The 57,671-nt window shown below is 36.4% G+C and carries 46 protein-coding genes, 8 tRNA genes and 1 other RNA gene (2 of these 55 running past the window's edge); 43 read left to right on the top strand and 12 right to left on the bottom strand.

The features are described from left to right. A protein-coding gene (locus M2372_RS16525) for a fibronectin type III domain-containing protein (protein WP_123320885.1) crosses the window boundary here: on the top strand, positions 1–993 show its end. 4,170 nt of this gene lie to the left of the window's left edge; 993 of the gene's 5,163 nt are visible here — the last part of the coding sequence; its start codon lies beyond the left edge, outside the window; it ends in the stop codon at positions 991–993. Positions 994–1,239: 246 nt separating this feature from the next. Beyond that, entirely contained in the window at positions 1,240–6,267 is a 5,028-nt protein-coding gene (locus M2372_RS16530) for a GEVED domain-containing protein (protein WP_123320884.1), read from the top strand. A 64-nt stretch (positions 6,268–6,331) separates the two neighbouring features. Here the strand turns inward: M2372_RS16530 and coaE are convergent, their stop codons facing one another. The 4 genes from coaE to ruvB all read right to left on the bottom strand — a co-directional run bounded on the left by coaE (position 6,332) and on the right by ruvB (position 9,543). After that, positions 6,332–6,958: a dephospho-CoA kinase gene (coaE, locus tag M2372_RS16535; RefSeq protein ID WP_115970454.1), complete on the bottom strand. Its 627-nt coding sequence runs from the start codon at positions 6,956–6,958 to the stop codon at positions 6,332–6,334. Positions 6,959–6,967: 9 nt separating this feature from the next. Next, entirely contained in the window at positions 6,968–7,834 is an 867-nt protein-coding gene (locus M2372_RS16540; protein ID WP_115970453.1) for an MBL fold metallo-hydrolase, read from the bottom strand. Between the two features lie 12 nt (positions 7,835–7,846). Next, on the bottom strand, positions 7,847–8,458 hold the full coding sequence (locus M2372_RS16545) for an FMN-binding negative transcriptional regulator (RefSeq protein WP_123320883.1): 612 nt from the start codon (positions 8,456–8,458) through the stop codon (positions 7,847–7,849). A gap of 62 nt (positions 8,459–8,520) precedes the next feature. Then, positions 8,521–9,543: a Holliday junction branch migration DNA helicase RuvB gene (ruvB, locus tag M2372_RS16550; protein WP_115970451.1), complete on the bottom strand. Its 1,023-nt coding sequence runs from the start codon at positions 9,541–9,543 to the stop codon at positions 8,521–8,523. Between the two features lie 227 nt (positions 9,544–9,770). Here ruvB and hutI point away from each other — a divergent pair, with 227 nt between their 5' ends. The 4 genes from hutI (at position 9,771) to M2372_RS16570 (ending at position 14,588) form a co-directional block, all read left to right on the top strand. Continuing rightward, positions 9,771–10,997, top strand: coding sequence for an imidazolonepropionase (hutI, locus tag M2372_RS16555; protein ID WP_123320882.1), 1,227 nt, complete (start codon positions 9,771–9,773; stop codon positions 10,995–10,997). Between the two features lie 12 nt (positions 10,998–11,009). After that, on the top strand, positions 11,010–12,074 hold the full coding sequence (locus M2372_RS16560; RefSeq protein WP_123320881.1) for a DUF695 domain-containing protein: 1,065 nt from the start codon (positions 11,010–11,012) through the stop codon (positions 12,072–12,074). Between the two features lie 160 nt (positions 12,075–12,234). Continuing rightward, positions 12,235–13,158, top strand: a complete 924-nt coding sequence (hutG, locus tag M2372_RS16565) for a formimidoylglutamase (RefSeq protein WP_123320880.1) — start codon at positions 12,235–12,237, stop codon at positions 13,156–13,158. A 137-nt stretch (positions 13,159–13,295) separates the two neighbouring features. After that, positions 13,296–14,588, top strand: a complete 1,293-nt coding sequence (locus M2372_RS16570; RefSeq protein WP_123320879.1) for an aldehyde dehydrogenase family protein — start codon at positions 13,296–13,298, stop codon at positions 14,586–14,588. Between the two features lie 126 nt (positions 14,589–14,714). Here M2372_RS16570 and pyk read toward each other — a convergent pair whose 3' ends face one another. Genes pyk through M2372_RS16595 form a run of 5 tightly spaced genes read right to left on the bottom strand, consistent with a single transcriptional unit; the run spans position 14,715 to position 18,896 of the window. After that, on the bottom strand, positions 14,715–16,160 hold the full coding sequence (gene pyk / locus M2372_RS16575) for a pyruvate kinase (protein ID WP_115970581.1): 1,446 nt from the start codon (positions 16,158–16,160) through the stop codon (positions 14,715–14,717). Next, complete coding sequence (locus M2372_RS16580) at positions 16,153–16,626, bottom strand: IPExxxVDY family protein (RefSeq protein WP_115970446.1); 474 nt, start codon at positions 16,624–16,626, stop codon at positions 16,153–16,155. Before M2372_RS16580 ends, pyk begins: the two co-directional genes overlap by 8 nt. Continuing rightward, on the bottom strand, positions 16,604–17,368 hold the full coding sequence (rnc, locus tag M2372_RS16585; RefSeq protein WP_123320878.1) for a ribonuclease III: 765 nt from the start codon (positions 17,366–17,368) through the stop codon (positions 16,604–16,606). The genes M2372_RS16580 and rnc overlap by 23 nt, the downstream gene beginning before the upstream one ends. Before the next feature lie 9 nt (positions 17,369–17,377). Further along, positions 17,378–18,622: a beta-ketoacyl-ACP synthase II gene (fabF, locus tag M2372_RS16590; protein ID WP_115970444.1), complete on the bottom strand. Its 1,245-nt coding sequence runs from the start codon at positions 18,620–18,622 to the stop codon at positions 17,378–17,380. 34 nt (positions 18,623–18,656) lie between these two features. Next, a complete protein-coding gene (locus M2372_RS16595) occupies positions 18,657–18,896 on the bottom strand; it encodes an acyl carrier protein (protein ID WP_002976354.1) in 240 nt (79 codons plus the stop codon). 393 nt (positions 18,897–19,289) lie between these two features. Here M2372_RS16595 and catB point away from each other — a divergent pair, with 393 nt between their 5' ends. The 4 genes from catB to M2372_RS16615 all read left to right on the top strand — a co-directional run bounded on the left by catB (position 19,290) and on the right by M2372_RS16615 (position 23,015). Beyond that, a complete protein-coding gene (gene catB / locus M2372_RS16600) occupies positions 19,290–19,919 on the top strand; it encodes a type B chloramphenicol O-acetyltransferase (protein ID WP_123320877.1) in 630 nt (209 codons plus the stop codon). 160 nt (positions 19,920–20,079) lie between these two features. Further along, positions 20,080–21,495 (top strand): aldehyde dehydrogenase family protein, encoded by a 1,416-nt coding sequence (locus M2372_RS16605; protein ID WP_123320876.1) that lies wholly within the window; start codon positions 20,080–20,082, stop codon positions 21,493–21,495. Between the two features lie 72 nt (positions 21,496–21,567). Continuing rightward, entirely contained in the window at positions 21,568–22,359 is a 792-nt protein-coding gene (locus M2372_RS16610) for an AraC family transcriptional regulator (protein ID WP_123320875.1), read from the top strand. A gap of 95 nt (positions 22,360–22,454) precedes the next feature. Further along, the gene (locus M2372_RS16615; RefSeq protein ID WP_123320874.1) at positions 22,455–23,015 is read left to right on the top strand and encodes an NADPH-dependent FMN reductase; all 561 of its coding nucleotides are present in this window, start codon (positions 22,455–22,457) and stop codon (positions 23,013–23,015) included. A gap of 54 nt (positions 23,016–23,069) precedes the next feature. Here M2372_RS16615 and ssrA read toward each other — a convergent pair. After that, positions 23,070–23,468, bottom strand: a transfer-messenger RNA (tmRNA) gene (gene ssrA, locus M2372_RS16620). Between the two features lie 131 nt (positions 23,469–23,599). Beyond that, positions 23,600–27,016: a choice-of-anchor L domain-containing protein gene (locus tag M2372_RS16625; protein ID WP_123320873.1), complete on the bottom strand. Its 3,417-nt coding sequence runs from the start codon at positions 27,014–27,016 to the stop codon at positions 23,600–23,602. 272 nt (positions 27,017–27,288) lie between these two features. Between M2372_RS16625 and rpsU the strand changes: the two genes are divergently transcribed. The 15 genes from rpsU to M2372_RS16700 all read left to right on the top strand — a co-directional run bounded on the left by rpsU (position 27,289) and on the right by M2372_RS16700 (position 38,029). Continuing rightward, the gene (gene rpsU / locus M2372_RS16630) at positions 27,289–27,486 is read left to right on the top strand and encodes a 30S ribosomal protein S21 (protein WP_045501128.1); all 198 of its coding nucleotides are present in this window, start codon (positions 27,289–27,291) and stop codon (positions 27,484–27,486) included. Between the two features lie 79 nt (positions 27,487–27,565). Next, positions 27,566–28,453, top strand: coding sequence for a tyrosine-type recombinase/integrase (locus M2372_RS16635; protein WP_123320994.1), 888 nt, complete (start codon positions 27,566–27,568; stop codon positions 28,451–28,453). Further along, positions 28,450–28,740, top strand: coding sequence for an HPF/RaiA family ribosome-associated protein (locus tag M2372_RS16640; protein WP_115970438.1), 291 nt, complete (start codon positions 28,450–28,452; stop codon positions 28,738–28,740). Before M2372_RS16635 ends, M2372_RS16640 begins: the two co-directional genes overlap by 4 nt. Positions 28,741–28,847: 107 nt before the next feature. Beyond that, positions 28,848–28,921, top strand: a tRNA-Thr gene (locus M2372_RS16645). A 19-nt stretch (positions 28,922–28,940) separates the two neighbouring features. Continuing rightward, a tRNA-Tyr gene (locus M2372_RS16650) sits at positions 28,941–29,021 on the top strand. A gap of 87 nt (positions 29,022–29,108) precedes the next feature. Beyond that, a tRNA-Gly gene (locus tag M2372_RS16655) sits at positions 29,109–29,181 on the top strand. Positions 29,182–29,270: 89 nt separating this feature from the next. Next, positions 29,271–29,344: transfer RNA gene (locus M2372_RS16660), tRNA-Thr, on the top strand. A 20-nt stretch (positions 29,345–29,364) separates the two neighbouring features. Next, positions 29,365–29,445: transfer RNA gene (locus M2372_RS16665), tRNA-Tyr, on the top strand. Positions 29,446–29,534: 89 nt separating this feature from the next. Continuing rightward, positions 29,535–29,607 (top strand) — tRNA-Gly (locus M2372_RS16670). 41 nt (positions 29,608–29,648) lie between these two features. After that, positions 29,649–29,720: transfer RNA gene (locus M2372_RS16675), tRNA-Thr, on the top strand. 549 nt (positions 29,721–30,269) lie between these two features. Then, positions 30,270–30,950 (top strand): response regulator transcription factor, encoded by a 681-nt coding sequence (locus M2372_RS16680; protein WP_115970237.1) that lies wholly within the window; start codon positions 30,270–30,272, stop codon positions 30,948–30,950. Then, positions 30,951–32,315 carry an ATP-binding protein gene (locus M2372_RS16685; protein ID WP_123320872.1) on the top strand — a complete coding sequence of 455 codons (1,365 nt, stop codon included), beginning with the start codon at positions 30,951–30,953 and terminating at the stop codon, positions 32,313–32,315. A gap of 222 nt (positions 32,316–32,537) precedes the next feature. Further along, on the top strand, positions 32,538–33,779 hold the full coding sequence (locus M2372_RS16690; RefSeq protein WP_123320871.1) for a TolC family protein: 1,242 nt from the start codon (positions 32,538–32,540) through the stop codon (positions 33,777–33,779). Between the two features lie 3 nt (positions 33,780–33,782). Then, positions 33,783–34,868 (top strand): efflux RND transporter periplasmic adaptor subunit, encoded by a 1,086-nt coding sequence (locus M2372_RS16695; RefSeq protein WP_115970240.1) that lies wholly within the window; start codon positions 33,783–33,785, stop codon positions 34,866–34,868. A 62-nt stretch (positions 34,869–34,930) separates the two neighbouring features. Beyond that, on the top strand, positions 34,931–38,029 hold the full coding sequence (locus tag M2372_RS16700) for an efflux RND transporter permease subunit (protein WP_123320870.1): 3,099 nt from the start codon (positions 34,931–34,933) through the stop codon (positions 38,027–38,029). 89 nt (positions 38,030–38,118) lie between these two features. On the opposite strand, the gene M2372_RS16705 is transcribed toward M2372_RS16700, so the two are convergent. Then, complete coding sequence (locus M2372_RS16705; protein WP_228455777.1) at positions 38,119–39,537, bottom strand: DUF4394 domain-containing protein; 1,419 nt, start codon at positions 39,535–39,537, stop codon at positions 38,119–38,121. Between the two features lie 403 nt (positions 39,538–39,940). Between M2372_RS16705 and tuf the strand changes: the two genes are divergently transcribed. The 18 genes from tuf to rpoB all read left to right on the top strand — a co-directional run. Beyond that, complete coding sequence (gene tuf, locus M2372_RS16710) at positions 39,941–41,152, top strand: elongation factor Tu (protein WP_089738146.1); 1,212 nt, start codon at positions 39,941–39,943, stop codon at positions 41,150–41,152. A gap of 55 nt (positions 41,153–41,207) precedes the next feature. Continuing rightward, positions 41,208–41,278, top strand: a tRNA-Trp gene (locus M2372_RS16715). Between the two features lie 12 nt (positions 41,279–41,290). Next, a complete protein-coding gene (gene secE, locus M2372_RS16720; protein WP_002976410.1) occupies positions 41,291–41,497 on the top strand; it encodes a preprotein translocase subunit SecE in 207 nt (68 codons plus the stop codon). Between the two features lie 18 nt (positions 41,498–41,515). After that, positions 41,516–42,058 (top strand): transcription termination/antitermination protein NusG, encoded by a 543-nt coding sequence (gene nusG, locus M2372_RS16725; RefSeq protein ID WP_115970243.1) that lies wholly within the window; start codon positions 41,516–41,518, stop codon positions 42,056–42,058. A 717-nt stretch (positions 42,059–42,775) separates the two neighbouring features. Continuing rightward, on the top strand, positions 42,776–43,396 hold the full coding sequence (locus M2372_RS16730) for a hypothetical protein (RefSeq protein ID WP_123320868.1): 621 nt from the start codon (positions 42,776–42,778) through the stop codon (positions 43,394–43,396). Between the two features lie 9 nt (positions 43,397–43,405). Then, complete coding sequence (locus tag M2372_RS16735; RefSeq protein ID WP_123320867.1) at positions 43,406–44,044, top strand: hypothetical protein; 639 nt, start codon at positions 43,406–43,408, stop codon at positions 44,042–44,044. 6 nt (positions 44,045–44,050) lie between these two features. Beyond that, a complete protein-coding gene (locus M2372_RS16740) occupies positions 44,051–44,719 on the top strand; it encodes a hypothetical protein (protein ID WP_123320866.1) in 669 nt (222 codons plus the stop codon). A gap of 173 nt (positions 44,720–44,892) precedes the next feature. Beyond that, positions 44,893–46,452 (top strand): tetratricopeptide repeat protein, encoded by a 1,560-nt coding sequence (locus M2372_RS16745; RefSeq protein ID WP_123320865.1) that lies wholly within the window; start codon positions 44,893–44,895, stop codon positions 46,450–46,452. A 143-nt stretch (positions 46,453–46,595) separates the two neighbouring features. After that, entirely contained in the window at positions 46,596–48,218 is a 1,623-nt protein-coding gene (locus M2372_RS16750) for a T9SS type A sorting domain-containing protein (protein WP_123320864.1), read from the top strand. A 271-nt stretch (positions 48,219–48,489) separates the two neighbouring features. Continuing rightward, entirely contained in the window at positions 48,490–48,936 is a 447-nt protein-coding gene (gene rplK / locus M2372_RS16755) for a 50S ribosomal protein L11 (RefSeq protein ID WP_115970249.1), read from the top strand. 12 nt (positions 48,937–48,948) lie between these two features. Next, complete coding sequence (gene rplA / locus M2372_RS16760; protein ID WP_076354938.1) at positions 48,949–49,641, top strand: 50S ribosomal protein L1; 693 nt, start codon at positions 48,949–48,951, stop codon at positions 49,639–49,641. Positions 49,642–49,658: 17 nt separating this feature from the next. Further along, a complete protein-coding gene (rplJ, locus tag M2372_RS16765) occupies positions 49,659–50,246 on the top strand; it encodes a 50S ribosomal protein L10 (RefSeq protein ID WP_115970250.1) in 588 nt (195 codons plus the stop codon). Positions 50,247–50,292: 46 nt separating this feature from the next. Further along, complete coding sequence (gene rplL, locus M2372_RS16770; RefSeq protein WP_045501110.1) at positions 50,293–50,661, top strand: 50S ribosomal protein L7/L12; 369 nt, start codon at positions 50,293–50,295, stop codon at positions 50,659–50,661. Positions 50,662–50,934: 273 nt separating this feature from the next. Further along, a complete protein-coding gene (locus M2372_RS16775) occupies positions 50,935–51,420 on the top strand; it encodes a hypothetical protein (protein ID WP_123320863.1) in 486 nt (161 codons plus the stop codon). A 121-nt stretch (positions 51,421–51,541) separates the two neighbouring features. Next, positions 51,542–52,672 carry a hypothetical protein gene (locus tag M2372_RS16780; protein ID WP_123320862.1) on the top strand — a complete coding sequence of 377 codons (1,131 nt, stop codon included), beginning with the start codon at positions 51,542–51,544 and terminating at the stop codon, positions 52,670–52,672. A gap of 34 nt (positions 52,673–52,706) precedes the next feature. Continuing rightward, positions 52,707–55,307 (top strand): T9SS type A sorting domain-containing protein, encoded by a 2,601-nt coding sequence (locus tag M2372_RS16785; protein ID WP_123320861.1) that lies wholly within the window; start codon positions 52,707–52,709, stop codon positions 55,305–55,307. A 472-nt stretch (positions 55,308–55,779) separates the two neighbouring features. Next, positions 55,780–56,634, top strand: a complete 855-nt coding sequence (locus M2372_RS16790; RefSeq protein ID WP_123320860.1) for a hypothetical protein — start codon at positions 55,780–55,782, stop codon at positions 56,632–56,634. A gap of 505 nt (positions 56,635–57,139) precedes the next feature. After that, positions 57,140–57,671, top strand: partial view of a DNA-directed RNA polymerase subunit beta gene (gene rpoB / locus M2372_RS16795; protein ID WP_115970254.1) — the 5' portion only. It continues 3,290 nt past the right edge of the window; the window shows 532 of its 3,822 coding nt (coding positions 1–532); it begins with the start codon at positions 57,140–57,142; the stop codon falls past the right edge of the window.

A 57,671-nucleotide genomic window follows, 5' to 3' on the forward strand; every position in this document is an offset into this window, starting at 1 on the left:
ACCACAAGAATATGTGAAATCCCGCCTCCGGGACTGACAATTACTCAACTATTGCCAACGACTGCAGAGGTTGCATGGGATGCATATCCGGGAGCTACCTATATCCTTAGATATAGAAAAGTGGGTATTCCAAGCTGGACAGAAATTACTACACCTGTTAATAAAGCTGTATTGGATGGTCTTGTAGAAATGACAAAGTATGAAATGCAGGTCGTTAATATCTGTAGCGGAAAACCAGGAAATTATACTCCTCCGTACTACTTTACAACACCTACTGTGATTTACTGTAAGATGAAATCAGAAAATTCAGCAGCAGAGTACATTTCTAAGGTAACTGTTATTCCAAATGGAAAACCTAAAATGGAAAATGCATCAAAAGGATCAAGCTATACAGATTATACAGGTGTTCCTAAGGCAATGATTGAACTGATCCAGGGATCTACAGATAATGAAATTATCATCGAGAAAAAATGGATTGGAAAAACGTATAAAGAAGGAATTTCAGTTTGGATCGACTTCGACAGAAATGGAGAGTTTGATATCAACGAAAAAATCCTGACTTCATATCCAAGCCTTGACACTCCTATATCAGGTAAGTTCAGTGTACCGGCAGACGCATTTGTAAGTACAACAGATTACAAATATGTAGTAATGAGAGTGGCAATGGAAAGAGATGGTGTTCCTGTAGCCTGTGTGAATGTTAAAAACGGAGAAGTTGAAGATTATACAGTTAGAATTTCTAAATTGGGAGCTTCTAATCCGATTGACCAGACAGAGATCCTGATCTATCCTAATCCTGTAAGTACAGTATTGTATGTGAAAAATATCAGCAGAAAAGCTAAATATAAAATCTACAATGCTGCAGGGCAAATCGTAGTAGAAGGTATTCTATTAAATAATGAACTTAACGTTAGCAAATTGATTAACGGTGTTTATGTAATAGATATCGATGATAACGGTAATACTGCTCAAAAGAAATTTATCAAAGAATAATTAGCTAAATTTCATATAGAATAAGCCTTCAGAAATGAAGGCTTATTTTTTTTGCTCAGATTTTTATTTTAAGGAAAATAAATCAACAATTGTTGATATTTTTATTCGAATAATGATTATTTGTTTAAATTTTCAATTTATTTAATGTTTTATTAGTGACTTTATATTGTATTTGTGTTTTAATGTTGTTTATTGATAATAAAGTGAGTAGGTTTGTGAGATTAATACAAAGTTTTGAGAAATACTATGAAGAAAATTTTTACTTCTTTCTTTTTCCTTAGCTTGTTGGCAATGTTCCATGCACAATGGACTCCTTCGGCATTCAGAGGAAAAGCGATTCACAAGGGCTCACAGGCCAAAAACTTTTATTCTTTGGACATTTCATTGTTAAAATCTCAATTAGAGAGAGCACAGGAGACAGGTCAAAAAGCTCGACCTGTCACTATATCTTTACCCACTGTAAGTGGAAAAATTGAAAGATTTGCTGTGTATAGTTTTCCTGTTGTAGTGAAAGAGTTGGCCGATCAATATCAGTTAGGCTCCTATGTAGGGGTAGGAGTAGATGATCCCTCTAAATATTTACGGTTTAGCCTGGCTCCTAATGATTTTCAGTCTATGATTATGACCAGTGAAGGAACCGAGTTTATAGAACCAGCCAATGTAGATAAAACAATCTACGAAGTCCACCCGAAAACATCAGGTGGAAAAAATGGTTTTATATGTTCAACTAGGGAACGAGAGGGTGATCAGCAAGAAATAGAAAATCTTCATCAATATGGAAAATCTTTTACTAATCAACCTACAGATTTTAAACGATCTTCTGACCGAAAATATAGAACGTTGAGATTGGCTATGTCTGTTACGGGTGAATACACCCAGTTTTTTGGAGGTACAGTGGCAGGAGCTTTAACAGCTATTAACGCTACACTCACCAGGGTAAATGGAATCTTTGAAAAAGATTTTGCCCTTCATTTAAATTTACAAAACTACCCGAATGTCATATATACAAATCCCAATACTGATCCTTACTCTCCTGCAAGCATAGGAAATTCACCCCCAAATTTTCCATGGAGTACAGAATTGCAGCAAACACTAGCTTCCAATGTGGGACATGCCAATTATGATATTGGACATCTATTTGGTGCATCAGGAGGAGGAGGGATGGCTGGCTGTATTGGCTGTATTTGTTTAGATCCAGGCAATCCAAATCCAGCAACAGGAAACGGTAAAGGTTCAGGCTATACCTCTCCCGCTAATGGAGTTCCACAGGGAGATACTTTTGATGTTGACTTTGTTGCTCATGAAATGGGACATCAACTGGGAGGAAATCATACATTTATGTATGAGTTTCAAGGACCCAATACACAATTTGAACCCGGCTCAGGTACAACAATTATGGGCTATGCAGGAGTTGCAAATGGCAATGCCGGTACTGCCCCTTCTCCAGGAGGAACATTTGATATACAGCCCAATAGTGATGCTTATTTCCTTAGAAACAGTATTAATCAGGTTCAAACAGTCTTAACTACCGCGACATGTGATATAGAAACAGCAATAACAAATAATTCTCCAGTAATTGCTGCTCTGCCTACCTATAATATTCCTAAAGGAACAGCATTTGTTCTGACAGCTTCAGCCACAGATGCTGAAAACGATCCAATGACCTATACCTGGGAACAGGCAGATGCTATGCTTGATAACACTCCTCCTATTGATAATATCAACTTGGGAAATACAATTTCCGGTGCATCATTCAGATCTGTAATACCATCTACAAGCCCTATTCGTTATTTTCCTAAATTGTCCTCTGTATTAGCAGGAGTTTTACATGATATCAATGGTTGGGAAGCAGTGTCTACAGTTGCAAGAACAACAAAATTTTCAATAACAGTAAGGGATAATCATCCACTTGCCAATCAGCAACAGACTCAGTCCGCGGTTCAGACTATTATTGTAGGAAATAACGGTCCTTTCAAAGTAAACCCCACCACGGTTTATAATAACGGACCAACAAACGTAACCTGGGATGTTGTAGGAACTAATACAGCACCTTATAATGCAGCCAATGTAAAAATAGATTTTACTACAGATAATGGAGGAAGCTGGAACGTAGTGACTGCTTCAACTCCTAATGACGGAAGTGAAACGTTAGACTTTAGTTCCTTTCCCCTTACAGTTGGTGGGATTGCCAAAATCAGGGTAAGTGCTATCAATAATGTATTTTATGCTATAGGTAGTGCTTCAATAGATACATTACCAATCTGTACTTCCAATCCTCCGGGAGGGGTAGTAGCTACAACCCTGACTCAAAACTCTGCAACAATCACCTGGAATGCTTCATTTAATGCTACCTATATTGTGCAGTATCGTGTTGCAGGAACTTCTGCCTGGACAACTTATGCACCAAATCCTATTACAAATACGGTAACACTTACAGGATTAACAGCAGGAACACATTATGAAGTTCAGATTGCCAATATCTGCTCAGGAATAACCGGTAATTTTTCCGCGCCAACATTGTTTATGACTCCTTATTGTGCAGTAACCTCCAGTAATACAGACAATGGTTATATCTCTAATGTAACAGTAGCTGCAACAAATTCCTATACTATGAGTAATTCCTCTGGAGCCAATAATTATACAGATTATTCTGTAAATGCTGCACAGTTAATTACTGTAGTTAGAGGAACTAACAATAATACCATTTCGGTTTCCAAATCCTGGCCTGCTGCTATGAGTAACAAAGCTGCAAGTGCCTGGATTGATTTTAATAAAAATGGTACTTTTGAAACTTCTGAAAGAATTTTAAATGTATCCAATAATACAGTTACTCCTGTAACAGGAACATTTCAGGTGCCGGCAGGTGCCTATGCAGGACCACTTACAACACGTATGCGGGTAATTTTAAGAGATGTGAATAATCCTAATGTATGCACCTCATTTACTAATGGTGAAGTTGAGGATTATGCAGTGAAAATTATTGATATACCAGCATGTACCAATGCTACACCCTCTAATATCACAATCACTAACCTTACCCCCAATTCTGCAAATGTGTCATGGGCTGCAACAACGGGGGCTATCTATGTTTTAAGATACAGAAAAATAGGAGCCCCTACATGGACCACTATAAATCCTGTACCAGCTCCCATAAATAATTATACTATTTCAGGCTTAACGGAGCAGACTCAGTATGAAGTTCAGGTAGCTACCAAATGTAATGGAGCTGTGCAGGGGCAATTTTCTCCTTCACAGCAATTTACCACTCCTATATTAACATATTGTTCTATGACCGGAACAGGAATCAATGATCATATTTCAAATGTGACGATTACTCCGATAAATCCCGGATTGCCGGTAATGAATAATAATTCTGCACAAACAAATTATATCAGCTATACAACTCCGGCTACATTGATCACACTGGAAATAGGTTCTGTTGATAATAAGATTTCCGTTGTTAAAGATTGGACCGGAGCTACAGGAAGTGTAGCGGTTACAGCATGGATTGATTTTAACAGAGATGGTGTTTTTGATAATTCAGAAAGGATTCTTATTTCTGCAGCCAGTTCAACTACTCTTGTTACTGCTAAATTTAATGTTCCCGCGGGAGCCTATTCTGGACCGTTAACAACTACAATGAGAGTTGTCCTGAAACGAAACAGCGCTCCTGTAATGTGCCAGAATGCAATAGATGGGGAAGTGGAAGATTATGTAGTACGTTTAAGACCATGCAGTACAGATACTCCAACAGGTTTTATGGTGAATACTATAACCCATAATTCAGCCAACATTAATTGGGTGGCAGCAGCTAATAACCTTACTTATCTTCTGCAATATAGAGTGCAAGGGACCCCAACATGGACTGATGTATACGTTTCAAGTATTCCATATACGCTTAATAACCTGTTTCCTTCTACTACCTATGAAGTACAGGTGGCTGCAAATTGTGGAAAAACAGCAGGAATATTTACTCCTGTCCAAACATTCACGACAAGATGTGATCCTGCTCCGCCAAGTGTTACGGTAGGTAGTGTTACAACAAATACTGCAGTTGTTACCTGGAATACTGCAGTAGTAAATGTAAAATATAAAATGAGATGGAGAAAAGTAGGGGTTACAGGTTGGCCTAATCCTGAAATTGATCTTCCGGCTGCCCCGATTAATAGTTATATGTTATCTGGATTAGTTCCATATAATACCTATGAAGTACAGATTGCAAGCCAGTGTGCGAATGAGACGATTTGGAATTCATATTCAAATTCAATTGTATTTACAACAGAAAGAAACTGTGAGCTTCCTCCACCAGGATTAACGATCACCCAGTTATTACCTACTTCAGCAGAAATTAAATGGGATTCTTTCCCAGGAGTAACTTATATTCTCAGATATAGAAGAGTGGGGGTTCCAAGCTGGACCAATATTCCTGTGGCCACAAATGCCTATACATTAACAGGATTACTGGAGAATACAAAATACGAAATGCAGGTCGCCAATGTGTGTAACGGAGCATCACCAGGAACATTCACACTTACATACTATTTTATAACCCCAATTGTAACGTATTGTAAAATGGTTTCCGGAAATGCTACGAATGAACACATTGCCAAGGTCACTGTAAGACCAAATGGGAAGCCGGTTATGGAAAATGCGTCAGGAGCATCAACTTATACGGATTATTCCGGAGTTCCTAAGGCATTTATAGAAATGGTTCAGGGGTCTACAGATAATGAAATCACAATTGAAAAAAAATGGACAGGAACCAGCCATAAGGAAGGAATTGCCGTATGGATTGATTTTAACCGAAATGGAGAATTTGATATTGATGAAAAAGTGCTCGCCTCCCCACCAAATACAACAACTCCTGTTACGGGAAGATTCAATGTGCCGGCAGACGCTTTTGTAAGTATGACAGATTATAAGTATGTAGTGATGCGGGTTGCAATGGAGCGTGATGGTATTCCGGTAAACTGTGTTAATATTAAAAGCGGAGAAGTAGAAGACTATTCCATAAGGATATCTGGGAAATATACTCCTAATCCTCTGAACCAAACAGATATTTTAATCTATCCTAATCCTGTAAGTTCAGTATTATATGTGAAGAATATCAGCAAGAAAGCAAAATATAAAATTTACAATACAGCAGGACAGATTGTAACAAACGGGATTCTTCTGAATAATCAACTCAATGTAAGCAGGCTTATCAAAGGGGTCTATGTAATAGATATTGATGATAATGATAAAACTGCACAAAAGAAATTTATTAAAGAATAATGTATATAAAGAAAGCCCTCAGAAATGAGGGCTTTTTTATATAAAAGTTAGGAAAGCTAACGATTTATTCAATAGCAAAGATGACCTTTTCGGTTTGCTCTTTCAGTTCTTCCAGATTTGTATTATTATAAATGATACAGTCTGCCATTTTAATCTTATCTTTTTCAGGCATTTGCTTTTCCATAACAGCTTCTACCTCACGATAGGTTTTGCTATCCCTATCCATTACTCTTTTGATTCGGATATTATCCTCTGCAGTTACCAATAGAGATTTATAACATTGTCTGTTGAGTCTTAGCTCAAATAATAAAGCTGTTTCCTTAAAAACCAGATATTTGGTTTGCTGCTTTATCCAAGATTCAAAATCAATGCGTACTGCAGGATGAATAATCTCATTTAATTGCTGAAGGAGATCAGTGTTATTAAAAACCTTAGCTGCTACAAATTTCCTGTCATATAAGCCATTTTCATCATAAGCTTCATCTCCCAGTAATGTTTTGATCTGAACTTTCAGATCCTCATTATCATTGACAATATCTTTTGCTCTATCGTCAGAATAATAAACCGGAAAACCAAATTCTTCAATGAATTTAGCAACTGTAGATTTTCCCGAGCCAATTCCTCCTGTTAAACCAATGATCTTGGGTGCGGGTGGCTCTGCTTGTTGAGCCTCTGAATGTAATTCTTCCATAATTAAAAATTAATACCCAAAAACATCATTAAAACTGAACGTTTCATCAAGCCTTACTCCTTTTTCAGTCATTTTAAGGCTTGCCAGCTCATGGTGAGCATCATGTTCAAAAAATAATAAATATTCATTATCTACACACTGTTTAAGGAATTTTCCTTTTTCTTCCAGTGTTAAAAGGGGTCTTGTATCATATCCCATTACATATACCTGATTGATATGTCCTGCAGTAGGAATAAGGTCTGCCGCAAAAACAACTGTTTTTTCCTGGTACTGAATAACAGGAAGCATTTGTTTCTCCGTATGTCCGTCTACGAAAATGACATCCATTTTCAGATCAGGAGCAAATCCGTAATTTCCGGTAGTAGGAAGGGGTAAAAAGTTCAGCTGCCCGCTTTCCTGAATAGGGATAATATTTTCTTTCAGAAAGCTGGCTTTTTCTCTTGCATTAGGCTCTGTTGCCCACTGCCAATGGTTTTCATTTGTCCAGAATTGTGCATTTTTAAAAGCAGGCCTGTAGCCTGTTCTGTCATCATTCCATTCTATAGCACCGCCACAGTGGTCAAAGTGAAGGTGAGTAAGAAATACATCAGTAATATCCTCCTTTACAAAGCCATATTTTTTTAAATTTTTATCTAAGGTATCATCTCCCCAAAGAGAATAATGCCCAAAGAATTTATCATCCTGTTTGTTGCCCAGACCGCAGTCTACAAGGATCAGTTTTTTTCCATCCTCAATAAGCAGGGAGCGGGTTCCTAATTCGATTAAGTTTTTTTCGTCTGCCGGGTTGGTTTTTTCCCACAGACTCTTTGGGACGACACCAAACATAGCACCGCCGTCCAGTTTAAATTTTCCACATTGTATTGGATATAACTTCATATATATTTTGATTTATTTCTTTATTAATTTCATTTTCTCAGCAATTTTCCGGGCATCTTCATCCGATTGTTCCAGATGCGAAATGATATTATTAAAATCATTCTCCTTTCTGTTCTGAGACAGTTTTTGTTTGATGAAGACTTCTGTTGGAATAACCTTTATCCCGAAGGCTCCTTTCATTTCTTTTTCCACAAATTCTCTTCCCATATCTTTTACCATCATGGGACATTGCTGAAACTGTTCATATTTCGAGGTTAATTTATCCAGATGTGCATACAGTTCATCTTGATCCATTAACTCCACTTTTCCATAGATCTGTACTGCTTCATAATTCCATGTGGAAACATTGATATGGTCATACCAGCTGCTGGAAATATAAGTATGGGCACCTAAAAAGTCACATAACACTTCATCTCCGTTTTTCAGGGTTTTCGCCTGCGGATTAGCCCTTGAAATATGAGTTTCAATATAGGGATTTTCCGGATCACTTTCATTCAGCATCATCATGGAATGTGTGGCACGGATTTTATCAACAGAAGAAATGAACAATGCAAAAGAATTTACCTTGATAATTTCTCTCATCACATCCATATCTTCACTTCTGTACAATTTAGGAACAAACATAAATTAGCAATTCTTCTTTTTAAATCTTAAACTCAAAACCTGAACAAAAACCTGACTTTAAGCTAGAAGAGTTCTCCCGGATTTTTCGGTCTTGAAATACTTAAATGCTGATACGCTTTATCAGTAACCTCTCTACCTCTAGGAGTTCTGATAATAAACCCTTCCTGGATTAAAAACGGTTCATAGACCTCTTCCAGCGTTTCCGGATTTTCTCCAATAGACGTTGCCAAAGCGGAAATTCCTACCGGTTTTCCCTTAAAGTTTTCAATCATAACACGCATGATCTTATTATCCATTTCATCCAATCCAAACTCATCCACGTTTAGAGAGTTCAAGGCATATTTGGTTATATTAATTTCAATTTCACCATTCCCTTTGATTTCTGCAAAGTCACGCACCCTTCTCAGTAAAGCATTGGCAATCCTTGGTGTTCCACGGCTTCTTCTTGCAATTTCAATAGCAGCATCTTCATAGATAACTACTCCTAAAACCCTTGCACTTCTCTGAATAATCATCGATAAAAGCTCAATAGAATAATATTCCAGCCGGCTTTGGATACCAAATCTTGCAAGCATAGGTTTGGTAAGCATACCGCTTCTGGTAGTTGCTCCCACAAGCGTAAAAGGATTCAGTCCGATTTGTACACTTCTTGCGTTAGGACCTGTTTCCAACATAATATCGATTTTATAATCTTCCATTGCTGAATACAGATATTCCTCTACAACCGGTGAAAGACGGTGAATCTCATCAATGAAAAGAACATCATTTTCTTCCAGATTGGTGAGTAAGCCGGCTAAACTTCCGGGCTTATCTAATACAGGACCAGAGGTAATCTTACAGTTTACCCCAAGTTCATTGGCAATAATATTGGCTAAAGTTGTTTTTCCTAAACCTGGTGGACCATGCAAAAGGACATGATCAAGTGCACCGCCACGTCTCTTGGCAGCAGTCACAAAAACCTCAAGATTTTCCAGCGTTTTTCTCTGTCCCGCAAAATCTTTAAAGCTTTGGGGACGAATTTGTTCTTCCTGCATCAACTCCTCCCGAGAGTAGTTTTCCTTATCTGGATGTAAAAAATCTGGCATTAATTCATTTCATTTACCTCAAAGATAGCAAATTTAGGCTAAGATTGAAATGAAGATTGAGAAAAGGTGAATTTGAAACTGAGATTAAGATTTAGGCTGAGGTTTACACTGAGACTAAGAACGAAATTGAGATATTTTAAGTATTTTTGAGAGGAAAATTAAAATTTGATTGATTGTATTTGAAATTAAATAGAGATCATTCATTTTCTAACCTTTATCCTAAATAAATGAAATTAATAGGCCCATTTAAGCAGGTTGTAACACTTGCCAACCTTCCGCTAAGAGGAAAACTTACAGACGAACAATTAGAAATTATTGTTGATGGAGGAATAATAGTTGAAAATGAAACCATTCAGAAAATGGGTAATTTTGAAACTTTGAAAAATGAAAATCCAACAATAGAAATAGAATCCATTGAAGGAGAACAGGTGGTTCTGCCTGCCTTTGTAGATTCACATACTCATATTTGCTTTGGTGGAAACCGAGCCAATGACTTTGCGATGCGTAATGCAGGGAAAACTTATTTGGAGATTGCTGAAAGTGGTGGTGGAATCTGGAGTTCTGTACAGCATACAAGAAATGCTTCAGAAGAAGAATTATTGAAAACATTGCTGGAAAGAATCAAGTTCCTTGTGGATCTTGGAATTACTACCATTGAAGTTAAAAGTGGCTATGGACTGGATGTGGAGAACGAATTAAAAATGCTTCGAATCATTAAAAAAGCTCAGGAATCCACAAAAGCAACTTTAGTTCCTACCTGTCTTTCCGCTCACTTAAAACCAAGAGATTTCGAAGGTAGTAATCCAGAATATCTTAACTATATTCTGACCGAAATACTTCCAAAAGTAAAAGAAGAAAATCTGGCGAAGCGTGTAGATATCTTTATTGAGAAATCAGCATTCCAACCGGAAGAAAGTAAAGAATTTTTACTTAAAACTAAAGATTTAGGTTTTGAAATAACCGTTCATGCAGACCAGTTTACACCGGGAAGTTCAAGAATTGCAGTAGAAGTGGGAGCGAAGTCAGCAGACCATCTGGAAGCTACCATTGATGAAGATATCGATTTCCTGGCAAAATCGGATACTGTAGCAACCGCACTGCCGGGAGCAAGTTTAGGATTGGGCGAAAAATTTACACCAGCAAGAAAATTATTAGATGCAGGAGCTATTGTCGCGATTGCAAGTGATTGGAATCCGGGGTCAGCACCTATGGGAAACCTGATCACTCAGGCTTCTATTTTGGCCACATTCCAGAAGCTGACAACAGCTGAGGTATTAGCCGGAATGACTTACCGTGCTGCGTATGCTCTTAATCTTGAAGACAGAGGGAAACTTGAAGCGGGAAAAAAAGCAGATTTTGTGACGTTTAAAACTGATAATTTCCAAAATGTTCTTTATAATCAGGGAAGTCTTAAGGCTGAACATGTTTATATTGACGGTAAGCAAATTGATTAAATACTATTTGAAATGGAGCAGAAGCAGTTGGATTATAAAGATTTTTGGGATTGGTTTCTAGCAAAAGAAAAATACTTTTATGAGATCGTTAAAAACGGTGGCCAGGAAGCTATTGAAAAAGATTTTTTTGATCATATTGCTGCCAAGCTAAGACAGATCAATGAAGGATTTTACTTTCTGACCGGAATGAGCAATGATTCTACAGCAGAATTAGTTCTTACGGCAGATGGAGAAATCCGGAATATTGTTTTTATAGAAGAACTTATTGAAGCAGCTCCTACACTTGGTCATTGGAAGTTTACAGCCTTAAAGCCTGAAAAAAATATAGAAAATGTAGGCGTTGAGATGGGAGAGTATAGCTTTTCGAAAGATAATATTTTCTTCTATTCCAAAGAGCAGGAAGAATATCCCGATGAAATTGACCTAGTCTTTGTTTATGATGGAAATACTGAAAATAAAAACGCTGTAACAACAGGTGTTTGCATCTTTTTGGATAGCTTTTTAGGAGAATTGAATTTTGCGACTCAGATTGATACTTTCACTGTAGTTGAAATAGATAAGGCTAAACAGGACCTTGTTCCTATTGAAAAACTGAAAGACTTCCTGTCATGGCGGGAAAGAGAATTTACAGAAAAGTATAAAAGTATAAAGAGCGCTGATGTTGAAGAAGAATTTTCTATTCTCAGAGCAACTCTTGATAATGAAAAACCCCTCATCGCCTGTATGAATATCTCTTTATTAAACTATCATGAAAAAGCTTCCTATCCATGGATATCAGTCCTTAAGTTCCATTATAACGGTGAACATAATGACGGACTTCCGGAAAAAGAAGATTTTGAAATATTAAGTGAAATTGAAGATAAAGCTATTGAAAACCTGAAAGAAAAAGGATATCTGTATATAGGTAGGGAAACTTCAAACAACATCAAAGAAAGCTATTTTGCAGGTAAAGATTTCAGAGAAATCTCTAAAGTTTTTAAAACTATAAAAGATAGAAACCCTGAATATAAAATCTCATTCAATATCTTTAAAGATAAATACTGGCAGTATTTTAAGTATTATAATAACGCTGTTTAAAATAAAAAATGTGGATAAGCTTTTCTTTTCCACATTTTTTATAGGTAATATTCTTGCAACGAATTCTTTATATAATGTGCAAAGGAGTTTTTATATGTAAACAATATTAATTAGCTTTACTGAATAGAATGATGTGACTAAAATTGAATTTTAAAGGATTATGCTTCAAAATATTTGGCAGGGTAGATTAGATGGAGAAGAGCTTCTTTTCCACAGGCTATTTCAGAGAGTAAAGGAAGAACAGAATTACGATAATATTTTAACGAATGATTTCGCTTTGCACGGTTTTGCTGTGGATGAAGGAGTCAGGAGGAATAAAGGCCGTCAGGGTGCTAAAGATGCACCCAACGTGATCAGAAAAAATATGGCTAATTTTCCAGTAATTCTTCCCAATTTTGCCATGCTGGATTTCGGAAACATTACTTGTGAGGATGGTAACCTGGAAAATACTCAGAACAATCTTGCCAAAAATGTTTCAAAAGTGCTTTTAAAAGGTGGTAAATCACTCGTTTTGGGTGGGGGACATGAAGTGACTTATGCTCATTATTTAGGGATTAAAACAGCTTTTCCGGAACAAAAAATAGGAATTATCAATATTGATGCTCACTTTGATAACAGACAACCGGAAAAGGGAGTAGGACCAAGCTCAGGAACCGGATTCTGGCAAATTGCCCAGGAAGGATCTATTAATTCTTTACACATCGGGATTCAGAGGAATTCCAATACCTTAAAACTCTTTGATACAGCGCATCAATATGGAATGAAATATATCCTTGCAGATGAATTATTCTTTGAAAACCTCCCCTCTATTTATCAGCGTATTGATGACCTGCTGGAGAATGTAGATTATGTTTATCTTACCATTTGTATGGATGTTTTTAATGCATCTATCGCTCCGGGGGTTTCAGCTTCAGCATATAATGGTATCTTTGCAGACGCAACCTTTATGCATTTTTACAGGCATATCTTAAAAAACAAAAAACTGGTTGCATTAGATGTAGCAGAAGTCAATCCGTCGTTCGATATTCAGGACAGAACGGCAAGACTTGCAGCTTGTCTGGTGAATGAATGGCTAATGATTTAAGAGAAGTCTATATTCTTCCGATAGAGAAAATCATTCTTTTTTTGACCCTTAAGGAATAGAATTTGCTGACTTTATCGTGCTTTTAAAATAAAAGTGCTCATAAATTCATTAGCTGAATTTAAAACAGAAATTATATTATGGAACAATTAATTGAAAACAAGCTTATTAAAGCAGATGGTGTGTTTTCAGTGTGGCGAAAAGTGCCGTTTGAAGAAAAGCAGAAGTTAATCGCAAAAGCAGCAGAAATACTAAAAAATAATTCAGAGAAATTTGGAAGGATCATTACTACGGAAATGAATAAACCCATTTCGGAATCGATTGCTGAGGTAGAAAAGTGCGCTTTAATGATGAACTATTATGCCAATGCTGAAAATATTTTAAAACCCGAAGAAATAGAATCTGAATTTACCTATTCTGAAGTTCATTATGCTCCTAAAGGAGTAATCCTGGGAGTAATGCCCTGGAACTTTCCTTTCTGGCAGGTATTGAGATTTGCTGTTCCTGCAATTTTGGCTGGAAATACAGTGGTTTTAAAACATGCTTCAATTTGTTTCGGAAGCGGAAATGCAATAGAAGAAGTGCTTTTGGAAGCAGGTTTCCCAGAAGGAGTATTCCAGAATCTTGAAGTAGGACACAAAGCAGTAAAAGAAATTCTTGAGCACGATGCTGTAAAGGGAGTAAGTCTTACAGGAAGTGGAAAAGCAGGAGGTGAAGTAGCATCTATTGCAGGCTTAAATATTAAAAAATCTTTACTTGAATTGGGAGGAAGTGATGCATTTATCATTTTTGAGGATGCAGATCTTGAAGGAGCTGCAAAAGCCGGAGCAAAATCAAGGCTTCAAAACTGTGGACAAACTTGTACTGCAGCTAAAAGATTTATTATTGATGAAAAGATCGAAGATCAGTTTTTACCTATTTTCATTGAAGAATATAAAAAATATAAAATCGGAGATCCTTTAAATAAAGAAACTAGATTAGCAGGAATGGCAAGACCAGACTTAGCTGATGAGTTAGAAGCTCAGTTCAACAGAGCGTTGGAAAATGGTGCTGAAATCATTCTTCCTTTGGAGAGAATTTCAGAGAATCAATTTCAACCGGGTTTAATCAGAGTTAAGGAAGGAAATCCAATTTTAAAAGAAGAACTTTTCGGACCACTTGGAATGGTCATGATTGCAAAGGATGCTGAAGAAGCATTACAGATTGCCAATGATATTCCTTTCGGGCTTTCAAACTCTGTCTGGACTAAAGACAAAGACCGTCAGCTATTCTTTATTGAAAACCTGGAATCAGGAACCGTTAATATCAACAGAATGACCAGTTCTGACCCACGTTTCCCATTCGGAGGCTCAAAGGGATCAGGGTATGGAACAGAGCTTTCTTTACATGCTTTAAAAGAGTTTGTAACGGCAAAGACTATTGTAGGTAACTAAGTTTTAAACCTATATTATAAAATAAAAACTCCCGAAAATCAATTTCCGGGAGTTTTTTATGCTTTGGCAAAAAGTAACTTTGCTTATTGCTTATTGCTTATTGCTTATTGCTTATTGCTTATTCAATTAAACTGTCGTTAATCTCAACGTATTAGTTTTACCCCCTTCATACGATGGAGTAGCATTGATGTTGATAACGAAGTCACCTGTCTCAATATAACCGTAATTATGGGTTAGCATATTTACCTGGATAATGGTTTCGTCGGTAGACTTTTTCATATCGTAATAGTAAGCGTGAACACCCCAAAGAAGGTTCAGCATAGTAATTACTCTTTTGTTTCCACTGTATACGATAATCTGAGAGTTAGGTCTGTGAGCTGCAAGCTGGAAAGCTGTATATCCTGAGTGAGTCAAGGTTACGATCGCAGAAACGTTTGTTGTTTTAGCAATTCTTACCGCTGCAAGACATACCCTGTTCGTAATGAATCTCTCATCGATGCAGTTATAGTCTTTTTCAATTGGTTCGTTCTTGTGTTGATAGAAGTGAGTGGTTTCAATGTTTTTTACAATTTTAGCCATATTTTCTACCACCTGTACCGGATATCTTCCTACAGAAGTTTCTCCTGAAAGCATTACCGCATCAGCTCCATCCAATACAGAGTTGGCAACGTCATTTACTTCCGCTCTGGTTGGCGTTAAGCTGTTGATCATTGTTTCCATCATCTGAGTGGCAATAATTACCGGCTTGGAATAGAATCTAGCTTTCTCTACCAGGTTTTTCTGGATAGCTGGAACTTCCTCCATTGGAACTTCAACTCCTAAGTCACCACGGGCAACCATCAGTCCATCACATTCCAATAAGATTTCTTCAATATTTTTAACCCCTTCAGGCTTTTCAATCTTAGCGATAATCGGAGTTTTGAATTTACCGTTTGGATGTTTTGCAATTAATTCTTTCAAATCAATGATATCCTGTGCATGACGTACGAAAGAAAGAGCGATCCAGTCTACCTCCATGTCAAGCATGAAATTAGCATCCTGAATATCCTTTTCTGTCAATGCAGGAAGAGAAACATTCGTGTTAGGTAGATTAACTCCTTTTTTAGAACTTAACGGACCTCCCTGAATGGTTTTTGCTTTTACAGTATCTATTTCATTGGTTTCGATAACCTCCAACATCAGTTTTCCATCATCAATAAGGATTCTTTCCCCTACTTTTACATCCTGTGGAAACTGTTGATAAGTCATATAAACCTTGGTAGAGTCTCCTTCCATCTTTTCATTAGTGAAAGTAAGAATATCTCCAGGGTTCAAATATGATCCTTCTTTTACGACACCTACTCTTAGCTTAGGTCCCTGAAGGTCTCCTAAGATACCCACTGAATAACCATACTCGTTGTTTAGCTCTCTAATTATTTCAATATTTGATCGAACTAAGTCGTAATCTGCATGGGAAAAATTTATTCTGAAAATATCAACACCCGCCTTCATTAGATCTAACATTACCTCCTTCGATGATGAAGCAGGTCCTAGTGTTGCGATAATTTTTGTCTTCTTTAAATACTTATTCATAATACTGGATAATTTGATAAAGTTCCTCATCAGAACTCAGTGTATAATCTTGAATTGGAAAAACAAGATTTTCAGGGAGCAAAATTACGGAAAAATCAGGAAACTGTTCCGAACTATGCAGAATATATTCTACATCTACCTGATTATTTAATAAAAATTTAATGTTTTCTTCTTCTGTAAAGAGCTCGGTTTGAACTTTTTTTTGTTTACTTTCAGAAGATTTATTTGAAATAAAGGTAAAACAGGTCTTAGAAAACTTGTGATAAGCTTCAAACCTTGGAAAAAAATAATCATAATAATCCCCATGAAAGACCATGTCTTTTTTTCTTGAAAAACTGAGATTGTTAAGTTGATTTATTTTATAGAAAAACTCATGAGCGGGTATATCTTTTGCTAATCTTACCAATCCTATGGCAATATCTTCAAATTCTACCTCATCCAGATCATAAAGTTTTTGAATTTCCAAGTATATTTTCTTTTTTATTTAAAATATAAAAAGCCCTCTGTGCTGCCTTTTCTTCAGCCTTTTTCTTGGAGGTTTCTGTGGCATTGGCAATCTTTTCATCACCCAGCCATACATGACAACGGAACATAACTGCCTTGTTGGGCTGTATTTCCTCACAGGTTTCGTACTTTATACTTACCTTCTTCTTCTGGCTCCATTCAAGAAGGAGACCTTTGTAGCTGACAATTTTATTTTCAAGTTTGTTAATTTCGGAAGGGGTCAGAAGTCTTTCCAGAATGATCTTTCTGCAAGTGTCATAATGGAAATCCAGATAAACGGCACCGATTAAAGCTTCAAATAAATTTCCAGAGATATTTTCCCCTAAAGCTGAAGAATTATTCTGCTTTTGCAGAAGGTCTGTAAGCTTAAGGTCTTCCCCTAGTTTATTAAGATTTTTCCTATTAACAATCTTAGATTTCATCTGTGTCAGATATCCTTCATTAGCCTGAGGATAGGTCTGGAACAAATGACAAGAAATAATTGTACCCAAAACAGAATCTCCTAAAAATTCAAGCCTTTCGTAATTACTGTCTTGATTTTTAGAAGAATTTTTTAAAGAAAAAGCCTCACGGTAAAGAGCCATATTTTCTACCTCTGTACCCAAAACTTTTTTAAGTTCAGTACTGAGGAAATAATCTCTTTCCGTTAATTGTCTTTTTCTTTTTTTGAGAAGGAATTTAGAAAAGTATTTCTGTAACTCCATTCATTGAATTTAGATTTTCTTAAATAGAACGCAAGCGTTATGCCCGCCAAATCCAAAAGTATTGCTCATGGCTACTTTTACATCTTTCTTAACGGCAGTGTTAAACGTAAAGTTTAGTCTGCTGTCAATCTTTTCATCATCAGTGAAATGGTTAATGGTAGGAGGAACAATACCATGAATAATAGTTCCTAACGCAGCGATAGCCTCAATAACACCTGCAGCCCCTAAAAGGTGACCTGTCATTGACTTTGTAGAATTGATCTGAATGTCAAAAGCATGCTCGCCTAATAATTTCGAAATTGCGTTGGATTCTGCAATATCTCCTAATGGAGTAGAAGTACCATGCATGTTGATATGATCTACTTCATCAGCAGTTAAGCCTGCATCTTCCAAACAGTTTTTCATTACCAGATAAGCACCAAGGCCTTCAGGATGTGGAGCGGTCATATGATATGCATCTGCACTCATACCGCCTCCTAATAATTCTGCATAAATTGTAGCCCCACGTTTTACCGCGTGCTCATATTCTTCAAGAATAATACATCCAGCACCTTCACCTAATACAAATCCATCTCTGTCTTTGTCAAAAGGTCTTGAAGCTGTTGTAGGATCATCATTTCTTGTAGAAAGTGCCATCATTGCATTGAATCCACCGACACCACTTGCCGTAACGGCTGCTTCAGAGCCTCCGCACACAATCACGTCTGCTTTCCCTAATTGGATAAGCATCTTGGAATCAATTATAGCATTAGCTGAAGAAGCACATGCAGATACAGTTGTATAGTTAGGACCATGGAAACCATATTCAATTGAGATCTGACCAGGAGTCATATCAGCAATCATCTTAGGAATAAAGAACGGGTTGAATCTAGGAATCTCCGTATTTGCCCATCCTAAAACTTCCGTTTCAAATGTTTCCAGACCTCCGATTCCGGAGCCCCAAATTACACCAACTCTGTTTTTATCTACATTATCTTCAATAATGCCGGAATGTGCTACTGCTTCTTTAGCAGCAACAAGCCCCAATTGAGTATTTCGGTCCATTTTTTTAGCTTCTTTCTTATCGAAATGCTGTAATGGATCGAAACCTTTCACCTCACAAGCGAACTTGGTTTTAAAGTTTGTGGCATCAAAAAGAGTAATCGGAGCGGCTCCGCTCTCACCTTTTACAAGATTTTCCCAGTATTCTTTTGCATTATTTCCGATTGGTGTTATTGCTCCAAAACCTGTTACAACTACTCTTTTTAATTCCATAAACTTTGTTTAATTTCTTTTTTGTTGAAGAATATTATTTATTTACTACTTCTTCGATGTAAGCGATAGCGTGCCCTACAGTAGTAATTTTTTCAGCTTGGTCATCAGGGATCTGAATGTTAAATTCTTTTTCAAATTCCATGATTAACTCAACTGTATCTAGTGAATCTGCTCCTAAATCGTTAGTGAAGCTAGCTTCAGGAGTTACTTCTGTTTCTTCAACGTCAAGCTTATCAGCGATGATAGCTTTTACTCTTGATGCAATGTCTGACATAGTAAATTATTTTTTTAATTGTTAGATGCTGCAAATATATAAAATTCTTTACGATAAAACATTTTTTTAGTCTTTTTTGTGGACAGAGAGTTTTCATTTTAGATGAGCTGTGTTTAGTGTTTTAGTTTTCAGCTATTTATATTTGATTGGATTATAGAGTATTAATTTTAAATTGCTGATAGACTGAATTATTTTCTGAATAAAATGGTTGAAAAAAGTCAGATTTTGTCTTTTCCGGATCAAAAATGAATGAAAAGTCTATGCTTTTTTACCTATATTTGTGTGTTATGAAATTAACACGTTAGCTTTTTTGAATTAACAAAACCTATTTTTTCTAAAGAATGGCTTACAGCTGTTCTCCTTATCTCTATTGTTATATTTAAAAGCTAAAAAATGAAAAATTTCTTTGAAAGTCCTTTTAAGGGCAAAATCATACAAGACCATATTCAAAACCCCAATATTATTGCCGGTAAATATTCGTATTACTCCGGATACTATCATGGTCATTCCTTTGACGATTGTGCCCGTTATTTGTTTCCTGACAGAAATGATGTAGATAAGTTAATTATTGGTTCCTATTGTTCCATTGGAAGTGGTGCCAGTTTTATCATGAGTGGAAATCAGGGACATCGCTATGACTGGATTTCAAGTTTTCCCTTCTATTATATGTCAGAAGTGGAATACTTTCAAAATAGTAAAGATGCCTTTGAACCAGCAGGTGATACTGTCATCGGAAATGACGTGTGGATTGGTACGGAAGCAATGGTCATGGCTGGAGTTAAAATTGGTGACGGAGCAGTGATTGGGAGTCGTGCTCTGGTAACCAAAGATGTAGAACCTTATACGATTGTAGGGGGAAACCCAGCAAAACCTATCAGAAAAAGGTTTAGTGAACATCATATAGCACTGTTGCTTGAAATGAAATGGTGGGAATGGGATGAAATAATTCTTGAGAAAATGCTTCCCATACTTTGCTCTGCAGATATTGATGCACTCTACGAATTTTATAAAAAGATGAAATAATTCAAAAGGCCCTATTTAAGGGTCTTTTTTGTTTTCTTAAGGGTGTATTTTTCACGTTATTTTTTTTTGAGCTTTTTAACAAAGTTGAATTGAGCTTCTTGGCAAAGCTATGAGTGATCTATTGTCAGAAATTTGTCATGTAAAATTAAAATAAATACATATGAAAAATATTGACCAAGCCTATATTAATGGCGAATTTATTACACTGAGTAGTACTGAAACTTTTGACCTCATTAATCCTTCCAATCATCAGAAAATTGGAGAGGTGGTATTGGGAAATGAAATAGATACCCAAAAAGCGATTATTGCTGCAAAAGAAGCTTTTAAAACATTTTCAAAGTCAACTGTAGAAGAACGTATTGTTATTCTTCAAAATGTAAGGAAAGCTGTTGAAAGTAGAGAAAAAGATCTCATTGAGACGATGATTCTGGAATATGGTGGAACGAGACAATTTTGTACCATGAGTTTTCAAAATATGCTGAGTGGCTTCGATAGTATGATAGAAGTTTTGCGTCATTTTGAATTTACCCGAAAAGCAGGAAACACCAGGGTAGAAATGACACCTGTAGGAGTAGTGGGAATTATTACCCCTTGGAATTCCAGTAATAGTTTTATCTGTAGCAAATTTGCAACAGCTGTTGCTGCTGGTTGTACAGTGGTAGTAAAACCTAGTGAAATGAGTGCAATGCAAACGCAGGTTATTATGGAGTGCTTCCATAATGCGGGACTTCCAAAAGGAATTTTTAATGTAGTGAATGGATTAGGGAATGTTGTTGGAAGTGAAATAGTAAATAGTTCTTATATTTCTAAAATATCATTTACCGGTTCTACACAGACAGGGAAAATGATTGCGAAAGAGGCTGTAGGCTCTATGAAAAGGGTAACATTGGAACTCGGAGGGAAGTCACCAAATATTATCCTTGATGATGCTGATTTGAAACAGGTAATTCCTCAGGCAGTGTTTGGTGCCTATATGAATAGTGGTCAGGCTTGTGTTGCTCCAACACGTTTACTGGTTCCTTATTCAAAGCTTGCGGAAGTAAACGCTATTGCAAAAAAAGTGATTCAACAGGTAAGAGTAGGAAATCCGGAGGATGAAAACACGAATGTAGGACCAATGGTTTCAGAAAAACAATATGAACGGGTACAAAGTTATATTAAGATTGGAGTAGAAGAGGGTGCCGAGTTATTGTCAGGAGGTATAGGGAAGCCTGAAGGTCTGGAAAATGGTAACTTTGTCAAGGCTACTATTTTTACCAATGTAAAGAATGAAATGAGAATAGCGCAGGACGAAATTTTTGGTCCGGTACTTTCAATCATCCCATATGAGAATGAAGAAGATGCTATTGCGATTGCAAATGACACTACATATGGATTAGCTGCTTATGTTTCATCATCAGATGAACAACGTGCATTAAACGTAGCTTCACAGATAGATGCGGGAAGAGTTTGTATAAATGGTTTTAAACATGATCCCTTAGCACCTTTTGGAGGTTTTAAACAGTCGGGTATAGGAAGGGAATTTGGGGTTTATGGCTTAGAAGAATACCTTGAGCCGAAATCTATTTTAGTGTAAAATAATTAAAAGCAGTATCTTTAACAGTCACATCAGAATTTTTTTGGTTTGACTGTATTTCAAAGTATTATCATGTCTGAAAATCTGGATTATATCAATTACTCATGTTACTTTACGGTTTTCCGTGAAGGAGAACAGTTTGTTTCTTATAATGCATTGTCTATGGTGATTTCAGGAGAAATGGAACTTAATGACGGAGTACATAGAAAAGTGTTCCGAAGTGGAGATGTGTATCTTGTTCAGAAAAATCAGCTTTTAAAATTCCTGAAAAAGCCATGTGAAGAGGAAGGATTTAAATCACTGTCTATAAGATTTGATGATACTTTACTAAAGCAAATGAGTACTGAGGAAGATTTTGTACTGCGGGAAAAAAAGAAAACACCGGCATTTATCAATTTATCAGAAGTTTCATATTTAAAATATTTTATGGAATCTTTGTTGCAATATCAGGATCTTTTAGAAAATAAATCTCCAGAACTAGCTTTGGTAAAACAAAAAGAGGCGTTATTGCTTTTATTTGGACACGATGTAACCCTTAAAAATATTTTATATGATAGTTATGATCCATATAAAATCAACCTTGAAGAGTTTATGTTGAAGAATTATCATTTTAATGTAAAGCTAGACCGTTTTGCTTATCTCACTGGAAGAAGTTTGGCAACATTTAAAAGAGACTTTGAAAAAATCTTTGGAATTGCTCCCGGAAAATGGCTGCTTCAAAAGAGGTTACAAGAAGCCCGGTATTTGTTGGAGAAAGGCAAAAAAGCGTCTGATATTTATCTTGATCTGGGATTTGAAGATCTGTCTCATTTTTCTTTTACCTTTAAAAAGCAGTTTGGTCTATCCCCCAGTATGATATCTTAATATTCTATTGCTGTTATCTGGTAATCCGGATTTTCCTGATATTGTCGCATTATTTTTGCTGTTATCAATAGTATAATCACTTAAATACTATTATTATGAACAAAGTAATCGGACTTATAGCCGGCAGTTTACGGAAAGAATCTTTCTCTAAAAAAATAGCAAAGGCCTTAATTTCTATGGCTCCTCATGGTTTTGAGTTTAAAATTATTTCAATAGACAATTTGCCAATATACAACCAGGATTTTGATGATTATAATAATGCTCCTGAATCTTATGTGAAATTCAGAGATGAAATAAAAAACCTTGGCGGAGTTGTTTTTATTACCCCAGAGCACAACAGATCTGTTCCCGCAGTATTGAAAAACGCTATAGATGTTGGTTCAAGGCCTGCAGGTAAGAATGTATGGGATGGAAAGCCGGGAGCGGTATTCAGTAGTTCGCCGGGAAATTTATCAGGCTTTGGAGCTAATCATCATTTGAGGCAAAGTCTTGTTTTTTTGAATGTCCCTGCGATGCAGCAACCTGAAGTTTATTTGCCTCATATTGATAAAGTATGGGATGAAAACGGGGATTTAAAAGATGAAGAAGTGAGAAATTTTCTCCAGAAAGCTGTAGGTGCTTATATTGAATGGTTTAAAAAGAATAGCACTTCATAATATATGTTGTATTATAGAAAAAAACCACTGAATAAATCAGTGGTTTTTATATTTCTGTGGAGTTGGAGGGATTCGAACCCTCGTCCAAACAAGCAACACATAAGATTTCTACATGCTTATTCTACCATTGGTTTTCGACTGAAGGCAGAGGATAGACACCCAACTTCCAGCTTATCTTCTAAGGTTTTCGAATTTCAGCCGAAGCTTCTGAAATCTTATTTCTACATTACTATATCTCAGGATCAAACGCCGTAGAACGGAGCATTTGTGAGACATCTTGCTTCCTTACTATCTTCAGGAAAGCGCTTGAATCTTACTTTATTCGGATTAAGCTGCAAGAGCGAACTCTTCGTTGCCAGTTAAAATTTTGTAGCAAGGGATTTAAGAGATCGCGCTACGGTTCTCTGCATGCTTACTTACCCATTGATCTTGCTGTCGAAACCAGTCAACCCCATGAATAAAGTGAATGCAAAGGTAATACTTTTTGTTTACATACCATTAATACTCTGGATTACTTTTTAAAATAATAATGAAGACAGTGATGATCAATAGAAATGCCGGCACAATGGCCGGCATATAAAATTTTAGTTTCTGTTTTTTAAGAGTATCCATCCTGATGATGTGACAGGTTTTTTAGTAATTCGGTCTTCCCATGATAATGTATACCAGTAAGTGCCGGTAGGAAGTGGACGATCTAAAAATGTCCCATCCCAGACAGGTTTTTTAGTGCCTATTTTGAAAACATTTTTTCCATACCTATCAAATATATTACCCTGAAAATTTCCATATTTACTGATGATACTGAAATCGATGACATCATTGATACCATCATAATTGGGCGTGATAATATTGGCCATGAAAAAAGTATAATATTCAATATGGGATGCGCATGATGCTCCTTTATTCTTTACAACAATATAATATTGGGAATTTCTGAGAATATTTTGAAAAACAGGAGAAGACTGCCAGGTGACACCATTATCAATAGAGTATTCTAAAGGTGTATTCCCATTATTCTTTGCATGTATTGTTAATGTATTGTCTTTGTAGGTTATTTCCTGTATTTCCGGTACGGCAATATAAGAAACGGTTGCTGTGAAGATTTTAGAACAAATTTCGTTACTGATCTTTACAGAATAACTTCCTGCAGTATTGGTGAGAATTGTCTGGGTCGTGGCTCCATTGTTCCATAGGTAAGTGTATTGGGCCCCGGGGCCTGCATCTAAAAGGGCTTTATCACCTTGGCATATTTCAATATTATGTAGTGTAGATATAATTTCAGGGACAACTTTAATGGTTATGGTTGTTGTAGAGCTACAGCCGTTTGGATTGGTTCCTGTAACTGAATATGTTGTGGTGATAGTGGGTGCTACGGTTTGAGTATTTCCTGTTCCCGATAATCCGGACCATGTATAGGTTGTAGCCCCTGAAGCAGTAATGATTACAGAATCTCCTTGACATATTGTGAGAGATGAAGCTGAAATAGAAATTATAGGAAGAGTTGTGTTTTTTGTTACAGTTACTGAAGCTTGTTTTGTACATCCGTTGGCGGTGGGATTAGTAATAGTAAGTGTATAGACTCCACTGTTACTTACAATGGGAGTCAAAGTATTAGTACCTGATACAATATTTCCTCCATTTGCTGCAGTCCATAAAAATGTTGCTCCTGCTTGATAAACGGATGTAGTAGCATCTAATGTAATTTGCTTATTGATACAGTTGATCTTCTCGGGTATAGCAATGTTGACTGTGATCTTGGGATCCATTGTTACGGTTATTGATTTTTGATACTGACATCCTGCTCCAGTTGTTACAATAACAGTATAAGTTCCGGGAGTATTTACAGTGTTACTGGCGGTGTTTACCCCGTTTGACCAGGAAAAGCTGTTTCCATTTCCTGTTGCAGTAGCGGTTAATGTAGTAGAAGCTCCTCCACAGAAAGTTGTATTTCCTGTGATGTTTAGGTTAGGATTTGCTTCTTTGGTAATTGTGACAGAGGCGGGAAGGCTTGTACAGACCCCGTTGCTATTCGTTAGCGTATAAATGCCTGGAGTGGTCACAGTAATGCTTGACGTAGTTTCTCCGGTTGACCATGTATTGCCTGTTGGAAGATTGGAAGTCAGGATTATGCTATTGTTACCACAGATTACTTGAGAGGAAGCTGAGATTGTTGGAATAGGTATTATATCTTGCGTTACTGTTACTGATTTTTGATATTTACATCCATTGCTGGTTTCTACTGTGACAGTATAAGTTCCAGCTGTGGAAACGGTGATAGAGTTTCCGGTTGCTCCATTTGACCATGTATAGGTGTTTCCTGCTCCCGATGAAGATGCGGTGAGCTGTGTCGGAGCGTTGCATAATGAGAGTTTGCCGGTTATCTGTATGTTAGGATCTGCTTCGGCGGTGATGGTTACAGAAGCTGGTTGGCCTGTACATTCTCCTAAGCTGTTTGTTAAAGTGTAGACTCCGGATGTTGTGATGATAATTGACTGGGTGGTTTCTCCAGTAGACCAGGTGTTGCCGGAGGCATGATTGGAGGTTAGTGTTGCACTCTGTCCATAACATATAGTGGATGTGGAAGCTGTAATAGTGGTAATGATTTCATTGGCCTTGACTAGACTGAGTTCTGCGACCTTATTACATAATCCATTTTTTACCAATACATAGATTGTCTGATTTCCAGGACTTGAATAGGCTGTTGGGGTACCAATGGTATTTGTATTTCCGGAATTAGCATCAGATAGGTTTTGATAATAGTGAAATGTAACCCCTGGTGTTGTACTTATAGAAGATTGTGCTGAGGTTAAGTTATATATAGCATTTCCGGAAGTATAGCATGTTGTTAATTTAGTATTTTGTACTGTAGCAGATGTACCTGTTGTGACGGTGATACTGGCTGTCCCTGGACATGCATTTCCAGGTAGGATCACTTGTACACTATACACTCCTGGCTGTGTTACGGAATGGCTTGCCGAGGTGGCAGCTGGAATAGGAATGTTGTTGAATGACCATTGATAAGTAGGGTTTCCGGCCTGAACCGATGCAGTAAGAACTTGTGACTTGTTATCGCAAAGGTTGATGAAAGGGGGGAGTTGAACACCTGTAGGGTCTAATATTTTGACTCCGATATCGAAAGAACCTGCTTCCAGGAATACCCCGGAATCAAATAGAGAATCACCAAAATCTGCCAGAACTATTTTGAAATGATAGGTCTGGCCGGGAATGACCGTAGCTTTTGCTGTTAATGGTATTGTGCGGCCTTTAAAATTGGTTACAGTTTGTGAAGGATTCAATCCACCAAAGTATTGAACATTCTTTGGCCCGCAGGACAACTGGGAAGGAATGATGTTGGTTACACTTACAGGTTCTCCATTAGGAAGGACAGCAAGGTTAGTATAAGCAGGGTCTCCCACTTTTTTTAATAGTAAGGCAAAACCATCGGTAAAACTACATGTAAAATTACTCTGATATTCCGTAGAAGCAAATAAATATTTAAATGATACCTCAGTGGATAAAGGAATAAAATCAAATTCTATAAAAGTGGCATTGAATAAATCTGAATTGGAAATTCCTAATGCTGTTGCCAAATCTGTATCTCCGCCGGAAGGGAGATTATCGCCTAAATCTGCCTGGAAATTATTTCCTGCTCTTCTGGCAAATCCGGTTGAAAGCATTATACCTTTTTCAAATGGGAAATTTGTAGTAGCCTTATTAAAGTATCCCCAGCTTCTGTTCTGGTTGGTGGTAGCCAAATTCGGAGATACTATCACATTGCTAACATTAGCTCCAGTACATGTAGATCCTCCTGTAATAAGTACATCTTTTACCAATTGTGTTATGTCATAATTGGACTCAGGATATGGAGCAGAGTTAATATCTATAAAAGCGCCAGCTTTCATACTGGCCGGACCTGGTTTCTGTGGAGGTATCTTAGTTCTTTGCTGAGAAAATACGAAACTGCTGAAGAAAATTAAGGAAATAAAAAGGTGTCGAGTCATTTGTGTGTTTTTTGCAAAATAAAATTTACTATTCTTATTTCCTATTTAAAACGCTGTTAGTTAATGTTTTAGGTTGTTTTTTTAAGTTTGAGATATTTTTAATAGAATTTTATTCTAAATTAATAACTTGTTTCGGTGGATTCTTTAACTTATTAGTTTTATAAAGGATGGAGGATTAGGGAATTCCATGAGTGGTTGAAAATAAAAATGCTTTTAATTTTGTGTTTTAAGAAAAAATGTTTAGTTTTGCAATCCAAAATGAGATGTAAAATATGTTAATAATTCCAGTTAAAGATGGTGAATCCATCGACAGAGCTTTAAAAAAATACAAAAGAAAATTTGATAAAACAGGTACAGTTCGTCAATTAAGATCTAGACAAGCGTTTATCAAGCCTTCTGTAACTTTGAGACAATCTAAGTTGAAAGCTGCTTACAAGCAAAGAGCACTTAGCAAGGAAGAGCAGGCTTAAGAATTTTTTCTTAAACACATATTAATTCACTTCTTAAATTCTTATATTTGAGAAGTGAATTTTTATTTTATATCCCATGATGCTGGAAAAGTTTTTAGAATATCTACAATTCGAAAAAAGGTACTCTCCCCACACGATTACAAGCTACAAAAAAGACCTTGGCGACTTTTCCCATTTCTATCTCCGAACAGAATCTTCTGAAGATATTTCGAAAGCTGATAAAAAAATTATCAGAAACTTTATTGTTGATTTAAGTGAAAACAATATTTCAAAAAGAAGTATCAATAGGAAATTATCTTCTCTTAGAAGTTTTTATCTATTTCTATTAAAAATAGGTGAAATAAAAATTTCTCCCACGGAAGGAGTCTCTTCTCTTAAGTTTTATGCTGAAAAACAGATCCCTATGTCTGAAGAAGAAATGAAAGATCTTAATGAACGTGTCTTTGGGCAAATGCATGATATATTGGAGAAATCTATTATGGAGGTTCTTTATCAGACAGGAATGCGTAAAGCGGAACTTTGTGGCCTGGTATTTGAACATGTTGACTTAAATGGAAATGAATTAAAAATCATCGGAAAAGGGAACAAAGAAAGGGTAGTTCCTATTTCCGGAGAGTTGTCTGAGCTTCTTAAAAATTATTTGAAAATAAGAAATCCGCAGACAGAATATCAAACCTATTTTTTTGTCAATAAGAAAGGGAAAAAACTCAACGAAAAATTTGTTTATGTGGTAGTTAATAAGTACCTTAGTCTTATAACAACGAAAGAAAAAAAAAGTCCTCATATCCTTCGGCATAGCTTTGCTACTCACGTATTGGATAATGGGGCGGAGATCTCCAAAGTAAAAAAAATATTAGGGCATTCCAGTCTTGCAAGTACTCAAGTGTATACGAATGCTAATATTGAACAATTGAAAAAAGTGTTTAATCAAGCTCACCCTCGAGCATCAAAAAAAGAAGAATTATGAAGATCACAGTACAATCAATTGGTTTAACTCCACATGAACCACTAGAATCACACATCGAAAAAAAAGTAAGCAAGCTAGAAACATTCTATGATAAAATTCATGAGTGTAAAATATTTCTAAAAGTAGAAAATAATGCTGATAAAGCTAACAAAACAGCTGAGATTATTTTAGCGGTTCCGGGAGATGATATTGTAGTAAAAAAGACAAGTGCAAGTTTTGAGGAAAGTTTGGACCTTTGCGTTGATACTGCTAAAAAGCTATTAATCAAGAAAAAAGAAATGGCATAGAAAAAAAAATAAAAAAAGTTTATAAAATATTTGAGAATTCAAAAAATCCGTTCTATCTTTGCAATCGCAAAAAAGGAACAGCGATCTTTTGAATTCTTTTTTATTTTGCCTCCATAGCTCAGTTGGCCAGAGCACGTGATTTGTAATCTCGGGGTCGTGGGTTCGAATCCCTCTGGAGGCTCATAAAATATAAAATATCTGGGGAGATTCCAGAGTGGCTAAATGGGACTGACTGTAACTCAGTTGCTTCGGCTTCGTAGGTTCGAATCCTGCTCTCCCCACTTTATATTTTTGAAAAAAAACTTGCAAGATTAAAAAATAATTCTTAGTTTTGCACAGCGTTTACCAATGGTTTTGGAAACAAAATTGCGGAAGTAGCTCAGTTGGTAGAGCGTCAGCCTTCCAAGCTGAATGTCGCGGGTTCGACCCCCGTCTTCCGCTCACAAAAATCAATATTTAAAGTTGATTTTTTTAACACTGAAATGCGTAGAGTAGATTTTCTCAATCGCTTTCAGTCTAAAAGTTAAATTGCCTCCATAGCTCAGTTGGCCAGAGCACGTGATTTGTAATCTCGGGGTCGTGGGTTCGAATCCCTCTGGAGGCTCAATTTAATATAAAATATCTGGGGAGATTCCAGAGTGGCTAAATGGGACTGACTGTAACTCAGTTGCTTCGGCTTCGTAGGTTCGAATCCTGCTCTCCCCACTATATTTTATATTAGAAAAAAGTTTGCAGAATTAAAAATTAATTCTTAGTTTTGCAAAGCGTTTACCAATAATTTTGGAAACAAAATTGCGGAAGTAGCTCAGTTGGTAGAGCGTCAGCCTTCCAAGCTGAATGTCGCGGGTTCGACCCCCGTCTTCCGCTCAATAAAAATCATGCTACTTAGTGTGATTTTTTTAGTTGATGCCGACTTAGCTCAGCGGTAGAGTGCTTCCTTGGTAAGGAAGAGGTCACGGGTTCAAGTCCCGTAGTTGGCTCTCGATTTTCCCGAATTTTTTCGGGAATTTTTTTTTGCTCAAAATTCAGATTAAGAAAAATACTGATGGTGATAGAGTAAAATAGTTATACGCTTGTTTAAAAATAGACAAAAGATCGGATCGGTATAAAACTTCAGGTGATACAAAAAGCTTAGGTAATTTAGAGAGAAAAAACATTTATATTTTAGTTCTTTTAAATTGCATTCTGATTTTTCTGAATCAGGCATAAACTTGAGGATTAATACAAATCTATATTTTTCATTGAAGAAGCAGATTATTTTTCTTCGTAAAGAAAGATGATTCAAATGTTTTATTTTAGAGAGCTAAGAAGTGCTATTTTATAACTGTAGAGGTTTTGTGGCGATGAATTTGCTTGGCAAGAATCAATAAAATTGATTCCATTCCTTTTTTCCTTAAGAATATGAGATAAGACGCTAATAAACTTTGCATCAAATTAAATTCCACACAAACAATATTATCCGGCAACTTTTAAGACTGATTCATAACCATCATAAAAATTTTCGTTAAATTCGTGTAAAATAATTTTTGATGAATATTCTTTTATTAGAAGACGATCTCATTCTTTCTGCGGAGCTTTGTCGGTTTTTGGAATCCAATAATTTTACCTGCGATAAAATTTATGACGGAGAAACCTTTCTTCGCCAGATAAAAAATAATTCCTACGATCTGTATCTGCTTGATATTAATGTTCCCAAAATAAACGGGCTGGATGTCTGTCAGACGATCCGTTCTTTTGATAAAAGCACCCCCATCATTATCATTTCCGCTTATGGAGATATTTCGGATAAGAAGGATGCCTTTACCCGTCTTGCAGATGATTATCTGGTAAAGCCTTTCCAGTTTGAAGAGCTTCTTTTAAGAATTAATTCTTTATTGAGACGGAAAATGCCATCTGATACTTCCGATCAGGATATTATCAGAATAGACGACCTTATTATCAATAAAACAGAACAGAAAGTGTATCGTGGCGGAAATGAAATCACCCTTACTTTAAAAGAATTCCAATTGTTGGCGTATCTGGCAGAAGCGCAGGGAAGAACTGTTTCCAAGCAACAGATCACTGAGCACGTATGGGAGCATAATTTTAATACCAATACCAATACGGTAGAAGTGTACATCAATTTCCTAAGAAAAAAGATCGATAAAGACTTTAAAATAAAACTCATTCATACCCGCTCTGGTTTTGGATATTACTTAAGCCCACTATAAATGTCCTTAAAAAGAAAGATAGCTTTAACGATCAGTATTGCCTTTTCATTGCTTTTTGGAATGGTGATGGCTGTCATTTATTTATCTTTTAATGATTTCAGGCGAGATGAGTTTAAAGAAAGATTCAGACAAAGACTGGAATTTACCACGCATTTTATTTCAAAGTCCAAAGATTTTGAAGAAGAAGCACCTATTTTTTTCAATGAAAACTCAGATAATATTCTCCTTAATGAAAAGATCTTAATTTTCAATGAGCAAAAAGAATTGATCTACAGTACCATTAAAGACCGGAATGTTACCTGGGATACTACTATGCTTAAGGAACTGGATAAGAAGAAAATTATTTATACAGAAAAAACAGTTCCGGAGATTTATGCAGCACTGAGAAATATTAATGGGGAGGATTATTATATTCTTACCAGTGCCTTTGATACCAATGGAAAATCGAAGCTGAAGTATCTGAAATACCTCTTGATTGCTGCCTATGCAATGAGTACACTTCTTATTGGTTTTTTCAGCTATTATTTTGTAGAAAAATTCCTTCGTCCTTTGGAAGATCTGAATCAGGAAATTTCAGAAGTCACGGCCCATAAATTAACGACTCAGATTCCCGTGCAGGAATCTAATGATGAAGTGAACGTTCTTGCAAAATCGTTCAATACAATGATCGTAAGACTTAATGATGTATTTCAGTCGCAAAAAGATTTTACGGCAAGTGCTTCCCATGAGATTCGGACTCCTATCACAAGAATGGCTTTTCAATTGGAAAACCTGATTAAATTTGAAGAACATTCTCCGAAAACATTATCTTCTCTGCAGCAGATCCAGCGGGATGTTTATCAATTATCTGATCTGACGAATTCACTGTTGTTACTTACAAAGTTTGATAAAGAAAACATTCAGAGCATTTATGAAGATGTAAGAGTTGATGAAGTTATTTTTGAAGCATTTGATGCAGTTGAGAAAAGTTATCCTGATCTTAAGCTGGATTTTCTGATTACCGAAGATCCTTCTGAAAATGCTTTTCTTACCATCAGTGGGATTCAATCGTTATTGGTGATTGTTTTTATTAATTTATTCAAGAACGCTGCTGTATATTCTGATACTACTGAAGTAAAGGTTTTGATAACCGAGACCAGTGATCATCTGAGTGTTGATGTAACTTCTCATGGAGACACTATATCAGAAGAAGAACAATCCAAATTATTTGAAGCCTTTACAAGAGGAAATAACGCCCAGAATATTTCCGGTTCCGGCTTAGGGCTGAGAATTGTTAAACGAATTCTGGAATATCATGATGCGGAAATTATTTATTTATCTCCAACGGAATATATGAATACCTTCACAGTGATCTTTAAAAAATAAATTTTAAGGATAGGCTGTTATCCCAAAACAGTTGCAAATTTTTGTTAAACTTCAGATTAAAATTTCAAATAAAAATTCAATACCTGGAGAAAAATTTTCCTTTTAATTTTATTTAACCTTGTCGGAAATGACCTGTTTAAAGTGATTTTAATATTTTTTTAAGGCTCATTTAAGTTTCTTTTAATCGCATCCAAGCAATTTTGTAATTTAAAATAAAAAATAATGAACAGAATTGCAGTGCTGTGTCTGGCCGTTTCCTCATTCATGGCGGCACAACAGCAAATGTCTCTTTTGGAATGCGAAGAAGCCTTTCAGAAGAACAATCTCCAGCTGCTCGCCGAACAATACAACATCAATATGGCTGATGCTGATATTCTGCAGGCTAAAATCTGGGAATTGCCACAATTGAGTGGACAGTTTAATGCTTATAATCCTCAGGATAAAAAATTTTTTGATATAGGGCATTCAAAGGGAGCAGGAATTACCCAATTAATTTATATGGGCGGTAAAAAGAAAAATGAAATTGCCTTTGCAAAATCAAATAAAGAACTTGCCCAGCTTCAGTTTTCTCAGCTTCTTGTTGACCTGAGGGCCCAGCTCCGGACTGCTTATTTTAATCTTTATTACGAAAAATTAAAGCTTGAGAATACCGATAAGCAGCTAGGGTATATGAATGACCTGTTAAGTGCCTATCGTGTACAGTCTGCAAAAGGGAATGTATCCCTTAAAGATGCGGTAAGACTTCAAAGTCTTGTGATCCAGCTGAATCATGACAAGCTTGAAATCAATAAAAATATTCTTGGCTTTGAGCAGAACTTAAAAGTTCTTACAGGAATTTCAGAAGACATAGAGCCTTTGATCCCTGAATCTGAAGCTAAAGAAGCATTAGGGGCCCAGCCTTTTGGAGGGGAAGAAGAACTGAAAAGTAAGGCATTGGAAAATAATGCAGATTATCGATATAACTTAAAATTAATTGATAACAGCAAACTGTACGCCCAGTGGCAGAAATCATTGAATGTGCCGGATCTTAATGTGGGAGCAGCATGGGATCAGGCAGGAGGAACCTTTAATAATGAAGCCAATCTGACATTGGGAATTCCTTTGCCCTTATGGAGAGCGAATCAGGGAAATGTGGAAAAAGCCAACTATGCAATCCAGCAGAATCAAAAAAATGCAGATTTTCAGAAACTGACTCTTGAAACTAAAGTACAGGCGGCTTATAAAACCTGGAAAGCACAATACGATCAGCTTTTGGATATAAAAACAACGGATCTGCAGAATATGGATCTGGTCTATAACGGGATGATGACCAATTTCAGAAAAGGAAATGTAAACCTTATCGAATTTACAGACTTTATGGACAGCTACCGGGAAACTGCTCTTCAGATCTATGATATGAAAAACGAAATTATGCAGGCGGCGGAACAACTTAACCAATTAGTACAAACGAAAATCTTCTATTAAACAATGAAAACTTATATTATTCCAGTATTGATGGTCTTATCGCTAATGGCCTGCTCAAAAAAAGAGGAAGAAAAGAATAACCAGGCCAAAAAAGGTTTTGAACTCAGCAATACCATGCTGAATTCCATTTCCCTGGCAAAGGTTGAACAGAAGAATATAGAAGATGAATATAGCTTTTACGGGAAGATCTCTGCAGACAAAAACAGTTATATAGATGTCTATCCATTGGTAGGTGGAAATGTGATGAGTGTAAACGTAGAACTTGGGGATTATGTGAAAAAAGGACAGGTACTGGCCACCATCAGAAGTACGGAGCTTGCAGAAATTCAAAAAGATGTCAGCGATTCTAAAACAGATCTTGTCGTTGCAAAAAATAATCTTAGGGTTGCTAAAGAGCTCTATGAAGGGAAACTGAATACAGAAAGAGACGTGCTGGAAGCAAAAAGCCAGCTGCAGAAAGCTCAGGACCAGCTACAGAGAGCTACAGCCGTAAGTACTGTTTATAACGTAAAATCAGGAAATATATACAGTGTGGTAGCGCCAATCAACGGATATATTGTTCAGAAGAGTATCAATAAAGATATGCAGCTGAGAAGCGACCGAAGCGAAAATATCTTCGATGTGGCTAATACAACCAATGTATGGGCTATCATGAACGTTAACGAGTCCGATATTGACAAAATAAGTCTTGGAATGAAAGCTCAGGTATCTACACTCTCTTACCCGGATAAGGTTTTTGATGGAAAAATTGATAAAATATTTAAAATCATTGATCCGCAAACCAATGCCATGCAGGCAAGAGTAGTACTGGATAATGCCAATGGGCTGTTGATCCCGGACAGTAAAGCCACCATAAAAGTTTCCAGTCTGGAAAGCAATACAATGCTGACTGTACCTTCCAAAGCAGTAATTTTTGATGATAACAAAAGTTTTGTTGTGGTTTTTAAATCCAGAACAGATGTGAAGGTGAGAGAAGTGAAAGTACAGAAACAGGTAGGTGATGTTACTTATATTGTGGATGGCCTTAAAGAAGGAGAAGAAGTAATAACCAACAACCAATTGTTGATATACCGTTCTCTGAACAGCTGAAAATTGTAATGATTTAAAATAAATTCTCTCAACGGCTTTTTTAGGTCATCAATGTATCTATCATGAATAAATTCATAAAAAATATAATCGCTTTTTCATTAAAAAATAAAGCATTTACCTTTATCTGGGTTGCTATTTTGGCGATTGCCGGGTTTATAAGTTTCAAAAATATGCCTATTGAAGCTTTCCCGGATGTTACCAATACTCAGATTGTAATCATTACCCAATGGAATGGGCGTAGTGCAGAAGAAGTAGAACGTTTTGTTACTACTCCCATAGAATTGGCGATGAGCCCGGTTCAGAAGAAAACCAGTGTGAGAAGTACCACTATGTTTGGCCTTTCCATTGTTAAGATTCTGTTTGATGATGGGGTGGATGATACTTTTGCCAGAAATCAGGTCAATAACCAATTAAGAACCATTAGCCTTCCTGATGAGGTAGACCCGGAAGTACAGCCACCCTACGGGCCAACCGGAGAAATTTTCAGATACACCCTGGAAAGTAAAACAAAAGATTCCCGGAAACTGCTTACCCTGCAAAACTGGGTGATAGACCGCGCTTTGAGAGGAGTTCCCGGAGTAGCGGATATCAATGTTTTTGGAGGTCAGGACAAAGTATTTGAATTAAGTATTGATCCCAGAGCGCTGGATAAATATAATCTTACGCCTCTTCAGGTATATGATGCTGTTACCAAAAGCAATCTGAATGTCGGAGGTGATGTCATTGAAAAAAACGGACAGGCGTATGTCGTAAGAGGGATAGGGTTGGTGAAATCTATTGCAGATATCGGAAATATCACCATTCAGAATGATAGTGGAAATCCAGTTCTGGTAAAAAATGTAGCAGAAGTTCATGAAAGCTCTATGCCTAGAGTAGGGCAGGCGGCCTTGAATACTCATGACGATACTGTAGAAGGAATTGTGGTGATGAGAAAAGGAGAGAACCCAAGAGAAGTTCTGGTAGGGGTAAAAGCTAAAATCAAAGAACTGAACGAGAAGATCCTGCCGAAAGATGTAAAAATGGTGACTTTCTACGATAGAGATAACCTGATGGATTTTACGACTAAAACGGTAATGCATAACCTGATTGAAGGGATTATATTGGTAACGGTGATCGTTTTGATCTTTATGGCAGACTGGAGAACGACATTGATTGTTTCCATTATTATCCCTCTATCCCTATTATTTGCGTTTTTATGTTTAAAACTGGCAGGAATGAGTGCCAATCTGCTTTCTCTGGGAGCCGTAGACTTTGGGATTATTATTGACGGAGCTGTCGTCATGGTAGAAGGGCTCTTTGTAATGCTCGACCATAAAGCACAAAAATACGGAAAGGAAAAATTCAATAAATTAGCGAAAGGAGGCTGGATTAAGCAGACGGGTACAGGTTTGGGAAAAGCAATTTTCTTCTCAAAGCTGATTATTATTACCTCTCTGATTCCCATTTTCTCATTCCAGAAAGTGGAAGGTAAGATGTTCTCACCTTTAGCCTTTACTTTAGGGTTTGCATTGATAGGAGCATTGATATTTACTTTAACACTCGTTCCTGTACTTTCCCATATTCTTTTAAATAAAAATGTAAAAGAAAAAAATAATCCGTTTGTGAATTTCTGGGACAGAATCGTTTTGAAAGGTTTTAATTTAACCTTTAAGCATAAAAGAACGAGTATGATCGTAGCCATCTCATTTCTGGCAGTTACCTTATTCTCCGGAAAATTTTTAGGAACAGAATTCCTGCCTCAGCTGAATGAAGGTTCACTTTGGATCACTGCCGAAATGCCAATGAGTTCATCATTAAAAGAGTCGCTGAAAACTGCAGATCTTTTGAAAAAGGATATCATGAGTTTCTCTGAAGTAACAGATGTACTGGCACAGACGGGGAGAAGTAATGACGGGACAGATCCGAACGGATTCGGTTTCGTACAGTTTGCTGTAAACCTTAAACCAAGAGAAGAATGGAAACGGAAGATCACTTATGATGAGCTCATCAATGAAATAGACCAGAAGCTGAGAAACTATCAAGGGATCACGTTCAATTATTCCCAGCCGATTTCAGATAACGTGGCAGAAGCAGTAGCTGGTTTTAAAGCTGAGAACGGAATTAAAATTTATGGAGATAATTTAGAAACCTTAGACAAATTAGCGAATGAGGTTTTAGCAAAAATTAAAGACGTTGAAGGAGTAAAAGATCCGGGTATTATTAAAAATATCGGTCAGCCTGAGGTAAGTGTGGTACTGGACAGAGATAAAATGGCAGCTTATGGAGTAATGCCAGCTGATGCACAGGCGGTACTGGAAATGGCCTTTGGAGGAAAAACGGCTTCTGAAATGTTTGATGGAGAAAGAAAATTTCCGATCCGTCTTCGTTACTCCCAGGAATACAGAACCAATGAAAATGATATTGCCGCTTTGATGGTTCCTACTCAGGATGGAGCAAAAATTCCTTTAAAAGAGATCAGTACTATCGTTAAAGATAATGGAGCTGCATTTATCTACAGGGATAATATTAAAAGATATATCGGAGTGAAATTCTCAATCAGGGATCGTGATTTGGGAAGTACCATCGCTGATGCTCAGAAAAAAGTAGCAGCGGTTGAACTTCCGGATGGATATTCCTTAGGCTGGACAGGACAGTTCGAAAACCAACAGCGTGCTTCACACCGATTGGCCCAGGTGGTTCCGGTAAGTATTCTGATGATCTTCTTCCTTTTATTTATCCTTTTTGGAAATATGAAAGATTCTCTTCTGGTTTTAGCGAATGTTCCATTTGCTCTGATTGGAGGGATTATTGCCCTACATGTTACCGGAATGAATTTTGGAATTTCCGCAGGAGTAGGAATGATCGCCCTTCTGGGAATCTGTATACAGAACGGAGTTATTTTGATTACAGAATTCCATCAGAATGTTAAAAACGGACTGGATATAGATAATGCGATATTAAGTGGAGTAAAATCCAGAACCAGACCAGTCATTATGACCGCTCTGATGGCGTCTATAGGATTAATGCCGGCAGCCTTATCTACTGGGATTGGTTCAGAATCTCAAAAGCCTCTTGCCATTGTAATTATTGGTGGGCTTATCACTGCTACTGTGCTTACCCTGCTTATATTTCCTATTATTTTCTGGATTTTTAACAGGACTAAAAAGCTCAGTCAAATTTAGATTATCTTTCATTTATATTAGTAAGAAGTGCGGAAAACAAAGTTTTACGCACTTCTGCATTATTGAAATAAAATAGGATGAGTTTAAGTTTAAAATCCTAATCCCACTGTGAAAGCTTTTATGGTATTTGGATAATCTGAAACTGAAGTAGCGGCTCCTGTTGTTGTATTAATAGAGTAAATTTTTGTAGATGAACCTATTGATGCTGCTAAATAGGCTTTTTGGCTCATGCTTCCAATATCGAAACCATTAGCACTTGTAATATTAATTCCTAAAGAGCCTGTTTCTACTAAATTCCCGTTATTAGGAGGGTTTTGCTGATATAATTTATCTGTATTGTGATCAATGACAAATAGAGTAGTAGCAGTACTTCCCGCAGAATTATTAGTATAAGCAGCTGCGCTTATAAGGGGACTTCCTGGATTTAATGCAAGATCTACAGCAGCAACTGTTCCGTCGTTAGGATTTAGGCGAAGATTCTGTCCTGTGTTGCTTACTACCCTTATTCTGTCCACGGTAGGATTGAAATCGAAACCAAAATCTGTTCCGGAAAGCAAAGTAGAAAAAGGTGAAGTGCCTACAGCTGTAGCAGCACCTGTTCCCAAATTGATGGTGTAAATTCTACTTGAACTTCCCAATGCATATAATTGTCCGTTTACAGGGCGGAAATCTATTCCTAAAATATTTTCACCACTTTGTAATCCAGCCACCGTCTTGGAAACAGGCATTGGATTGTTTGGATTGAAAATTTGGAGATTATTAGAATTGTCAATGGCATAGGCTACCGGTTCTGTAGGAATGGCAATATCGATAAGAGCTTGCTGAAGAAAGCCTACAAATGTTGCTTTTCCATTATTAAGATCCAGAACATGCAATTTATCACTGAAAGCTAATAGAGCAGTACTGTTATCAAATTTAATATCAAAAGCAGCGTGCCCTGTAAAAGTGGTACCCACGCTTCCCACTTCCACTAAAGTTCCATTGTTGGGAGGATCTTGTTTGTATAATTTTCCTAATACCGGATCAATATCATAGAGTATAGTTGAAGTAGTTCCTGCTTTACTGTTTGTGTAAGCTAATCCTGTTATTGAGGGACCTCCTGTTCCGTTAATATTAGTATCAGTAGCGGCAGTAGCTCCTGTTTCCGGATGTATACGCAGATTTTGTCCGGTATTACTCACAAGACGAATTCTGTCAACAGTAGGATTGAAATCAATTGAAGCTATTGTCCCCGAAATCAAAGGAGTAAATGCTGTTGAACTTACAGGTCTTGCTGAAGCATTGGATGTATTGATTATATATAATTTGCTGGCATTTGATAATGCATATAACTCTCCTGTTGCAGGCCTGAAATCTATGCTTAACAATTTTTCTCCTGATACAACACCTGTTACAGCTGTTTTGGAGGTGAAGGTTTTCGGATTATTAGAATTAAAATAAACAAGCTCATTCATTGCTGTTATTCCGTATACCATAAGATTGGGACTCTGAGGGATGTTTTCTGACATATGGTTTTCATCTGAATTATCACACGAAAAAAAAGTTGTAATGACAAACAGAGCCAAGTAGATGTGTAATAGTTTTCTCATAATATTAATATTAGTTGTTGTTTTTATATGTACGAGAAAAAGATAAAAATGGATTTATTGGTAGACATACTTAAGTTTTTTGCCTATATATTGTATTCATAATTAGTAAGATAGTTTATATTTTTAATAAAACATTTCTAAGGATTTTTTTCAATCCGGAAAAATGTGTAAATTTGCAGTCTCAATACGTTGAAATATAAGGTTTGTCCTTCATCGGATAAGAATATTGAAAGTTTTTTGAATAAAAAGTTTTTGGTATTTAAAAATTCATTATATTTGCACACCGAAAATTTGAAAAACAATAAATAAATAATTTTAAATCATGGCAAAGGAAACGTTTAATCGTAACAAACCACACTTGAACATTGGTACTATTGGTCACGTTGACCATGGTAAAACTACTCTTACAGCTGCTATTTCTGCTGTATTAGCTAGCAAAGGTCTTGCTGAGAAAAAAGACTTCTCTGCAATTGACTCTGCTCCAGAAGAAAAAGAAAGAGGTATTACTATCAATACTGCTCACATCGAATACGAAACTGAAAAAAGACACTATGCTCACGTTGACTGTCCAGGTCACGCCGACTATGTTAAGAACATGGTAACTGGTGCTGCTCAAATGGATGGAGCTATCGTAGTATGTGCTGCAACTGATGGTCCTATGCCTCAGACTAGAGAACATATCCTACTTTGCCGTCAGGTAAACGTACCTAGAATCGTTGTTTTCATGAACAAAGTTGACATGGTAGACGATCCTGAATTGTTAGAGCTTGTTGAAATGGAACTTAGAGACTTATTGTCTACTTATGAATTTGACGGTGATAACTCTCCAGTAATTCAAGGTTCTGCTCTAGGTGCTCTTACAGCTGCAACTGCATCTCCTGCTAACACAGAAGACAAGTGGTTCAAAAGCGTAGAAGAATTAATGGATGCTGTTGATACTTGGATCGAGCAACCACCAAGAGATACTGAAAAGCCATTCTTGATGCCAATCGAAGACGTATTCTCTATTACAGGTAGAGGTACTGTTGCAACTGGTAGAATCGAGGCTGGTGTTATCAACACTGGAGATCCAGTTGATATCGTAGGTATGGGTGATGAAAAATTAACTTCTACTATTACAGGAGTTGAGATGTTCAGAAAGATCCTTGATAGAGGTGAAGCTGGAGATAACGTAGGTCTATTGTTGAGAGGTATTGAAAAAACTGACATCAAGAGAGGTATGGTTATCGCTAAGAAAGATTCTGTGAAGCCACACAAAAAATTCAAAGCATCTGTTTATATCCTTTCTAAAGAAGAAGGTGGACGTCACACTCCATTCCACAACAAATACCGTCCTCAGTTCTATGTAAGAACTACTGACGTTACAGGTGAGATCTTCTTACCAGAAGGTGTAGAAATGGTAATGCCTGGTGATAACTTAGAGATCACTGTAGAATTGTTACAACCAATCGCTCTTAACGTAGGTCTTAGATTTGCGATCAGAGAAGGTGGTAGAACAGTTGGTTCAGGTCAGGTTACTGAAATCGTAGACTAATCATCTTAAAATAAATTAAGCTTCCGAAAGGGAACTCTCGGAAGCTTTTTTAACTACGGGCATCGTCCAATGGTAGGATACCGGTCTCCAAAACCGTTGATCAGGGTTCGAATCCTTGTGCCCGTGCAAATATAAATTATGAGTTCATTTGTCGATTTTTTAAAAGGTTCTTATAACGAATTCAGACATAAAGTTGAATGGCCAAAATGGGCTGACCTTCAGTCGTCTACAATTGTAGTGACTATTGCGACAGTGATCTTGGCTTTATTTACTTTTGGAGTTGATGAATTGTTTTCAAAAGCAATCAGCAACATCATTGGAATGCTAATCAACTTGTTCAACTAATTAAAGTATTTTCCCATAATGAGCGAATTGAAATGGTATGTGCTGAAAGCAATCAGCGGACAGGAAAATAAAGTGAAAAACTATATTGAGACAGAAATCAAACGTTTAGGGTTTGAGCAGTACGTTACTCAGGTGGTTATTCCTATGGAAAAGGTTATTCAAATTAGAAACGGTAAGAAAGTTCCTAAAGAAAAGCCTTACTATCCTGGATACTTGATGATTGAAGCTGAACTGATGGGAGAAATTCCTCACGTTATCAAAAACATCCCTGGAGTTATTTCTTTCTTAAGTCTAACAAAAGGTGGAGATCCTGTTCCAATGAGAAAATCTGAGGTGAACAGAATGCTTGGAAGAATGGATGAACTTTCAGAATTCGCAAGCGATGTTGAGATTCCATATGTAGTAGGTGAAAACGTAAAAGTGATCGATGGTCCTTTCAACGGATTCAATGGTACAGTTGAGAAGATTCTTGAAGATAAAAAGAAAATTGAAGTTTCTGTATTGATCTTCGGTAGAAAAACTCCAATGGAGCTTAGCTACATGCAAGTAGAAAAAGTATAATAATTACTTACACAATATAAAAAAGACTGCTTTTAAGCGGTCTTTTTTCATTTTATAACATCCCCATTTAAGGACCAGAAATATAATTGTGAATGATGATTGAATGCTTTCGTAATTAAAGATCAGTCTTTAGTCATTATTTCTGAGAAACTGTAATAATTGGCTATTAGCTCTGGATTATCGGATACTTGATATAACTTTCAATAGAAGCGGAGATCCTAGCCTGCCTATCAGGTAAAGCATTCCATCCATTGGTCTGACAAAACCCGATATTGATTCATTTAATGAATAATATGGAGCCAATTTTAAAGCCTTTCAACTATGCTTTTCTCTAAAATATTTTGATATTAATAAAAAACTATCATTTTTTACCTGTTTAATTTTGTTTTTTATAAATTTTAATTAATTATTTTATTGAAAATATAAAATCTGATTCACGTTAGCTGTTTCTATTAAGGACTTTACCAGAATTCAATACTCACTTTTATGGGATAACAGGTAATTTTTCCTTTATTTAAAGGTGTTTCCAAAGGTTAATTCTCTTTTGATGGCATACTTCTTGTAAGTTATTCATCAATCAGCCCATAAAACTTATTGTTTTTCTCATACGTGCACTGTTTGCAGATGCGCAGTATATTTTGTGTTTTAAACCGAAAATCTTAAATGTGATCATGAGATGTGGGAGGAATGGAAATCTTAGCAAACACATAACGCACAATGACAAAAATTACTTCGATGATCCTTTTATTAGGTTCAACAGTATTATTAAATGCTCAAGTTGGTATAAATACTTCAAACCCGGAAAAGGAGCTTACGGTGAACGGTACGATGAAAACTTCAGGTATTGTTTTCAAAAAGCCAATGGAAAAATTGGGCACTGATGAAAATTATACTTTTATTATCAAATCTCCTGCTCCTGAAAATAAAATTACGGCGTACAATGATTCTTTTGTACCCAATTCGCCGGCACCCATCAATATTATACAGTTTAAAATTACCTGTGATCCTTCAGATAAAGACTGGGTAAAAGAGTTTGATACCAAAATTAATTCTAAAAAATTTCTGGTAGTAATCTCTTCCTTCGGATTTACCCAGCCTGTAAGAACCAATACCGCAGACTGGCTGACTCCGGTTCCTCAGATATTTGCTTATTCAACAGGCACTACCTGGAAATTAAAAGCTGACTATGAAGGTTTTTCTCCCACGTCTATGTTGCCAACAGGAGAATGGACACTTAATTTATTGGTATATGACAGATCTTACGCAAAAGAATTTAACTCAACTCAATCCCTTAGAAACTCTACAACAGGTGCCGCTGCCGCTCCTTTAATTCAATAAAATACGACAATGAAAAAAATGATAACATTATTCTTTGTGACTATTGCTTCATTGGGAGTAAAGGCACAAATCGGAATTAATACTGCCAACCCAAAGGGAGTTTTGGATGTAGAAGGAGAAACTTTAGTAGAATCTTATCTTATCGATACTGAAAATGTAACGGCAAGAGGGAACTATTTACTGCTTACACGTTCTAAGGATTCTTCTCCTGTAGGGAAAGTGAAGCTGCTTGATATTACACTTCGTAATGTAGCTCCGGTAAATATGTATAATGTAGTGCTGAAAAACGTAAAGCAGGACGAAGTAATTAACCTTAATACAGGGCTGGATGCAGATAAATATGTTGTAGCTATTACTGGTGCTGTTTTCACCGATGCCGTTTCTGCTACTACAACCTCTACTTCAAGACTGTACGGGGCGTATTCTACAGAAGTAACCAAAATACAAAAAAACGGGAAAAATTATCAGGCCGTTAATCTTAGTTTTAAGGGAGCGGGTACTGTATCTGCACAAAACGGGACATGGACACTTACCTTAAATGTATTTGAAAAATCTCTGGTAAAAGATTGGGGAACATTTTCCGGTTCTGTATCAGCTTCGGCATCTTTTACCGGAGTATCTACCAACACGCCTCTTGGGCTTCAATAATAAAACATGATAAGACAAATTTATATTACAATGATGATAGGACTGGGAATCTTTCTGAATGCCCAGACCGGAAAAGTAGGAATCAAGACAGATAACCCTACAGAGACACTTGATGTAAACGGAAAGACTCATACCAATTCTTTATATCTCAGAAATCCGGGAGAACCTACCATGACAGGGGGAAGTTTTCTGGCCACATCAGAAAATGCATTACAGCTATATGATCCGAATCTGGAAAGCAGCGGATTATTCAATTATATCAAGCTTACGCTGACAGGAGTTTCGGGACAAGGAATTGCTGATTATGATACAAAAATTGATGCCAATAACTTTCTGGTTGTACTTCATAACTATTCTTTCAAGCTTAGCAATGGAAATACCAATGTAATGCTAGATTATGGTGATAACGGAGTTAATGACAACAAACAGGGATCACCTGATGTAACTGCGTTCAAAAGTAATGGAACATGGCATATCAAAGCAAGATTTACTGATAGCAGAATTATTGCCAACACTTCTGCGGGACCATCAAGAACTTATAATGATTTCACTGTTGATCTTTATCTGATGGCCTATAAAAGATTGATTACAAAGCATAATATCAATGAGGTTAATGCTAATCTTGGTGGAACTGATGGTTCTGCTCAAACAATTAATAAACCATCAGGTTTTTAATACAATAAAAACTTAGTTGATTAAGAAACCAGACTTTTGAATAAGAGTCTGGTTTTTTATTTTGATATTTTTACAGTTATATAATGAATGTTTTGTCAATTTGTTAGGTATAGTTGAATATTGTTTATTGATTTTTCAAATGATTTTATAATTTTATATGGAATTATATTGAAATGGGAAAACGAATACCTTCTATATTATTATTACTGTTTTCAGTAGCGCTGTGTTTGGGGCAGAACAGAAAAGAGTATGAGCAATATATGAATACTGCCAATGGGCTGAAATTTAAAGACTGGAAAAAGACAGAGTTTAATATACAGCAGGCAAGAAAAAAAGTTGATGAACGTGATTTAGGAGACTTTTATATCGAAGCTGCAAAAATTTACAGTGATGTAAATTATTTTGATCTGGCGCTGGATTATTCGAACAAAGCTTATCATCTGTTTTTGGATAAAGATGAAGAGAAAATGGCTAAAATAGATGGCATTTTTGCTTATACTTACTCACAGCTTAACGATACCAGGCGGGCTATTTCTTATTACAAGAAACTTTTAGGATTTTATCAGAAGCAAAAACAGGAAACAGAAACCATTAAGCTTCTTAATAATTTGGGAAATGCTTATCTGGTGTTATCCAAACTGGATTCATCAAGATATTACTTTGAAAAAGCATTGGTGGCTTTTAAAACATATAATAATCCTGTTATCAAAGCATTTGTCTTCTCAAATTTGGGGAAACTTAATTTTCTGGAAGGTAACAATGCTAAGGCAGAAGAGTATCTTTTAGAAGCAGAAGCTATTGTGAAAAATAATAAGATTGAAGATCATAAATCCAACTATCAGGTTAATTATAACCTTGCCAATTTCTATATTGAAACAGAAAATCCTGAAAAAGCCTTACAGTATGCCGGAAATGTGGGAAACCATATTGTCCCCAATGCCATCAGCTTTGATAATACAAATTATTTAAGAACTTTATATAAGGCTTACCAGCTCAATAAAGACTATAAAAACTCTGTAGAAACTTTTAAAAAATATGACTCTATACGGGAATTGCTGAACGTAGAGGAAAAAGCAGTGAATGTAGAGCGTTTAAAAGTAAGACATGATTATGAACTGCAGAAAAGAATAGACAAAATAGAGCAGGATAGAAAGAATATGCTGTATGTAGTGATGGTCATTATTCTTCTGCTGGTCGTAGCAATCAGTATTTTGCTGCTTATTAATTTCAGAAACAAGGCTGAAAAACTCCGCTTAGAAAAGAAGCTGATTGAAAACCGTGAGAAGCAGCTGGAAATAGATAATCAGATGAAAGAAAAAATGTTGGTATATAAATCTATGGAACAATCTAAAATAGAAGAAATTTTTAAATCTCTTCTGGAACAGGTCAATGTTTTGAAAACTAAGCTTAAAGACAGTGAGATCAATGAGGTTTCCAGGATTATCAACGAAATTAAGCTGAATACTAAACACGACTCATGGGGAGATTTTGAATACCATTTCCTGAATATCCATGAATCGTTTTACGAAAATCTGGATCGCAAACATCCTGGGCTGACCAACTACGATAAACGGCTGGCAGCTATGCTGAAGCTTAAATTGTCTACAAAAGAAATTTCAAATCTGCTGAATGTAACCCCAAAAACAATTGAAAATTCGAGAACACGCCTGAGGAAAAAAATGAATCTGACCAATACCAAAGAAGACCTTGCTCAATATTTAAATGAATTATAATGTGTTGATATTTAATATCTTGTTATTATGTGTGTGGAAATGATGTGGTGTTTTTTTCCTTATAAGTGGTAATTGTGTGTGGTATTTTTATACAGGTTGGGTGGCAATGCATTCCTTTGTCTCCTATTTAAAACAATACCACTATGAAAAAGTTACTTATTTTTTTTATTGTTCTTTCAATATATTCTCAAGGAAAGGCACAATGGAATCCTGTATTGGATCAGAATTTTTTGGTAGCGAATGGAGGAGGATCTTCCTTTGCTGCCACTACAAGTGATGGGAAAACTTACATCGGATACTGGAAACGGGTTTCTGCACCGGTAAACTATGAATTATGGGTCCAGATTCTGGATCAGGCCGGAAATAAACAGCTGGGGCCGGAAGGAATCAAAGTAAGTGACCAGATTCCGATGAGTACCTATACGGTTATGGAAAGAACAGCAGTAGACTCGTCAGATAATCTGTATATTGGAGTTACAGGAACAGGAGGTGGAAATCCGGGTTATGTTTTTAAAATTACCCCACAGGGAACTTCCATATGGCCAAACGGGATCAGTCTTGGGGAAGGATATCTTCCGACTATCCTGCCATTGCCTGAAGGAGATATTATTGTCGGATATTTTCCACCTAGCCAGAAGCATACTAAAGTACAAAGATTTAATGCTTCAGGGCAGCCGGTATGGACGAGTCCGGCTCAGATTGTTTCTGATGATAATACTAAGAATACTGTCCCGGCTGATCTTTTTAAACTCAAAGGAGATGAATGTGAAATTATTTTCCACAAACAAATGTCTTTTGGAACCACAAGTTACCTGTTCGCTCAAAAGTTAAACCTTATCAACGGAGGGCTATTATGGGATACAGCTAAACAGATCACGACTAAATCTACAGCCTATAATGTAAAATATAGCGGAGTCGTAGATAGTAATGTGGTATACTACGGATACAGTACTGGTGAAAATATGCGATTTGACGGGTATCTTCAAAGAATCAATCCTGATAGTAGCCTTCCATGGGGTATTTTTGGGGTAGACTTTGATACTCATCAGACTTATTTTGAAAAAGATATGAAAATTGCTTTTACACCAGGGTCTTCTTATATATGGTCCATTGCCAATTACAGTTCTTCATCTCAGGGAGACAATGGTGAATTTGTACAGAAGTTTGATAAAAATACCGGATCAAGATTATTTACTGATAATGCAAAGCAGGTTTTTGCTGTGGATAATATGTCTATGTTCCATTATGATGGGCTGCAGTTGGTAAATGATAAGCCTTATTTTGTTGTACAGAAAAAAGTAGGAACTGCGCTCAATATATCTTTAAATGCTGTTCTACTGGATAGCAATGGCGATTTTGAATGGCCACAACATTATCTTCCTGTAGCAACTTTTGAGGCTTCTAAAGGGTATATTTCCGTATTAAAACCTATTAATGGGCAGGGAGTAATTGTATTTCAGGAAACCAAAAATACCGAGACTAACTTGTCAGGTATCTATGCACAGAATCTGATGTTACCTAATGGTACGATGGGAACTCATGAAATTTCCAATAATAATTCCAATATCAGATTATATCCGAATCCTGCGGTGGATTTTATTCATATTGATGGAATGAAAGATCAGGATTTTAGCATTTATAATGCCGTTGGACAATTGATAAAATCAGGACGTATGAAGCAGGGAGAAATTGATGTCAAAAATCTTATAAAAGGAATCTATCATATAAAGGTAAAAGAAAAAAGCATAAAATTTATCAAGAAGTAAGGATTCTATAATTGTAATAATAAGATTAAAGAAGAAGTCTTTGTATCAACAGAATGTTTCGTGGAAAAGAAAGAAGATCAGGGGAGGCAGAGCTCTCGGATATTATTTTTTTGTCTAAACTTTTTAAAAATCAGCAATATCCGTTTGTAGTTTCAAAAATATTTTATACTTTTGCAGTCCAAAAAGCAGACTTATCATAAGTGAGTGCGATAATCTGCTGAATAATAAATGCTTCCAAACTCATTAATTATTCAAATTTAAAAAACAAACAATGGCTAAGAAAGTCTTTAAAATGGTAAAGCTTCAGGTGAAAGGTGGCGCAGCTAACCCTTCTCCACCAGTAGGTCCAGCATTGGGTTCTGCAGGTGTGAACATCATGGAGTTTTGTAAGCAATTTAACGGAAGAACCCAAGATAAGCCAGGGCAAGTTTTACCTGTAGTAATTACAGTATACGAAGACAAATCTTTTGAATTCGTTATTAAAACTCCACCTGCAGCGATCCAGTTAATGGATGCAGCTAAAATCAAGGGAGGTTCTGGTGAACCAAACAGAAACAAAGTAGGTTCTGTAAATTGGGAACAAGTAAAGAAAATCGCTGAAGATAAAATGGCGGATCTTAACTGTTTTACAATGGATTCTGCTGTTTCTATGGTTGCAGGTACTGCAAGATCTATGGGATTAAGAGTAACAGGAACTAAACCAACTTTTAACGCTTAATACTATTAGAAAATGGCAAAATTGACTAAAAAGCAAAAGGAAGCTTTAAGCAAAGTAGAAAAAGGAAGAATCTATAACCTTGAAGAAGGTTCAGCTCTTGTAAAAGAAGTGAACACTACAAAGTTTGATGCTTCAGTAGATATCGCTGTAAGATTAGGTGTAGACCCAAGAAAAGCAAACCAAATGGTAAGAGGTGTTGTATCTCTTCCTCACGGTACTGGTAAAGATGTTAAAGTATTAGCTCTTGTAACTCCAGATAAAGAAGCAGAAGCTAAAGCTGCTGGTGCTGACTATGTAGGTCTTGACGAATATTTACAAAAAATTAAAGATGGTTGGACAGATGTTGACGTTATCGTTACTATGCCAGCTGTAATGGGTAAATTAGGTCCATTAGGTAGAGTATTAGGTCCAAGAGGTTTAATGCCAAACCCTAAATCAGGAACTGTAACAATGGAAATTGGTAAAGCAGTAACTGAAGTAAAAGCTGGTAAAATTGACTTTAAAGTAGACAAATACGGTATTATCCACGCTGGTATTGGTAAAGTATCTTTCGATGCTGCCAAAATCAAGGAAAATGCTCAGGAATTGATCTCTACTTTGATCAAAATGAAGCCAACTGCTGCTAAAGGAACTTATGTGAAGTCTATCTATTTGTCTTCTACAATGAGCCCAGGTATTGCAATTGATACTAAATCTGTTAACTAATAATAATCCTTAAGACAATGACAAAAGACCAAAAAGTTGTAGCAATACAAGAGATCAAAGATTTGCTTCAGGATGCAAAAGTAGTATACGTAGCAGATTTAGACGGTTTGAACGCTGGTAAATCTTCAGAATTCAGAAGACAGGCTTTCAAGCAAAATATTAAAGTGAAAGTTGTTAAAAATACACTTTTACAAAAAGCAATGGAACAAATCGAAGGAGTAGATTACTCTGAAATGTTCCCATCTTTCAAAGGAAACTCAGCATTAATGGTTGCTGATACAGCAAACGCTCCTGCGAAACTTATCCAAGGATTCAGAAAGAAAGAAGAAAAGCCAGCTTTAAAGTCTGCTTTTGTTCAAGAAGCTTTCTATATTGGTGACAACAACCTAGACGTGTTAGCTAATATCAAGTCTAGAGAAGAAATGATCGGTGAAATCATCGGATTACTTCAGTCTCCAATCCAGAGAGTTGTTTCTGCTCTTCAAAACAAACCTGAAACTGTAGAAGCTAAAGCTGAAGAAGCTGCTCCTGTAGTAGAAGAAACTCCTGCTGCTGAAGCTCCAGAAGCTGCTGCAGAAAGCACTGAAGAAACAAGTGCTGAATAATTATACTCAAAAAATTAAATAAATAATCAACAAAAACATTACAACAATGTCAGATTTAAAAAATTTAGCTGAAACGCTAGTAAACCTAACTGTAAAAGACGTAAACGAATTAGCTACTATCCTTAAGGATGAGTACGGAATTGAGCCAGCTGCTGCTGCTGTAGTAGTTGCTGCAGGTGGTGCAGGTGAAGCTGCTGAAGAAAAGACTGAATTCGACGTAATTCTTAAGTCTGCAGGTGCTTCTAAATTAGCTATCGTTAAATTAGTAAAAGATTTAACTGGTGCTGGTCTTAAAGAAGCTAAAGATATCGTAGATGGTGCTCCTTCTGCAATCAAAGAGGGTGTTTCTAAAGACGAAGCTGAAGCTCTTAAGAAGCAATTAGAAGAAGCTGGTGCTGAAGTAGAATTGAAATAATTTCAATTTTATTATAAATATAAGAAGCCTGAGCATTTGCTCAGGCTTTTTTTTTGATCTTATTTGAATCTATTTTGCGCTTTATCTATATGTGTATTGCAATATTATTGATACGTATAGTTTAATATTTTATTATGATTGATTATTTCATAAAAATTAACATAATAAAATAATTTAATTATGTTAAATGAATATTTTTGTTGTATTTTTTTTATTAAAACATTGTTTTAATTGAAAAAATACTATATTTGCATCAACGAAAACACAACATAATTGGATAGAAATTATTTTCTTTCCTATGGTCAAATAGCATTTCTATTGCTGCTGTCGACTATAGGAAGACTAAATGCGAGGATTATATCTTCTACGGTGAGCAAGCCTGAATTGTTTCATCGTGCGGATATAACCGATTCTGATTTTTACCTGCATTTATCTGATACTTTTTCACAGGAATCAATCAATTCTGTGAGTTGCAGACCTGCCCATCATTTAAAAATTAATGATAACTTTCAAGATGCTGTTTTATCCGGCAATATTCCATTTGTGAATGACCAGAACTTTGTGTTATTCTCTGTGAAGAATTTAAAGTTTACTTCTGGCTGGAATAAATGGAGGTGGCCCAATCCGGTCCATCATACCAATCCTATCGCAATATTTGAAATGGTAAAGACTTTTGATATGAACTCTTTTAAATTAGTCGATGGTTTTAAGTTTATTATTAAAATTCCTGATAAACTTACCGTCATTACTATACAGTAGTACTTCTGAAATTTTTACGATCCCCAGCCGGAATTCTCATTATTCATTTATATTATTTTAAATGAAGGGCTAAAGGATTGTCTTTTTATACCAAAATAAACACAACAAATATCAACTAAGAATGAAAAGCAAATTATTCACATTAGCACTTCTATCTGTCGGAGTTTCTATTTTCGCACAGGTAGGGATTAACAGTCCACAACCGCAAGCGAGCCTTGATGTGGTGGGTTTTCCATCGGATAAAAATAAACTGGATGGTATTATTGCTCCTAGAATTACTGGAGTACAGCTGAATGTTAAAAGCTATACAACTGCCCAGACTGGAGCGATTGTATATGTAACTTCAGCTGAAACTGCACCTACAGGACAAACTGTAGATGTTATAACGCCTGGTTACTATTATTTCGATGGAACAAAATGGGGGAATTTAAATGCCAATTGGCGTACTGTAGGAAACAGTGGTACAGTAGCGACTTCCTCAACGTTAGGAACAGATATTTCCGGAGGGAATTATCTTGGAACAAGTGATGGGCAGAGTCTGATACTGGCCACTCAAAAAAATGTAAAAGGAATCCTTGATGTAAACGGAACACTGCAAGGTGGAAACTCTAATAATGCAACCGGAGCTTATGCTGCTTTTTCATGGGGGTCAAATAATACGACTAATTCAACCTCTTCGAATATTGCACTAGGAAGAAATAATACAGCTACTGCCATCAATGCTAATTTTCCAGCGGTAGCCATTGGTGCTAATAACTCAGCTACGAGTGGTGCTAAAATTATTGGAAACTCTAATACTGCAGTAGGAGCTAATCATCTTGTATTTGGAAATACAAATACTGTTACAGGTACAGCAGGGCTTACATTGGGGAATTTGCATACCAATAAAGGAGGAATTGCTATAGGGAGTGGCAATACAGTAGATTTAAACAGTATGGCCGTTGGTTCTGCAAGTTCGGCTACCGGAGGGCAGGCTCTGGCTATTGGTTTTTCTGGAACAGCAGGCTCTGGGCAAACGGTATTTGCTAATAAATCACATGCTTTTTTTAATGTAACGAACGGAACGGATACAATTGTAGGAATTAACATGGTGCCTACTGCTGACACCGCAACAGGAGCGGCACTTCAGCTGAAAGGTATTGCTACATCCGCAACTACCTGTTCAGGTAAAGAAGAAGGAGCAATCCGGTACAATTCTACAGCGAGAGTACATGAAGGATGTAATGGTACATCATGGAAAGCTTTATACTAATTCATAATAAACACAAACCTTATAAAATTAAAAAATGACCAAAAAATTATTCGAGAAACTGACCGCAGTGCTCATGACATTAGTGATGTCAGCTGTAGCATTTGCACAGCAGGGTTACGAGCCGATCCGCGGGATGGGCGTAGAAGCAAAACCGGTAAATAACTCCGGAATCTGTTTAGCATGTTATAACGGAAGTATGAATCCGGTGGTAGATGCTAATCTGGATAATAGTGTAAATATGGGAAATTTTGCTTCTTTGATAAGTGGCAACGGAATTTCCGTAAAAAACAAAAATACAGCTTACCCGGCAGGATATATTACCGGATTTAATGTGGATCTTGGGACAAGCTTTATTACGATTGATCTTTTAAGTTCTTTAAGAATCAGCACCTATAGAAACGGAGTGCTTCAGGAAACTACTTCCAGCAGTACCCTTTTATCGGTGCCGGCATTCGGAGGAAGCAAGAACAGAATCTTTTTACATTTTAAAACTTCTAAGGAGTTTGATGAAGTGAGATTGTATCAGACCAATGTTCTTTCTGTATTCAGTGCTATGAATGTGTATTATGCATTTGCATTTGATCCGGCAAGAGTACCTGTTGATAACAATGGTATTTGTGATGATATCATTGCAGGAAGTGGGGTGGACGGTAATGTATCAGGAAGCAGTAGTTTTCTTGCTCCGCTTTCTTACGTTCAGAACAAAGAAAATATAGGGGATGGAAATAAAAATTCATTTGGAAAAGTTGTTCTTCCAATTGGATTGTTAGGATCTTACTCAGTGGGAGTTTTAGATAAAAACCAGGTATACCCTGCAGGAAACAGAACAGGATTTGTTATTGAGCCTGATGATCAGGGGAAATTACTAAGCGCTGAATTTTTAAAGAATATCACTATTGAAACTTACTTATTCGGACAGCTTCAGGATTCTAAGCAGTTGTCTGATGGTGGTGGATTGATTAATATTAAAGTTCTTGGATACGGTTCTGGAAAACAGAAAGTAACTTTAACAACTACTAAGCCTTTTAATGAAGTAAGATTAAAAATTACTCAGACGGTAGGATTTAATCTTGGAGCGCTTAAAGTGTATTATGCTTTTGAAGAGCCGATCTCTTGTGAATGTGATGATAAAATTCAGACCAGTGGATCAGCAGTACCAGGAAATCTGGTAACAGGATCAAGCTGGACATCAGGGCCTGGATTCCTTGGTCTTATTTTGGCTAAAATGACAAATCCTGAAGCAATTGTGGATAACAATCCTTCTAATTATGCTACAGCAACAATTCCGGCTGCATCTATCTTCAGTATCTTCTCTGCATATGCTACAGTAAGCAGTAATACTACACTTCCTGCGAATACGATGGCTGGATTTACAGTGGAAAAAGCAGGAAACCTTCTTGGAGTAAGCGTACTGGAAAATATTACAGTAACATTATATAATGGGAATACTGTAACAGACAACTTTACAAGTTCAGGAAGTCTTATCAGTGGAAATTTCTTTACAACGAATTCCAATAAATTTTATGTAGGAGGAAAGGCTACAAAACCTTTTAACAGAATGAAAATTACTTTCAATAGCGGTACGGCAGTTCGTATTCCTCAAAACTATTACATCTATAATGCATTTGCAAGCAAAGATGATGATAATGATGGAGTGCCAAACTGTTTCGATCGTTGTCCTAACGGTGATGACAGTATTGATAATAATGGTAATGGTATTCCTGACTGTGCGGAAGGATGTACGGTGGTGAATGATAAATCGCCTACACTGGATACAGATGGTGACGGTATTGTAGATGCATGTGATTTTGATTCCGATAATGATGGTATTCCTGATTCAATGGAAGACTTTGATAAAAACGGAAAATTTGAAGATGATGATATGGAGGGTGATGTTCTGATTACGCCAATATTAGGAGATTCTGTACCAAACTATCGTGATCTGGATTCTGATAATGACGGAATTTTAGATCTGTTTGAATCAGGTATTCCAACTTCAGTAATTGACCAGATTGATGCAGACCATAATGGTATTATTGACAGTGGTGTTGCAGTAGGGAAAAATGGTTTGGCAGATATCCTGGAAACTTATCCGGATTCCGGAACTTTAAAATACCCAATCAAAAATACAGATGGTGATAATCTACCTGACTTCCTGGATGTTACTTCTAACGGTTCAGACTTCGATCTGTATCAGATAGGAAAAGGTAACCTTGATACAATGGGCGGCGGATTTATCTCTACGATTAATGATGGTGATAAAGATGGTATTCAGGCTGTAGTAGATACAGATCTTGTGAAAAGAGGAGCGCCAAAGTCTCCACTTTCACCATATGCTTCATTGTTGAAAAATGCAAAGACAGCTTCTGCAAAAATAGGAGGAAAGTCAGAAATAACACAAGCAGCTAATGATGTGAAGATCTATCCTAACCCTGTAAAAGCTGGAGAAAGCCTTATGGTTACAGCAGCAGAAGAAGGAACTTACACATTGTTCTCTGCAGAAGGAAAAGTCGTGAAGTCTGGTAAATTCTCTGCACGTACAGGTATTGATACCTCTGCATTGCCTACGGGAATTTATATTATTAACATAGATACTAAATCAACTGCAAAATCTTATAAAGTTATTGTGAAATAACCATAAGAATACTTAGTGTTAAAGAAGGGCTGCTCAGAAATGAGCAGCCCTTTATTTTTTTAATGCCCCTATAATAAAATGCTTGATAGTGAAGATTTTTGTTTACGATAAAAATAATTGCAATAATACGCTGGAAATAAAAATATTTTATAGCTATAAAATTGGATAGAATGAAACCAACTTAGATTTTGTGATTTTTTCTATATAATTTTCTTTTTGCCACCCTGAATTTACCTGATAAATGCATTTTATCATACCGTTTTTTTGTTAGTCTTGCCTTTAAAATTTGAAAAAATAGAAGATATCTACTATTTCTTCCAATGCTTAATAAGGGTAGTTTTGCTTAAGAGATTTTATCAATAGTTACAATTGATCATATGTATTGCATAAAGATTCGATCTTGAATTGAGAAGATAACTTTTCATATAAAAACACAATAAATTTTTAATTTAAAATACAAAACAACTAAAAAATGAGAAAAATCTTATCCTTACTGGCAATTATTTTATTTAATGGTGCTGCTTTTACACAGATAGGTATAAATACTTCAGAGCCTGACAGCTCTGCTAATCTACACGTCACTAATAAAACTTCCGCGATTAGAGGGACCTTGCTGAATCCTGTAACTACAAAAGAAAGATCCTCAATTGTTTCTCCGGCAACCGGTCTGATTGTTTATGATACTGATCTAAAATGTCTGATGACCAATAATGGTACACCTTTATTACCTGCATGGGGATGTGTAGGTGGAAATTCTGGGAATACAGGAACTTCCGAGGTACGGCATTTCTATTATACATTTCCGGATACAATTCTAACCTCACTTACTGATAATAGTCAACGGAATGAGGTTCTTAGACCTGCAATGACCACGATGTCTACTTGGCTTCAGGTGAATGATCCAGGTCAGGTAGCTAAGATTCCAACGATAGATGGAATTCGAATGGATGTTGTGTTTATCAGTACTAACACCAATCATGGAGTACCCAGTAGTGTAAGACCTTTATTGGTTAATACAAATAAGAGTAGTAGAGTATTAAGAGGAGTCACGGAACAGAGTGATTTTAGTACAGAGAGATGGGACTGGTATACTACAAACGCTTCTCAAACGTATGTAACTTTGAAAGAAAATGGTGGTTATCAGAATGTAGCTAATGGTTATAGAATGAATTGGGGAAGTACGTTGGGTTCCTGCGTATCATTATTTACAATCCATGGTCATGATGGGGCGTTATACAAAGCTACGTTTTATGGATATAGAGATTTTGGTCCCTCTTCTAATGGGAAACATCGAATACATTTAATTTTGGAGAAATCTAAACCATAGATGTAAGATGCTTACAATTAAGAAAAAATAGAAAATATAAATTAATTCTTTGACGAAAAGATTTCCATAGAATAAGCTGTCTCCCTTTTGAGACGGCTTATTACTTTTAGAGATTTTAATGACCTCAAAATGAGGGAGATTAATTTGTTATTGTGGATAACTTTTTGTATCTTTGCCCCTCTTTTGGCGCGAAAAATTGTTTGTAATTTTATAAAATATTGAAAATCAACTCTTTCATTGTGTAAAACATGAAAGGGATTTCGTATTTGTAGATATTGCGGGTAATACCGTCTCAAAAGTAAGAAAAATATTTTGCATTACGCTGTGAAAAGATATACCAGTGTTGCAGTTAGGATTAGATTATTAAGAATAAAGAACAAAGAATAAAGACAATTTCTAATAGCGCCAAACATTTGAAGTCTTTTATCTTTTCTCTCTTTTCTGCTTTCTATCCTGATATTTTTAAATGAATCAAAATATTTTTTAACCCTTTCTTAAAAGTTTTATGAGTAAAACAAAATCAACAACTCAAGGAAATCCGAGAATTAATTTCTCATCAGCGAAAGGAAAAATCATCACTCCAGACTTCTTGGATATCCAAATCGAGTCTTTCAGAGAATTTTTCCAGCTTGATACACTTCCTGAAGCCAGAAAGATGGAAGCCCTTTACAAGACTTTCCAGGAGAATTTCCCAATTACGGATTCAAGAAACCAATTCGTATTAGAATTCTTAGACTATCTGGTAGATTCCCCACGTTATTCAATTGATGAGTGTGTGGAAAGAGGACTTACTTATTCAGTGCCTCTAAAAGCAAGACTTAAACTGTACTGTACTGACCCGGAACATGAAGATTTCCAAACAGTGGTTCAGGATGTATATTTAGGTCCGGTTCCTTACATGACACCAAGTGGATCTTTTATCATCAATGGTGCTGAAAGAGTTATCGTTACGCAGCTTCACCGTTCACCTGGTGTATTCTTCGGACAGACTTACCACGCAAACGGAACCAAACTTTACTATTCAAGAATTATCCCTT

Source organism: Chryseobacterium sp. BIGb0232 (assembly GCF_024810195.1).
Classification (GTDB): Bacteria; Bacteroidota; Bacteroidia; order Flavobacteriales; family Weeksellaceae; genus Chryseobacterium; species Chryseobacterium pennae.

Bases quoted from the DNA above. Each gene is read 5' to 3' on its own strand.
- rplK (WP_115970249.1), top strand. From the start codon at position 48,490: ATGGCTAAGAAAGTCTTTAAAATGGTAAAGCTTCAGGTGAAAGGTGGC.
- M2372_RS16610 (WP_123320875.1), top strand. From the start codon at position 21,568: ATGTCTGAAAATCTGGATTATATCAATTACTCATGTTACTTTACGGTT.
- M2372_RS16735 (WP_123320867.1), top strand. From the start codon at position 43,406: ATGAAAAAAATGATAACATTATTCTTTGTGACTATTGCTTCATTGGGA.
- M2372_RS16540 (WP_115970453.1), bottom strand. From the start codon at position 7,834: ATGAAGTTATATCCAATACAATGTGGAAAATTTAAACTGGACGGCGGT.
- M2372_RS16700 (WP_123320870.1), top strand. From the start codon at position 34,931: ATGAATAAATTCATAAAAAATATAATCGCTTTTTCATTAAAAAATAAA.
- M2372_RS16530 (WP_123320884.1), top strand. From the start codon at position 1,240: ATGAAGAAAATTTTTACTTCTTTCTTTTTCCTTAGCTTGTTGGCAATG.
- M2372_RS16570 (WP_123320879.1), top strand. From the start codon at position 13,296: ATGGAACAATTAATTGAAAACAAGCTTATTAAAGCAGATGGTGTGTTT.
- M2372_RS16640 (WP_115970438.1), top strand. From the start codon at position 28,450: ATGAAGATCACAGTACAATCAATTGGTTTAACTCCACATGAACCACTA.
- M2372_RS16790 (WP_123320860.1), top strand. From the start codon at position 55,780: ATGAGAAAAATCTTATCCTTACTGGCAATTATTTTATTTAATGGTGCT.
- M2372_RS16635 (WP_123320994.1), top strand. From the start codon at position 27,566: ATGCTGGAAAAGTTTTTAGAATATCTACAATTCGAAAAAAGGTACTCT.
- hutI (WP_123320882.1), top strand. From the start codon at position 9,771: ATGAAATTAATAGGCCCATTTAAGCAGGTTGTAACACTTGCCAACCTT.
- M2372_RS16690 (WP_123320871.1), top strand. From the start codon at position 32,538: ATGAACAGAATTGCAGTGCTGTGTCTGGCCGTTTCCTCATTCATGGCG.
- M2372_RS16780 (WP_123320862.1), top strand. From the start codon at position 51,542: ATGAAAAGCAAATTATTCACATTAGCACTTCTATCTGTCGGAGTTTCT.
- M2372_RS16785 (WP_123320861.1), top strand. From the start codon at position 52,707: ATGACCAAAAAATTATTCGAGAAACTGACCGCAGTGCTCATGACATTA.
- rplJ (WP_115970250.1), top strand. From the start codon at position 49,659: ATGACAAAAGACCAAAAAGTTGTAGCAATACAAGAGATCAAAGATTTG.
- pyk (WP_115970581.1), bottom strand. From the start codon at position 16,160: ATGAATAAGTATTTAAAGAAGACAAAAATTATCGCAACACTAGGACCT.
- hutG (WP_123320880.1), top strand. From the start codon at position 12,235: ATGCTTCAAAATATTTGGCAGGGTAGATTAGATGGAGAAGAGCTTCTT.
- ruvB (WP_115970451.1), bottom strand. From the start codon at position 9,543: ATGCCAGATTTTTTACATCCAGATAAGGAAAACTACTCTCGGGAGGAG.
- rplA (WP_076354938.1), top strand. From the start codon at position 48,949: ATGGCAAAATTGACTAAAAAGCAAAAGGAAGCTTTAAGCAAAGTAGAA.
- M2372_RS16745 (WP_123320865.1), top strand. From the start codon at position 44,893: ATGGGAAAACGAATACCTTCTATATTATTATTACTGTTTTCAGTAGCG.
- M2372_RS16705 (WP_228455777.1), bottom strand. From the start codon at position 39,537: ATGTCAGAAAACATCCCTCAGAGTCCCAATCTTATGGTATACGGAATA.
- coaE (WP_115970454.1), bottom strand. From the start codon at position 6,958: ATGGAAGAATTACATTCAGAGGCTCAACAAGCAGAGCCACCCGCACCC.
- M2372_RS16740 (WP_123320866.1), top strand. From the start codon at position 44,051: ATGATAAGACAAATTTATATTACAATGATGATAGGACTGGGAATCTTT.
- rplL (WP_045501110.1), top strand. From the start codon at position 50,293: ATGTCAGATTTAAAAAATTTAGCTGAAACGCTAGTAAACCTAACTGTA.
- M2372_RS16595 (WP_002976354.1), bottom strand. From the start codon at position 18,896: ATGTCAGACATTGCATCAAGAGTAAAAGCTATCATCGCTGATAAGCTT.
- M2372_RS16750 (WP_123320864.1), top strand. From the start codon at position 46,596: ATGAAAAAGTTACTTATTTTTTTTATTGTTCTTTCAATATATTCTCAA.
- M2372_RS16545 (WP_123320883.1), bottom strand. From the start codon at position 8,458: ATGTTTGTTCCTAAATTGTACAGAAGTGAAGATATGGATGTGATGAGA.
- tuf (WP_089738146.1), top strand. From the start codon at position 39,941: ATGGCAAAGGAAACGTTTAATCGTAACAAACCACACTTGAACATTGGT.
- rpsU (WP_045501128.1), top strand. From the start codon at position 27,289: ATGTTAATAATTCCAGTTAAAGATGGTGAATCCATCGACAGAGCTTTA.
- M2372_RS16560 (WP_123320881.1), top strand. From the start codon at position 11,010: ATGGAGCAGAAGCAGTTGGATTATAAAGATTTTTGGGATTGGTTTCTA.
- secE (WP_002976410.1), top strand. From the start codon at position 41,291: ATGAGTTCATTTGTCGATTTTTTAAAAGGTTCTTATAACGAATTCAGA.
- M2372_RS16685 (WP_123320872.1), top strand. From the start codon at position 30,951: ATGTCCTTAAAAAGAAAGATAGCTTTAACGATCAGTATTGCCTTTTCA.
- M2372_RS16625 (WP_123320873.1), bottom strand. From the start codon at position 27,016: ATGACTCGACACCTTTTTATTTCCTTAATTTTCTTCAGCAGTTTCGTA.
- M2372_RS16730 (WP_123320868.1), top strand. From the start codon at position 42,776: ATGACAAAAATTACTTCGATGATCCTTTTATTAGGTTCAACAGTATTA.
- M2372_RS16695 (WP_115970240.1), top strand. From the start codon at position 33,783: ATGAAAACTTATATTATTCCAGTATTGATGGTCTTATCGCTAATGGCC.
- M2372_RS16680 (WP_115970237.1), top strand. From the start codon at position 30,270: ATGAATATTCTTTTATTAGAAGACGATCTCATTCTTTCTGCGGAGCTT.
- nusG (WP_115970243.1), top strand. From the start codon at position 41,516: ATGAGCGAATTGAAATGGTATGTGCTGAAAGCAATCAGCGGACAGGAA.
- catB (WP_123320877.1), top strand. From the start codon at position 19,290: ATGAAAAATTTCTTTGAAAGTCCTTTTAAGGGCAAAATCATACAAGAC.
- M2372_RS16605 (WP_123320876.1), top strand. From the start codon at position 20,080: ATGAAAAATATTGACCAAGCCTATATTAATGGCGAATTTATTACACTG.
- rnc (WP_123320878.1), bottom strand. From the start codon at position 17,368: ATGGAGTTACAGAAATACTTTTCTAAATTCCTTCTCAAAAAAAGAAAA.
- fabF (WP_115970444.1), bottom strand. From the start codon at position 18,622: ATGGAATTAAAAAGAGTAGTTGTAACAGGTTTTGGAGCAATAACACCA.
- M2372_RS16615 (WP_123320874.1), top strand. From the start codon at position 22,455: ATGAACAAAGTAATCGGACTTATAGCCGGCAGTTTACGGAAAGAATCT.